Source organism: Breoghania sp. JC706 (assembly GCF_037026715.1).
Classification (GTDB): Bacteria; Pseudomonadota; Alphaproteobacteria; order Rhizobiales; family Stappiaceae; genus Breoghania.
In genome coordinates this window covers 458,498-514,565 of sequence record NZ_JBANCG010000001.1, presented here as the reverse complement: position 1 = coordinate 514,565, position 56,068 = coordinate 458,498, and the positions used below count along the sequence as shown (strand labels likewise).

At 65.0% G+C, this 56,068-nt stretch carries 53 protein-coding genes and 1 tRNA gene (2 of these 54 cut by a window edge); 28 read left to right on the top strand and 26 right to left on the bottom strand.

Annotated elements, in window-relative coordinates:
- Both V2L18_RS02205 and yidD read right to left on the bottom strand, forming a co-directional pair.
- On the bottom strand, positions 1-873 hold the 5' portion of the coding sequence (locus V2L18_RS02205) for a GNAT family N-acetyltransferase/peptidase C39 family protein (RefSeq protein ID WP_336176172.1). 291 nt of this gene lie to the left of the window's left edge; only the first 873 of its 1,164 coding nucleotides appear in the window; it begins with the start codon at positions 871-873; its stop codon lies beyond the left edge, outside the window.
- Positions 874-1,017: 144 nt separating this feature from the next.
- Entirely contained in the window at positions 1,018-1,323 is a 306-nt protein-coding gene (gene yidD, locus V2L18_RS02200; RefSeq protein WP_336176171.1) for a membrane protein insertion efficiency factor YidD, read from the bottom strand.
- A gap of 365 nt (positions 1,324-1,688) precedes the next feature.
- Between yidD and V2L18_RS02195 the strand changes: the two genes are divergently transcribed.
- Complete coding sequence (locus V2L18_RS02195; RefSeq protein ID WP_336176170.1) at positions 1,689-2,105, top strand: universal stress protein; 417 nt, start codon at positions 1,689-1,691, stop codon at positions 2,103-2,105.
- Positions 2,106-2,166: 61 nt separating this feature from the next.
- Positions 2,167-3,816 carry a BCCT family transporter gene (locus V2L18_RS02190; protein ID WP_336176169.1) on the top strand — a complete coding sequence of 550 codons (1,650 nt, stop codon included), beginning with the start codon at positions 2,167-2,169 and terminating at the stop codon, positions 3,814-3,816.
- Between the two features lie 39 nt (positions 3,817-3,855).
- On the opposite strand, the gene V2L18_RS02185 is transcribed toward V2L18_RS02190, so the two are convergent.
- Positions 3,856-4,317, bottom strand: a complete 462-nt coding sequence (locus tag V2L18_RS02185) for an iron-sulfur cluster assembly scaffold protein (RefSeq protein ID WP_336176168.1) — start codon at positions 4,315-4,317, stop codon at positions 3,856-3,858.
- 191 nt (positions 4,318-4,508) lie between these two features.
- Between V2L18_RS02185 and folE the strand changes: the two genes are divergently transcribed.
- Complete coding sequence (gene folE / locus V2L18_RS02180; RefSeq protein WP_336176167.1) at positions 4,509-5,144, top strand: GTP cyclohydrolase I FolE; 636 nt, start codon at positions 4,509-4,511, stop codon at positions 5,142-5,144.
- Positions 5,145-5,184: 40 nt separating this feature from the next.
- Entirely contained in the window at positions 5,185-5,643 is a 459-nt protein-coding gene (hisI, locus tag V2L18_RS02175; protein ID WP_336176166.1) for a phosphoribosyl-AMP cyclohydrolase, read from the top strand.
- A 132-nt stretch (positions 5,644-5,775) separates the two neighbouring features.
- Here the strand turns inward: hisI and V2L18_RS02170 are convergent, their stop codons facing one another.
- Both V2L18_RS02170 and V2L18_RS02165 read right to left on the bottom strand, forming a co-directional pair.
- A complete protein-coding gene (locus V2L18_RS02170; RefSeq protein WP_336176165.1) occupies positions 5,776-6,207 on the bottom strand; it encodes a CBS domain-containing protein in 432 nt (143 codons plus the stop codon).
- 286 nt (positions 6,208-6,493) lie between these two features.
- A complete protein-coding gene (locus V2L18_RS02165; RefSeq protein ID WP_336176164.1) occupies positions 6,494-7,342 on the bottom strand; it encodes a rhomboid family intramembrane serine protease in 849 nt (282 codons plus the stop codon).
- 449 nt (positions 7,343-7,791) lie between these two features.
- Between V2L18_RS02165 and V2L18_RS02160 the strand changes: the two genes are divergently transcribed.
- From V2L18_RS02160 to V2L18_RS02150, 3 genes are all read left to right on the top strand, one after another.
- Positions 7,792-8,424 carry a PAS domain-containing protein gene (locus tag V2L18_RS02160; RefSeq protein ID WP_336176163.1) on the top strand — a complete coding sequence of 211 codons (633 nt, stop codon included), beginning with the start codon at positions 7,792-7,794 and terminating at the stop codon, positions 8,422-8,424.
- Positions 8,425-8,732: 308 nt separating this feature from the next.
- On the top strand, positions 8,733-9,326 hold the full coding sequence (locus V2L18_RS02155) for a PilZ domain-containing protein (protein ID WP_336176375.1): 594 nt from the start codon (positions 8,733-8,735) through the stop codon (positions 9,324-9,326).
- Between the two features lie 774 nt (positions 9,327-10,100).
- Complete coding sequence (locus V2L18_RS02150; protein WP_336176162.1) at positions 10,101-10,619, top strand: transglutaminase-like cysteine peptidase; 519 nt, start codon at positions 10,101-10,103, stop codon at positions 10,617-10,619.
- 269 nt (positions 10,620-10,888) lie between these two features.
- On the opposite strand, the gene V2L18_RS02145 is transcribed toward V2L18_RS02150, so the two are convergent.
- The gene (locus V2L18_RS02145) at positions 10,889-11,209 is read right to left on the bottom strand and encodes a hypothetical protein (RefSeq protein ID WP_336176161.1); all 321 of its coding nucleotides are present in this window, start codon (positions 11,207-11,209) and stop codon (positions 10,889-10,891) included.
- Between the two features lie 214 nt (positions 11,210-11,423).
- Between V2L18_RS02145 and V2L18_RS02140 the strand changes: the two genes are divergently transcribed.
- The gene (locus V2L18_RS02140) at positions 11,424-12,215 is read left to right on the top strand and encodes a hypothetical protein (protein WP_336176160.1); all 792 of its coding nucleotides are present in this window, start codon (positions 11,424-11,426) and stop codon (positions 12,213-12,215) included.
- 113 nt (positions 12,216-12,328) lie between these two features.
- On the opposite strand, the gene V2L18_RS02135 is transcribed toward V2L18_RS02140, so the two are convergent.
- Together V2L18_RS02135 and cysE are read right to left on the bottom strand one after the other, a co-directional pair.
- Positions 12,329-12,538 carry a DUF3126 family protein gene (locus tag V2L18_RS02135; RefSeq protein WP_336176159.1) on the bottom strand — a complete coding sequence of 70 codons (210 nt, stop codon included), beginning with the start codon at positions 12,536-12,538 and terminating at the stop codon, positions 12,329-12,331.
- A gap of 92 nt (positions 12,539-12,630) precedes the next feature.
- Positions 12,631-13,464, bottom strand: coding sequence for a serine O-acetyltransferase (gene cysE / locus V2L18_RS02130; protein WP_336176158.1), 834 nt, complete (start codon positions 13,462-13,464; stop codon positions 12,631-12,633).
- Positions 13,465-13,876: 412 nt separating this feature from the next.
- Between cysE and V2L18_RS02125 the strand changes: the two genes are divergently transcribed.
- Positions 13,877-14,701, top strand: coding sequence for an enoyl-CoA hydratase (locus V2L18_RS02125; RefSeq protein ID WP_336176156.1), 825 nt, complete (start codon positions 13,877-13,879; stop codon positions 14,699-14,701).
- 373 nt (positions 14,702-15,074) lie between these two features.
- Here V2L18_RS02125 and V2L18_RS02120 read toward each other — a convergent pair whose 3' ends face one another.
- Both V2L18_RS02120 and V2L18_RS02115 read right to left on the bottom strand, forming a co-directional pair.
- Complete coding sequence (locus V2L18_RS02120) at positions 15,075-16,052, bottom strand: alpha/beta fold hydrolase (protein ID WP_336176154.1); 978 nt, start codon at positions 16,050-16,052, stop codon at positions 15,075-15,077.
- Positions 16,049-16,801, bottom strand: a complete 753-nt coding sequence (locus V2L18_RS02115) for an alpha/beta hydrolase (protein WP_336176152.1) — start codon at positions 16,799-16,801, stop codon at positions 16,049-16,051. The genes V2L18_RS02120 and V2L18_RS02115 overlap by 4 nt, the downstream gene beginning before the upstream one ends.
- 237 nt (positions 16,802-17,038) lie before the next feature.
- On the opposite strand from V2L18_RS02115, the gene V2L18_RS02110 reads away from it, so the two are divergent.
- From V2L18_RS02110 to V2L18_RS02080, 7 genes are all read left to right on the top strand, one after another.
- Positions 17,039-17,290 (top strand): zinc-finger domain-containing protein, encoded by a 252-nt coding sequence (locus tag V2L18_RS02110; protein ID WP_336176151.1) that lies wholly within the window; start codon positions 17,039-17,041, stop codon positions 17,288-17,290.
- Positions 17,291-17,301: 11 nt separating this feature from the next.
- Positions 17,302-18,549, top strand: a complete 1,248-nt coding sequence (locus V2L18_RS02105; RefSeq protein ID WP_336176149.1) for an FAD-dependent monooxygenase — start codon at positions 17,302-17,304, stop codon at positions 18,547-18,549.
- Between the two features lie 176 nt (positions 18,550-18,725).
- Positions 18,726-19,484, top strand: a complete 759-nt coding sequence (locus V2L18_RS02100) for a competence/damage-inducible protein A (RefSeq protein WP_336176147.1) — start codon at positions 18,726-18,728, stop codon at positions 19,482-19,484.
- A gap of 76 nt (positions 19,485-19,560) precedes the next feature.
- Entirely contained in the window at positions 19,561-20,067 is a 507-nt protein-coding gene (gpt, locus tag V2L18_RS02095) for a xanthine phosphoribosyltransferase (protein WP_336176145.1), read from the top strand.
- Between the two features lie 127 nt (positions 20,068-20,194).
- On the top strand, positions 20,195-20,584 hold the full coding sequence (locus V2L18_RS02090) for a hypothetical protein (RefSeq protein ID WP_336176143.1): 390 nt from the start codon (positions 20,195-20,197) through the stop codon (positions 20,582-20,584).
- Positions 20,585-20,835: 251 nt separating this feature from the next.
- Positions 20,836-21,507, top strand: coding sequence for a L,D-transpeptidase (locus V2L18_RS02085; RefSeq protein ID WP_336176374.1), 672 nt, complete (start codon positions 20,836-20,838; stop codon positions 21,505-21,507).
- Between the two features lie 713 nt (positions 21,508-22,220).
- On the top strand, positions 22,221-22,964 hold the full coding sequence (locus V2L18_RS02080; RefSeq protein WP_336176142.1) for a DUF4396 domain-containing protein: 744 nt from the start codon (positions 22,221-22,223) through the stop codon (positions 22,962-22,964).
- Positions 22,965-23,155: 191 nt separating this feature from the next.
- On the opposite strand, the gene sfsA is transcribed toward V2L18_RS02080, so the two are convergent.
- The 4 genes from sfsA to V2L18_RS02060 all read right to left on the bottom strand — a co-directional run bounded on the left by sfsA (position 23,156) and on the right by V2L18_RS02060 (position 26,677).
- Positions 23,156-23,854: a DNA/RNA nuclease SfsA gene (gene sfsA / locus V2L18_RS02075; RefSeq protein WP_336176140.1), complete on the bottom strand. Its 699-nt coding sequence runs from the start codon at positions 23,852-23,854 to the stop codon at positions 23,156-23,158.
- Between the two features lie 67 nt (positions 23,855-23,921).
- On the bottom strand, positions 23,922-24,713 hold the full coding sequence (locus V2L18_RS02070; RefSeq protein WP_336176138.1) for an ABC transporter ATP-binding protein: 792 nt from the start codon (positions 24,711-24,713) through the stop codon (positions 23,922-23,924).
- Positions 24,710-25,594 carry an ABC transporter permease gene (locus tag V2L18_RS02065; protein ID WP_336176136.1) on the bottom strand — a complete coding sequence of 295 codons (885 nt, stop codon included), beginning with the start codon at positions 25,592-25,594 and terminating at the stop codon, positions 24,710-24,712. The genes V2L18_RS02070 and V2L18_RS02065 overlap by 4 nt, the downstream gene beginning before the upstream one ends.
- A 105-nt stretch (positions 25,595-25,699) precedes the next feature.
- Complete coding sequence (locus tag V2L18_RS02060; protein ID WP_336176134.1) at positions 25,700-26,677, bottom strand: ABC transporter substrate-binding protein; 978 nt, start codon at positions 26,675-26,677, stop codon at positions 25,700-25,702.
- Between the two features lie 309 nt (positions 26,678-26,986).
- Here V2L18_RS02060 and V2L18_RS02055 point away from each other — a divergent pair, with 309 nt between their 5' ends.
- Positions 26,987-27,493, top strand: a complete 507-nt coding sequence (locus tag V2L18_RS02055) for an STM3941 family protein (protein WP_336176133.1) — start codon at positions 26,987-26,989, stop codon at positions 27,491-27,493.
- Positions 27,494-27,833: 340 nt separating this feature from the next.
- Here the strand turns inward: V2L18_RS02055 and V2L18_RS02050 are convergent.
- From V2L18_RS02050 to V2L18_RS02040, 3 genes are all read right to left on the bottom strand, one after another.
- Positions 27,834-27,918: transfer RNA gene (locus V2L18_RS02050), tRNA-Leu, on the bottom strand.
- Between the two features lie 115 nt (positions 27,919-28,033).
- Positions 28,034-28,261, bottom strand: coding sequence for a hypothetical protein (locus tag V2L18_RS02045; RefSeq protein ID WP_336176131.1), 228 nt, complete (start codon positions 28,259-28,261; stop codon positions 28,034-28,036).
- A gap of 126 nt (positions 28,262-28,387) precedes the next feature.
- Positions 28,388-29,287: an FkbM family methyltransferase gene (locus V2L18_RS02040; protein ID WP_336176129.1), complete on the bottom strand. Its 900-nt coding sequence runs from the start codon at positions 29,285-29,287 to the stop codon at positions 28,388-28,390.
- 298 nt (positions 29,288-29,585) lie between these two features.
- Here V2L18_RS02040 and map point away from each other — a divergent pair, with 298 nt between their 5' ends.
- The 3 genes from map (at position 29,586) to V2L18_RS02025 (ending at position 33,866) form a co-directional block, all read left to right on the top strand.
- Positions 29,586-30,416, top strand: a complete 831-nt coding sequence (gene map, locus V2L18_RS02035; RefSeq protein ID WP_336176127.1) for a type I methionyl aminopeptidase — start codon at positions 29,586-29,588, stop codon at positions 30,414-30,416.
- A gap of 197 nt (positions 30,417-30,613) precedes the next feature.
- Positions 30,614-31,330, top strand: a complete 717-nt coding sequence (gene radC / locus V2L18_RS02030; protein WP_336176125.1) for a DNA repair protein RadC — start codon at positions 30,614-30,616, stop codon at positions 31,328-31,330.
- A 172-nt stretch (positions 31,331-31,502) separates the two neighbouring features.
- Complete coding sequence (locus V2L18_RS02025; protein ID WP_336176123.1) at positions 31,503-33,866, top strand: bifunctional diguanylate cyclase/phosphodiesterase; 2,364 nt, start codon at positions 31,503-31,505, stop codon at positions 33,864-33,866.
- A gap of 398 nt (positions 33,867-34,264) precedes the next feature.
- Here the strand turns inward: V2L18_RS02025 and cueR are convergent, their stop codons facing one another.
- The 4 genes from cueR to V2L18_RS02005 form a co-directional block, all read right to left on the bottom strand.
- Positions 34,265-34,654: a Cu(I)-responsive transcriptional regulator gene (gene cueR, locus V2L18_RS02020; protein WP_336176121.1), complete on the bottom strand. Its 390-nt coding sequence runs from the start codon at positions 34,652-34,654 to the stop codon at positions 34,265-34,267.
- 62 nt (positions 34,655-34,716) lie between these two features.
- Complete coding sequence (locus V2L18_RS02015; RefSeq protein ID WP_336176120.1) at positions 34,717-35,604, bottom strand: NAD(P)-dependent oxidoreductase; 888 nt, start codon at positions 35,602-35,604, stop codon at positions 34,717-34,719.
- A 112-nt stretch (positions 35,605-35,716) separates the two neighbouring features.
- The gene (locus V2L18_RS02010) at positions 35,717-36,610 is read right to left on the bottom strand and encodes a 4-(cytidine 5'-diphospho)-2-C-methyl-D-erythritol kinase (RefSeq protein WP_336176118.1); all 894 of its coding nucleotides are present in this window, start codon (positions 36,608-36,610) and stop codon (positions 35,717-35,719) included.
- A gap of 82 nt (positions 36,611-36,692) precedes the next feature.
- A complete protein-coding gene (locus tag V2L18_RS02005; protein WP_336176116.1) occupies positions 36,693-38,567 on the bottom strand; it encodes a tetratricopeptide repeat protein in 1,875 nt (624 codons plus the stop codon).
- Positions 38,568-38,876: 309 nt separating this feature from the next.
- On the opposite strand from V2L18_RS02005, the gene ppdK reads away from it, so the two are divergent.
- The 3 genes from ppdK to V2L18_RS01990 all read left to right on the top strand — a co-directional run bounded on the left by ppdK (position 38,877) and on the right by V2L18_RS01990 (position 44,851).
- Positions 38,877-41,549 carry a pyruvate, phosphate dikinase gene (gene ppdK, locus V2L18_RS02000; RefSeq protein WP_336176114.1) on the top strand — a complete coding sequence of 891 codons (2,673 nt, stop codon included), beginning with the start codon at positions 38,877-38,879 and terminating at the stop codon, positions 41,547-41,549.
- Between the two features lie 109 nt (positions 41,550-41,658).
- Positions 41,659-42,612: a methylmalonyl Co-A mutase-associated GTPase MeaB gene (locus V2L18_RS01995; protein ID WP_336176112.1), complete on the top strand. Its 954-nt coding sequence runs from the start codon at positions 41,659-41,661 to the stop codon at positions 42,610-42,612.
- A 178-nt stretch (positions 42,613-42,790) separates the two neighbouring features.
- Positions 42,791-44,851 carry a nitrate- and nitrite sensing domain-containing protein gene (locus tag V2L18_RS01990; protein ID WP_336176110.1) on the top strand — a complete coding sequence of 687 codons (2,061 nt, stop codon included), beginning with the start codon at positions 42,791-42,793 and terminating at the stop codon, positions 44,849-44,851.
- Positions 44,852-45,405: 554 nt separating this feature from the next.
- Here the strand turns inward: V2L18_RS01990 and V2L18_RS01985 are convergent.
- Positions 45,406-46,374: a polyprenyl synthetase family protein gene (locus tag V2L18_RS01985; RefSeq protein ID WP_336176373.1), complete on the bottom strand. Its 969-nt coding sequence runs from the start codon at positions 46,372-46,374 to the stop codon at positions 45,406-45,408.
- Positions 46,375-46,732: 358 nt separating this feature from the next.
- Between V2L18_RS01985 and V2L18_RS01980 the strand changes: the two genes are divergently transcribed.
- The 3 genes from V2L18_RS01980 (at position 46,733) to V2L18_RS01970 (ending at position 49,972) form a co-directional block, all read left to right on the top strand.
- Positions 46,733-48,700, top strand: a complete 1,968-nt coding sequence (locus V2L18_RS01980; protein WP_336176108.1) for a methyl-accepting chemotaxis protein — start codon at positions 46,733-46,735, stop codon at positions 48,698-48,700.
- Positions 48,701-48,932: 232 nt separating this feature from the next.
- Positions 48,933-49,172 (top strand): DUF2007 domain-containing protein, encoded by a 240-nt coding sequence (locus V2L18_RS01975; RefSeq protein WP_336176106.1) that lies wholly within the window; start codon positions 48,933-48,935, stop codon positions 49,170-49,172.
- Positions 49,169-49,972, top strand: coding sequence for a methyltransferase (locus V2L18_RS01970; RefSeq protein WP_336176104.1), 804 nt, complete (start codon positions 49,169-49,171; stop codon positions 49,970-49,972). The genes V2L18_RS01975 and V2L18_RS01970 overlap by 4 nt, the downstream gene beginning before the upstream one ends.
- A 16-nt stretch (positions 49,973-49,988) precedes the next feature.
- On the opposite strand, the gene V2L18_RS01965 is transcribed toward V2L18_RS01970, so the two are convergent.
- From V2L18_RS01965 to pcaB, 4 genes are all read right to left on the bottom strand, one after another.
- Complete coding sequence (locus V2L18_RS01965) at positions 49,989-50,258, bottom strand: usg protein (RefSeq protein ID WP_336176102.1); 270 nt, start codon at positions 50,256-50,258, stop codon at positions 49,989-49,991.
- 190 nt (positions 50,259-50,448) lie between these two features.
- Positions 50,449-50,805, bottom strand: coding sequence for a cytochrome c (locus tag V2L18_RS01960; protein ID WP_336176100.1), 357 nt, complete (start codon positions 50,803-50,805; stop codon positions 50,449-50,451).
- 46 nt (positions 50,806-50,851) lie between these two features.
- Positions 50,852-51,637 (bottom strand): 3-oxoadipate enol-lactonase, encoded by a 786-nt coding sequence (pcaD, locus tag V2L18_RS01955; RefSeq protein ID WP_336176098.1) that lies wholly within the window; start codon positions 51,635-51,637, stop codon positions 50,852-50,854.
- 268 nt (positions 51,638-51,905) lie between these two features.
- A complete protein-coding gene (gene pcaB, locus V2L18_RS01950; protein WP_336176097.1) occupies positions 51,906-53,279 on the bottom strand; it encodes a 3-carboxy-cis,cis-muconate cycloisomerase in 1,374 nt (457 codons plus the stop codon).
- A gap of 391 nt (positions 53,280-53,670) precedes the next feature.
- Here pcaB and V2L18_RS01945 point away from each other — a divergent pair, with 391 nt between their 5' ends.
- Entirely contained in the window at positions 53,671-54,612 is a 942-nt protein-coding gene (locus V2L18_RS01945) for a MoxR family ATPase (RefSeq protein ID WP_336176095.1), read from the top strand.
- A 471-nt stretch (positions 54,613-55,083) separates the two neighbouring features.
- Positions 55,084-56,068, top strand: the 5' portion of a protein-coding gene (locus V2L18_RS01940) for a VWA domain-containing protein (RefSeq protein WP_336176093.1). It continues 236 nt past the right edge of the window; 985 of the gene's 1,221 nt are visible here — the first part of the coding sequence; it begins with the start codon at positions 55,084-55,086; its stop codon lies beyond the right edge, outside the window.

Sequence of the window (56,068 nt, the reverse complement as noted above, 5' to 3'; positions counted from 1 at the left end):
GGAAACGGGAATGCCCATCGCCTCGGCCTGATCGCGATAGTCCTGCTGGGCAATGATCATGACGCGCTGCTTCTCCGGATCGCGGACCGAATTGAGAAACAGGAAATCGTCGGTATTGAGACGGATCTCGACGTCGAGTCCGCGCCGGGCGGCGGCCACCGCCAGACCGTAGGGACCACAGCCACCAAGCCCGGATGCGAGATAGATCGTCGTCGCCTCGCGCCACAGCCTGAGTTCCAGCGTCTCGTCGAGTTCGGTCTCGGGCAGAAAATGCTTCAGCGCCATCGCGAGGCAGGCCGGACCGCAGGTGAACTCGGTCGACTGGTTGTAATAGGGCACCGTAGAGCGCGCGAGATCGGCATCATGCAGAAGCTTCTCGTAGCGCAGCGCGGTTTCCCCGTCCTCGTAATAGTCGGGCACGCTGCCGCAGCGGTGGTAGCCCGCCGCCTCGTAAAGCCGGCAGGCAACCGCGTTGTCACGCCGCACCTCCAGCCGAAGGACGATCCGCCCGCGCGCAAGCGTCGCCCATTCGCAGGCCGCCAGCAGCCGCCGCGCAATGCCCTGCCCGCGCCTGTCGGGGTCGACGGCGAGCGAATAGAGCCGCGCCAGCCCGGTGCCCGCGCGCGTGAGGAGCACCGCTGAACCGGCAAGCCCCAGCCCGGCCGGCCCCTCCGTCTCGGCCACCAGGATCTGCGCGCTGTCGACCTTGAGCATGTGGCGAAAGCTGCGCCGGCTGATGCGGTCGCCGGAAAAGCAGCGCGCCTCCAGCGCCACGAGCGCTTCCAGGTCGTTAGGACGGGCGGATCTGACGGAAGCCGGAGACGGCGAGCTGAGCATGGGATCGGAGCGGAAACTCTGGGCCTGCAATGGCATGCGGCAATGTTCATGCGAACGGGGCCCCGACGGGACGACACGCCCCCGCCTGGCCCAGAACGCTCGCATTATACAGCAGTTTCGGATTTCGCGGAAAAAACCGCTCCCGCGCAAACGCTTATGCACCGTGGCGGCGCGCCCACTTCACGGCAGGTCGATACGCGTCGTCGGATCGATATGCCGCCCCGTCCAGCGGCCGTAGCGCCAGGGCATGTACCAGTGCGCGTTGCCGGGCACATCGTCGGGCACGGGATCATAGCCGCTCGCACCAAAGGGATTGCAGCGCAGGATGCGCGCCAGCCCCATCCAGCCGCCCGGCCAAAGGCCGAAACGGACGATCGCCTCCTCCGTATAGGACGAACATGTCGGCTGATACCGACAGGAACGCCCGAAAAGAGCGGAGAACGTGTAGCGGTACAACCGGATCAACAGGATCGCGACGGTCTTCATGAACCCTCCCGCAGGAACCTGCGGCCCATCGATCACGCCTCTCGCGCCCGGTCAAGTGCCGACATGACCTGCTGCCCCACTGCTGGAAAAGCACTGGCACGAATTGTGGCAAATACGTGTCAAAAACAGGTCAACACTTCACATTTCAACCTGGATCTTACCTATAGTTATATATAGATTTTTTTGTATCTATAAGTATATCTGTAATTCTATTTGTTATTTACAACTTACGTCCGCCGCATTGAAAAATATAGCCAGACCGGCTATGAATATTTTTCCGTATCCGCTTGGAACTCAAGTTGCATTCTATGCGTTCTATAAACCCGGAAGAGGCGTCTCGGCGCCTGAAACCGGAGGGGGATTATATGTACAGCAAGATCATGGTTCCGGTAGACCTGGCCCATGCAGACAAACTGGAAAAGGCGCTGCGCGTCGCGGCGGATCTGTCGCGCCACTACGAGGCTCCGATCCTTTATGTCGGCATCTCGTCCGCCCTGCCCGGCCCAGTCGCCCGCACGCCGGAAGAATTTGCGAAAAAGCTCCAGGCGTTCGGGCAGGCCCAGGCGAAGGAGCGCGGGATCGAGGCCGAGGCGCGCGCCTACACGAGCCACGATCCGGCCCGCGATCTCGACACCACGCTCGCCCGCGCGATCAAGGAAAACGGCGTCGACCTCGTGGTCATGGCAACCCATGCGCCGGGGGCGCCGGAATACCTGTTCGCCTCCAACGCCGGCTACCTCGCGCAACACGCGCCCGTATCGGTCTTCGTGATCCGCGACTGATCCCCTGACCGCCAGCATCTGAACCGGCTCGCATTGCCGGCAAGAATTGAGAGAGACGCCCATGAGCGACGACCAGTCTGCCCTAGTCCCCGATGGGGAAGCCGACGTCATCGACACCGAATACGAGATCGGCCAGGACAACATCCAGCCCCAGATCGGGCCCTTCGGCCTTGATATCCACAACCCCGTCTTTCTGATTTCGGGGCTTGCCATCGTCGCCTTCGTCTTTGTGACACTCGCCTTCCAGAACAGTCTCGGTCCGGCCTTCAGCGACCTGAGGAACTGGCTGACCGCCTCGCTGGACTGGTTCTTCCTCTCTGCCGCCAACGTCTTCGTTATCCTTTGCCTGGTGCTCGTCGTCTCACCTCTGGGCAAGGTGCGCCTCGGCGGCACAGAGGCAGAACCGGAATATTCATATTCGGGCTGGTTCGCGATGCTGTTTGCCGCCGGCATGGGCATCGGGCTGATGTTCTACGGTGTGTCCGAGCCGATCACCCACTACGGCACGTCGGTTGCGGCGGCCGCCGGTTCGCCGGAGAGCTGGGCGCCGCTCGGCGGAGCCCCCGGCAACATCGCCGAGGCCGAGAAGCTGGGCATGGCGGCGACCATCTTCCACTGGGGCCTGCACCCCTGGGCGATCTACGCGATTGTCGCGCTGGCGCTGGCACTGTTTGCCTACAACAAGGGCCTGCCGCTCACCATGCGCTCGGTCTTCTATCCGGTGTTCGGCGAGCGCGTGTGGGGCTGGACCGGCCACATCATCGACATTCTCGCGGTCCTGGCCACGCTGTTCGGGCTGGCCACCTCGCTCGGCTTCGGCGCCTCGCAGGCCGGTGCCGGCCTCCACTTCCTGTTCGGCCTGCCCGACAACACCACCATGCAGGTCGTGCTGATCATCATCATCACCGGCATGGCGCTGACCTCGGTGGTCGCCGGCCTCGATGCGGGCGTGAAGCGGCTTTCGGAAATCAACATGGTGCTGGCGGCGCTGCTGCTGCTGTTCGTGCTCTTCACCGGCCCGACCATGGCGCTCCTGCGCGGCTTCTTCGACAACCTGATCGCCTATGCCGAATACCTGCCGGCGCTGTCGAACCCGGTCGGACGTGCGGACGACAATTTCCGCCAGGGCTGGACGGCCTTCTACTGGGCCTGGTGGATCTCCTGGTCGCCCTTCGTCGGCATGTTCATCGCCCGGGTTTCGCGCGGGCGCACGGTGCGCGAGTTCATCACCTGCGTGCTGCTGATCCCCTCGCTGGTCTCGGTCTTCTGGATGACGGTGTTCGGCGGCACGGCGATCCACGAGGTCGTCAACCAGGGCTACCAGGCCGTCACCGATGCGGACCTGCCGCTCAAGCTCTTCGTGATGCTGGAACAGCTGCCGCTGCACCAGATCTCGTCCTTCATCGGTATCATTCTGGTGATTGTGTTCTTCGTGACGTCGTCGGACTCCGGCTCGCTGGTGATCGACACCATCACGGCGGGCGGCAAGGTGGAAGCCCCGACGCCGCAGCGCGTCTTCTGGGCGAGCTTTGAGGGACTGGTCGCCATCGCGCTTCTGCTCGGCGGCGGACTGACCGCCCTTCAGGCCATGGCGGTCTCCACAGGCTTCCCGTTCACCATCGTGCTGCTGCTCGCCTGCTATTCCATCGTTCAGGGTTTGCGAAGCGAACGGCAGGTGGTCAAGGAAGCGGAAGCGCAAGCGGCCGAGTAGGATCGCAACACATTGACAGGCAGGCGGGACGAGGACGCATTAGGCGTCCGATCCCGCCGCCGCGCCGGCGCCGGCCTTCGCCAGCGCCTGGTCGACGGCCTCCACCGTCGCCTCGAAGGTCAGCATGGTGGAGGCATGTCGCGCCTTGTAGTCGCGCACTGGCTCCAGCACGGCACACTCGGCGAACCGGCCTTGAGGCGGCGCGCCGTTTTCCTTCAGCATGGCGCGCATGGCATCGCGCACCTCGTGCAACTCCTCGGCCGTCGCGCCGATCACATGGCTCGCCATGATGGAGGAGGACGCCTGGCCCAGCGCACAGGCCTTCACGTCGTGGGCGAAGTCGGTGACGACCCCGTCCTCCACCTTCACATCCACGACCACCGTCGAGCCGCACAGCTTGGAATGGGCCTTGGCGCTTCCGTCAGGATCGTCCAGCCGCCCGAGCCGCGGGATGTTGCCCGCCAGTTCGAGGATCCGGCTGTTATAGATATCGTCAATCATGCTCGCCTCGAAAACGGCCCCCGCCTTCACTTGGGGGCACGACAGTCTATATAGGGAAACCGGGCGGGCCTGTCGCACGTCGCTTCGACGCAAGGCCCGCCGCTTCGCCTTGTCCGGTCTATCTTCTATATATGGATGCGGCCGGCCCCGGCCAGCGCCGGACGTGACAAACCCAGATGGAGAGGTCCGAAATGGACGCCGTCGTGAAAGCCGCCAACAACAAGGACAACGACAAGGCCGCACAGCGACCGGACACGGGCCCGCGTCCGACCCGCGCCGAGGCCGAGGAGGCCGTGCGCACCCTTCTGGCCTATGTCGGCGAGGACGTGACCCGCGAGGGCCTTCTCGATACGCCCCAGCGCGTGATCCGCGCCTATGAAGAATTCTTCAAGGGCTATGGCGAGGCGGCGGCCGATTATCTCGGCACGACCTTCGACGAGGTCAACGGCTACGACGACATCGTGCTGCTGCGCGACATTCCGTTCTATTCCCACTGCGAGCACCACATGGTGCCCTTCATCGGGCACGCCCACATCGCCTACTATCCCAAGGGCGGCGTGGTCGGCCTGTCGAAGCTCGCACGCGTGATCGACGTCTATGCCCGTCGGCTGCAGACGCAGGAAAACCTGAGCGCGGAGATCGCCGCCGCGATCGAGACCGCACTTCAGCCCCGCGGTCTGGCCGTGATGATCGAGGCGGAGCACCAGTGCATGTCGCTGCGCGGCGTGCAAAAGGCGGGTGTCACGACCGTGACCACCCGCTTTACCGGCGTCTTCCGCGAGAACCCGGCCGAACAGGCCCGCTTCATGATGCTGGTGCGCCGCTGAGCGCGCTCTTCCGTCGTCCCTCAAGGCAAGACAGAACCGCATGACCGAGACCCGCTTCGCCCCGCAGACAGACAAGGCCGAAACCGAGACCGGCGCGATCCTACGCCCGAAATTCGATGCGGACGGCCTGATGCCCGCCATCGTCACCGATGCCGACAGCGGCGAAGTGCTGATGCTCGGCTACATGAACGAGGGTGCGCTCGCGCGCACCATCGAGGAGGGCGAGGCCTGGTACTGGAGCCGCTCGCGCCAGGAATACTGGAAGAAGGGCGCGACCTCGGGCCAGGTGCAGCAGGTCGTGGAGATGCGCACCGACTGCGACCAGGACGCGATCCTCATCAAGGTGCGCGTGGCCGGCAACGGCGCGACCTGCCACGTCGGCTACCGCTCGTGCTTCTACCGCACGGTGGAGCTGGGAAAGTCGGCCTCGGCCGAAACGAAACTCTCGATCACGCAAGAACGCGTCTACGATCCCAAAGAGGTCTACGGCAAGGATTGAGCGGCGCGCAGCAGCGCCGTCTTTCTTTTCGTTTCGTCGCATACGATTGTCATCCCCGCCTCTGCCGGGATGACAGCCGTTCGCGCGGCGAAGGACGCCAATGACGGGCGTCCTCGCGGCGGTTGGACCGCCTTACGCCATGGCGATGTAGGAGCGCATTTCCTCCGCCTCGCGCTCGACCTGCTCGATCCGCCACTTCACCACGTCGCCGATGGAGATCACGCCGATGATCCGGCCCGACCGCGTCACCGGCAGGTGACGGAAGCGGCCCTTGGTCATGCGCGCCATCGCCTGGTTGATGGTGTCGTCCTCGATGCAGGTTTCCACCTTCGTGGTCATGACATCGGCGGCCGGACGCTTCAGGGCCGCATCGCCATCGCGCCCCACGGCCCGCACCACGTCGCGTTCCGACAGGATACCGGCAATGCCGTCATTCTTGTCCAGCACCATCACCGCGCCGATGCGATGTTCCAGCAAGAGCTTGCAGACGTCCTCGAGGGTCTCCTCCGGCCTGATCGAGAAGACCGAATTGCCCTTTTCGTTCAAGATTGCGCCGACAGTCATCGCTTCCTCCACTCCTGTTCGGTTGAAGATCGACCTCCTGGAGCAGCCTTTCGGGGTGGCCGAAGACCTGCGGATGCGGGGCCCGCAAAGCGCCCTGCCTCAGCACGTACCGGACGACGCCACGCTGACGCCGCCTTCGACGGACCGGGCAAGGCCGCTCCCGTAAACCTCACCCGCCGGCGGCACCGTTTCCGGACCCGCCGTTACGTCAGGATTGTCTCAAAAAAGAGCGCGTTCGTGAACAGCATTGTCACCGACGGTCCGAACGTAGGGCTATCGCTCCTGCTCAGCGCCGGCGCGGCACCGGATCGAACAGCGAGAAAAGCGCCAGTCCGGCGATGAAACCGCCGATATGGGCCTCCCAGGCGATGGTCGGAGAATTCCCGCCGAACGACAGTGAGCCCATGCCGAAAATCAGGTTCACCGCGAACCAGACGGCGAGAAAGGTCAGCACCTGCGGATTCGAAAGCGCCCGGGCGAGCGATGTCGCCGGCTGACGATAGGCCGATGGATGGTTGCCGCGCATCATGCCGAGCGGCCCGCCGTGATCGAAGGCGAAACGGGCCACCGCCGCCATGTGACCCGAAATCGCCGCCGAGGCGCCGACCACCGGGATCGGTTCGCCGAAATGGGTGGCCAGATGTGCCGCAGCCCCTGCGATAGCGGTGACGGCGGAAAAGCCAAGAAACCTCATTGTGCCGAACCGGCGGGCAAGCGCCGAGCCGAAGACGGCAAGCCACAATGCGTTGAAGGCGAGATGGGTGAACGACCCGTGCAGGAAGGCATAGGTGAGAAAAGTCCACACCTTCGCGCCCTCCCCGCCGGGAAGTGTCGCCCCGCCGAGCGCCTGCGCCAGCACCTCGGGCGAAGCATAGCGAAGCGGCAGGAAGGAGAATTCCAGCAGGAACTCGTAGTCGGTCTGCGGCGTGAAGACGAAAACGCGCAGAAGGTGGACACCGGCGAGTACGGCAATCAGCGCCAGAACGACGCCGGGAAGGTTGAACAGCGGCTCGCCCGCAGGCGGGCGCCGATCCTCGTTCAGCATCGGGCGGGCGGTCCACTGGCCAAACTCGTTCGCGGGCCCGCCTCCCTGATCGGAATCATCGTCGGCGATGGGGTCTTTCGGGTCCTGCATGGAAGACGGCTCCGGGGCTGTGACTTGGGCGAGTGACTTGGGCCAGTGACTTGGGCCAGTGGCTTGGGCCAGTGGCTTGGGCCAGTGGCTTGGGCCAGTGGCTTGGGGCGATGACTTGGGGCGGTCGTGGCTATCGTGGCTGCCCGACAGGAAGCGTTGCAAGGTGAAGTCCCTGACCACATAGGCGCGCTTGAGGGCGGAGACAATCGTCAAGACACGTCACGGCTTCGCCGCTGTCCACAGACTACCCCCGGTTGTTAACCATAATGGCAGGTAAACCCGACGGAATTGATGTCCAAAACGGTGCTGGCATGTAACCTGCTCTTAACCATTCCAGACCGCCACCGAGTCCCGCGTTGAACGTCGAACCGGCTCAGACCGGGACACGTACCTGGGACAGCGCAACACAAGCGGCGGCCGGAAATGGACACCGAGTGAGGCATCGAGACATGAAACACGCCACGACGCAGGCGCTTTACGACTATTGGAACCGGCTTCGCGGATCCAAGCCGGCGCCGGAGCGCAGCGAGATAGAGCCTGGCGACATCCGCACGGTTCTGGGCGACACGTTCATTCTGGAAGCCGTCGAAGACGAAACCTATCGCTTCCGGCTCGCGGGCACGCGCATGTGCGCCGCCTTTTGCCGCGAACTGAAGGGCCGCGATTTCCTGCGCATGTGGACGGACAAGGACCACGAGGCGATGGAGACGATGCTTCAGGCCATCACTAAGGATGCCGCCGCCGCGGTGCTCGGCGTGGAGGGGCGCACAGACCGCGGCCAGACAGTGGGCATGGAGGTGCTGCTGCTGCCTCTGCGCATGCGCGATCAGGGCTATTCCCGGATCCTGGGCAGCTGCACGATGATGGAAAAGCCCTATTGGGTGGGAATCCATCCCGTGGTGAAGCAGAGCATTTCGAGCCTGCGGCTGATATGGCCGGACGAGCAGCCCTTCTTCCTGCGCAAGGTGGGCGCGGGCAACGAGGCGCATGCCATCGTCACGACGCCGGCCCAGCAGCTTGCCTACCGCCGGGTCGGGCATCTGACCGTCTACGAAGGCGGCAAGAGCCAGGCCGAAGCCTGAGACGAGCCGGCCGCGACCGGGGCGCGCGCAGATCGCGCGATAGACGCGACAACGATCGTGCCGAAATCCTGTGCCACCATCGCTTTTTTCTTTCCTAGCGGCAGCGAAGATCGCAGCGGCAAAATGCCAATTAATGACGATATTCAGTTATGATCTAACCGGTTGTTAACGTCGCTGCTCCTAGGCTAGCGACCGAGAACGCCCAGACGCGAATACGGAGCGGCGGTCGAATAGGAGATCTTTCCCGGATGGCGCCCGCTCAGGCCACGCTCGCCCCCGAGGCAACAGCCCCGCAAGCCAACAACCGCATGGCGCAGTTTGCCGGCAAGACGCCGGACAAGCGGCGTTTCCAGCGGGTCAAGGTGAGCCTGCTCGGGCGGTTCATGCTGGAGAACAGGCGCGAGTACCCCTGCCAGGTGATCAACATGTCGCCCGGCGGCGCCGCCGTCGTCGCTCCGATGACGGCTGAGGTGGGCGAACGGATCATCGCCTATATCGATCACATCGGCCGGATCGAAGGAAAGGTCGTGCGTACCTTCGATGGCGGCTTCGCCATGACCGTGAACGCCACGGCGCGCAAGCGCGACAAGCTTGCCAACCAGCTCACCTGGCTTGCCAACCGGCACGAGCTGAACCTGCCGGAAGACCGTCGTCACGATCGCTTCACGCCGGAAAACTCCGTCTCGCGCATCGAGCTTGCCGACGGCCGCGAATACACCTGCCGCGTCATCGATGTGTCGCTGTCGGGCGCGGCCCTCGCCACCACGGTCAAGCCGGCCATCGGCACGCCGATCGTCCTCGGCAAGATGCGCGCCCGCGTCGTGCGCCACACCGAAGAAGGCATCGCGGTCGAGTTCGCCGCGGTCAAGGACATCAACATCATCAAAGACCAGATTTCCTGAGACGGAGCGCCGTTCGCGCCTGCGAACGGAAAGCATCAGGAAAGACGACCGGCATCCTGACCGGATCGCGGCGGCATGACGGACACTTCGCCCGACACGCCCAAAAGCCGAACCGCAGCCCGAGCCGCTGCCCCTCGCAGGACCGCACCGCCGGTTTGCGGCATTTTCCAAAACGACACGCCTTCAGAAACTGCCCGGCCTGCCGCTCCGGTCCGATGCCGGACTGAACCGCCAACGGCCGAAGCAATGCCAGTCGCGATATCATCCACGCCGCCCATGGCGTGAAAGGCCCGCGGGTTTGCCCCCGGACGGGCACGCGATCTCCGGTCGTTTGACGAAAATTTCAGGAAAAAAGCACAGCACCATTTCCCGTTTTTTGGCCGGCAGACCGTTCCGGTCACGACCCTCCCCGTCCCTTTTGCGGCCCGCCGCGCCCCCTTCCCTTGCCATCATCGCGTCACCTCATCGGCCTCAAGGCCGCACGCCGCCTCGATGGATAAAATTTGAATCAAATTCGCGTCTTGTTTTCCGAAAAATCAAATAAAAATCCTATAAAAATCGCATAAAACTCAATTACTATTATCTCTCAATTCGATTTCACTTCTATTTTTAAGTTTAGCTCGACATAAAAAGACAATTGCTAGTGTCAAACCAATCAAACGGGGATGGTTTGACATGAAGTATGGGGAAATTCTATTTGCGGTCGCTGTCGCGATCGTATTCAGCACAGGTCTTGCGGAGTTCGGCAGAGCGGCGGAGGGATCGGAGCCGTTCATGCGGGCATCCGGCGCGACCACCGCGCCCGTGGGGCATGTGGAGTTCTGCAAGCACTGGCGCGGGGAATGCGGCCCGACCGCGAACCGGCCTCAGCTGATGCCGCTCAGCCGGGCACGCTGGGACGAGCTGCTCCAGGTGAACGCCGACGTGAACCGCAGGATCAAGCCGGTTTCCGACGAGGAGCTCTATCACCAGGCCGAGGTGTGGACCTATCCCACCGATGCCGGCGATTGCGAGGATTATGCGCTGCTGAAGCGGCGGATCCTGATCAGCCGCGGCTGGTCGCCCTCATCGCTGCTGATCACCGTGGCACGCGACATCGACGGCGGCGGCCACGCGGTGCTCACCGTTCGCACCGATCGCGGCGATCTCGTTCTGGACAACCAGATCGAGGCGGTGCTGCCGTGGTATCGCACCCCTTACCGCTACATCAAGCGCCAGTCGGCGACCAATGCCGGGCGCTGGACAGCCATCAACGACGATCGCGTCGGAGCAGTCGCGAGCATTCCGCGGTAATCGCCGCGGATACCCGGCGCGGCGCATGGGACGGAGCGCCGATCGTCACGGGATAACGGAACCGCATAACCAGGTCGCTTCCCCCGTCCCGTCCCCAGACCGGTTATGCGTAGGCCGGCTCGCCTCCCCCAAGGCGGGCCGGCCCCCCCTTTGCGGGAGACAAGTGCTCCCGCCCACTGTTCTGTCTCAAGGCCCGGCCCGGAAGGCCCCGGCCTCTCCTCTCCCTCAACCATGCAACGGCAGACGTGAGCCCCCGTTGGCGCGAGCATTCACGTCAGCGCGACGAAGACGATATTGAGGATGAGAATGCCGGAAAAAAGGCTCCACATGCCGGCGATGGTGGAACTCGCCACCAGCCAGCCGATCGGCCGGCGCTCGACGCGGCGCCCGCGAATGGCGTGCCGCATGATGATGAACGGGCCCGCGAGAATGCACATGACCATGCCCCAGGCGAAATCCATGGCTGAGCGCGCATCGAAATCGAAATTCGGCGCGCGATCCGTCACGAGCTGAAAAAAGCTCCCGATCAGGCCGGCCAGCACGAAGCCGATACAGATCGCATAGGTTGCGGTGAGCGCTTGCGTGAGCACGCCGTTTACCTCTTGTTAACGCTAAAGAGCCAAAGTCGACTCGGACAAACTCCACGTTTACGACTCGTTAAGCAAGAGCCATGCCTGCCCGCAAGGCAAAAAACAGGCGATAAACAGTGGCCAAGGCGGCATGAAAAGATTGTTTGCACGTCCCGAAACGGGACGAGCGCATCGCACCGGGACGCAATCTCTCGCCCCGGTCGGCTCCGGCCGCATGCCCCTCGTCATCCCCGACCCGGTCCCCGTCAGTCGCTGGCAACTGCCAACGCTCATCGCGCTTCTGTCGATCGCCGGCATCGCGATGATCGCCCACCGGGTGGTCACGCTCGGCGAAATCCCGACCCCGCCGCGCTGGACGACGCAAACGGCCCCGGTGGCCCTTTCGCTTGCGGGCCATGACATGAGCGTTCCGGCGAACATGATCAGCAATTTCGACCAGCGTTCTGGCGGGGTGCAGGAAAGGCTCGACCTCACCGTGCGCTGGCCGACGCTGGCCGGCTACGACAGCACCAGCGCCGCTCTCTTCGAAAAGGGTGACCGGTCGCTCATCCGGATCTGGATGGAAAAGGGAAGCACCGCGGTGACGAACGCGGGCAATGCCGCGCTGGGCGATGCCGGCAGGCAGGCAGCCGGCGCGGCGGATGGCCGGCAGACGGACGCGGGATTAGCGGGCGACGAGACGCTTCGCCCGGAGATCTATCCTGTCGCCGGCGGCCTGGTCGCGCGCGCCTTTGCGCCGTCAAGCGCGCATGCCAGCGAGGAAATCGTCTACGAGGCGGCCTCGCTCAGATCGGCGGACGAAACGCCTTACGCGGCACGCTGCCAGAAATGGGACATACGGGAGGCGACCTGCCTGCGCCGCATTCCCGTCGCCCACGGGCTGACGCTCACCTACCGCTTTCCGCGCGAACGGCTCGCCGACTGGGGCCGGCTCGACCGCTCGGTCACGGATCTGGCGAAAGGTTTCCTGGTGAAACAGCACACGGCGCGGGAAGACCGCCGATAGGACACGCCGGGTTCCGGTGGGATGCGACGGAACGGGACGCGCTGGCGGCCCGGAACCATCCGGTGCCGCCGCATCGTGGATGCGCGCGGAGCCATTGTCCGCGTATCACGGTCTCAGTCCAGATCGATCTCCAGGATCGCCATCTGGAAGTTGTAGCTCAGGTCCTCGTCCTCATCGTCGCGATAGATCACGCCGATGAATTCCTCTCCGAGATAGACCTCGGCGGAATCGTCCTTGCGCGGCCGTGCGCGCACCTGCAGCGCGGGCACATTGAACGTCTTCTTCAGATAGGCTTCGAGCTTGCGGATCTCGTCTGGCTTCAAGGTGCCTCTCCTTAAGGGGTCTTTTCACGCCCGCGGTCCGCGAACGCTCTCGCCCCCGGGTCTACATCACGTCACAGGCCCCTTGCCACCCCTCAGGACTCGTCTTTTTCAGGCTTTTCACCGAAGAGCTGGTCCATCGAGCGTGCAGGCTCCGCGCAGCCCGAGGTCCCGACGATGCGGGCGGGCACGCCGGCGACCGTGGTGTTGGGCGGCACCGGCGACAATACAACAGACCCCGCCGCGATGCGCGAGCAATGGCCGAGTTCGAAATTGCCGAGGATCTCCGCCCCCGCGCCGATCAAGACGCCGCGCCGCACCTTCGGATGGCGGTCGCCGTCGCTCTTGCCGGTGCCGCCGAGCGTCACGCCCTGCAGGATCGAGACATCGTCCTCGATCACCGCCGTGGAGCCGACGACGACGCCGGTGGCGTGATCGATAAAGATGCCGCGCCCGACGGGCACCTGCGGATGGATATCGACCTGAAAGACCTCCGAGGTGCGCGACTGCAGGTAGAGCGCGAAGTCGTGCCGCCCCCGCCGCCAGAGCCAATTGGCCAGCCGGTGCGCCTGCAGCGCGTGGAAGCCCTTGAAATAGAGGACCGGCTCGATGACGCGGTCGCAGGCCGGATCGCGGTCGACGACGGCCATGATGTCGACCCGGAAGATCTCGCCCAGCACCGGCTCGTCGGCCAGCGCCTGCCGGTAGGTCTGGCGGATCAGCGCGCCCGAAAGCGCCGGATGGTCGAGCCGGTCAGCCAGCCGATGAACGACCGCGTCTTCCAGACTGTCGTGATTGAGCACGTTTTCCATGATGAAGCCGGAAAGCCCCGGCTCTCGCTCGATCGCCTCCTGCGCCTCCCCGCGCAGACGGTCCCAGACGGGATCGTGGCTTGCAAGCTCGGCAGACAAACGGGTGGACTGGCTCATGCCCTGCTCCTCATACCCCAGTCATGTTCTCGAACGCCCTGCTCCGCGAACGCCGCGCTTTCGAACATGCGCTCCGCAGAAAGCGGTGCCGCGAAGGACTGGCTTCGCACACGCCACCTCGGAAAATCCGACAGCTCCGCCATTCCCGTCCGTTCGAAGCGTCCCGGCCGCCGGTGGTCGCCCCTTCGGCGCAAGCCGGTCATCTCCCTAACATAGGGTCTTGAGATCGAAAACCAGCATCTTGGCGATTTCCCGATGCCGTCACTCCCGGCCGAGACCACCATGCGGCCAGTGGCGCCCGGGGTAAATCGTGCGAAGGTACGGTGCCGAGAAAGGCGTTTTTGCCTTTTCCCCTGCATCGTCGCGGCCTTAAGAAGACGCTACGACAGGTCGAAAAGGATATGGCGCCGATATGAACACTTCCGAAACCACCTCCGCAACTTCCGGCCAGACGGCTGGTCGGATCGACGTTTCCGTGGAGCCGCCGTTCGGCTGGCTGATCGTCGACAACGAACGCCGGCGCAACGCGGTCACCCTCGACATGTGGCGCGCGCTGCCGCAGGCGGTGGCCGATCTTGCCGATGACGAGCGCGTGCGCGTCATCGTGTTGCGCGGCGCGGGCGAGACCACGTTCGTCGCCGGCGCCGACATTTCCGAGTTCGCCGAAGTGCGCAAGGACGCGGAAAGCGCGCGGGCCTACGAGGCCTCGAACTCCGCCGCCTTCGACGCGCTGCGCGCCTGCCGCAAGCCGACCATCGCCATGATCCGTGGCTTCTGCATGGGCGGCGGCGTGGGTCTGTCGGTCGCCTGCGACCTGCGCTTTGCGAGCTCTGATGCCCGTTTCGCGATCCCCGCGGCCCGGCTCGGCGTCGGCTATCCGGCGGGCGCCGTGCGCGACGTGGTCAAGCTGATCGGCCCGGCACGCGCAAAGGATCTCTTCTTCTCCGCCCGTCGGATCGAGGCGGCGGAGGCCGATACCCTCGGCCTCATTGACCGCGTCAGCGAACCGGAGGCTCTGGAGGCGGAAACCCGCACCTATGCCGAAACGGTCGCCGCGAACGCCCCCCTCACCCAGCGCGCCGCCAAGGCGGCCATCGACGCGGTATCCGCAGACCCGGCAGACATCGACTGGCCGGCCATAGAGGCCCTCACCGACGCCTGCTTCGCCAGCGCCGATTTTGCCGAAGGCCGCACAGCTTTTCTCGAGCGCCGCAATCCCATCTTCACCGGCCGCTAACCATTTTCGTGCAGGATTATCGAACAGATCGACGCGCAGCCCCCATGGCGGAGCGGACGCTGATTCAGAACTTCAAGAACCTGAATCGGCATGTGAGGTCCGCGCGCCGAAAAACCGTCTCAGCAAAACTTCGTAAGCGATTCCAGCGACTCGCATTTCCTGCGGAACGCGCTGCGCAGGGACAGGCGACGGCGAGCCGCCGCCCGTCTCCAATCTTGGTAAATGCGAAGTTAAATTTCCCTCGCAAGGGATTCGCGGGACTCGCCTTTTCGGCCCCAAGTCCTCCGGCACCGTTCGCCCGCACCACCGCCCTGAGGCGTGCGGCGACTTGAGCGCCGCGCCTCAAGGGATTCTCAAACAACGGATTTCGCGATCAGCGCCCGCCGATCGAGCGAATGAAATCAACCGCCGCATCGGCGAAGATATCGTTGCGATCGCCCGCCACCATATGGCCCGCTCCCGTGACATCGCAGTAGCGCGCATGCGGAATTAGTTCCATAAAATGGCGCGCGCTTTCCTCGGGAACGAGCTCGGAGCTTCCGCCCCGCACGAGCATCACTGGAATCGTCAACCCACGAACGACCTCTTCCATCCGCGCGATGTCCTCGGCCGCGGTGGAGCCGACGCTGAACTCTCCCGTCAGAAAGCGCGGGTCCCAATGCCAGCGGTAGCGGCCGTCGTCGTGCAGGCGCAGGTTCTTGCGCAGCCCCTCGGTGGAACGCGGGCGCTTGCGGTTGGGCAGATAGGCCGCCACCGCATCGGCCGCCTCCTCCACGGAGGCGAAGCCCTCGTGCATGCGTTCCGCCATGAAGCCGGTAATCCTGTCGACGCCGTCGGGGTCCATGCGCGGCACCACATCGACCAGCACCAGCGCGTGCAGGACGCCTTCGGCACGCATGCCGTGGGCCAGCGTCGAGGCGATGCCGCCGAGCGAGGCGCCGATGGCGACGGGCGCCGCGCCGAATTCGCGCCGGATCGCCTCCGCCACGGCGACGATGTCGGCCGCATAGTCGCGAAAGCGGTAGTGACCGCCCTCCACCCACGCGCTCTCGCCATGACCGCGCTGGTCGATGACGATCGCTGTCATGCCGTCACGCGCCAGCCGCTCCGCGGTCCCGGCCCAGGAATAGCGCGTCTGCCCGCCGCCATGAACAAGCAGCACCGGCGCGCCTCCCTCGCGTCCGGCGCGCTGCTCCTCGGGCATCTCCGCCCCCTCAATCCCGGCAGCATCGGCCCCTATGGCATCGGCCGGCTGATAGATATCGGCCTCGATCCGGTTGCCCTCCGCCCCCTCCAGCTGGCGCGTTGTCCACCGCACCTCCACCACGTTGTCTCCTCCCGTTAACTTCACTCCGTCTCCCCCAGAAATTCGAGAACGCCCTCTTTGTAGACCTTGTCTCCCACCGCCAGCATATGATCGCGTCGCGGGATATCCAGAACCCGCGCATTCTGCATCAGGTCGGCGAGTTTTTGCGCGGATCCTGAAATCTCGTCGCGGGTGCCGACCGCCACCAGGACAGGCACAGAAATGCGCGCCACATCCTCCTGGCTGATCTTCTGTCGGGAAGACCGCATGCAGGCGGCGAGCGAAAGCCGGTCCGACTTCGTCTGGTCGGCGAACTTGCGAAAGGATCTCCCGACGGGGTCGCTCACCTCCTCGATGGAGACCGCCTCCAGCGCCTGCGCGATCGGCTCGGGATCGCCGACGCCCGTGACCATACCGTAGCCCAGCCCGCCGAAGATCGCCCGGCGTACCCGATCGGGGTGGTTCAGCGCCAGAAAGGCGGTGATGCGCGCGCCCATGGAATAGCCCATCACGTCGGCTTCGCGAATGCCGAGGTGATCGAGCAGCCGCCGGGCGTCTTCCGCCATGATGGGCGCGCCGTAGGCCTCCGGATCATGGATCTTGCCGCTGTGCCCATGGCCGCGATTGTCGATCGCGACGACCCTTCGCCCGGCCTTCACGAGCAGATCCACCCAGCCGGTGTGAACCCAGTTGACGTCCTTGTTGGAGGCGAAGCCGTGGATCAGCAGGATCGGCTCGCCCTCCCCTTCGTCGAGATAGGCGATGTCGGTTCCGTCGGAGTTGAATGAGGGCATGAGCTTCTGACGTTTACGTAAAGGATATGATTGCGAGGGGCTCCACACTAAGGCCATAAGTGACGGCGCGAAAGAGGGCGCGCAACGCTCTGTCGGGCATGGCGTGACAGCGGACGCTCAGAGGCGTTGACACATGCCTCGGCCGCGACACAAAAAGTCACGAAATACCTCTACCCATCCGGCAACTCGCTCGCTATTGTCGCGCCGACAACCAGCAGATGAGATTGGATCGACACCATGGCGGATCAGGTCATTCCCCATTTCCAGAATGACGGCGGTGTAGAAACCATCAGGATCGGCGCACACGAATTCATGTGTATCGGCGCCACGCCGCCGTTCGATCATCCGCATGTTTTCCTCGACATGGGCGACGATGCCTCCATCGTGTGCCCCTATTGCTCCACCCATTATGTCTACGACGGCGCGCTGAAGCCGGAGGAATCGGATCCGGCCGGGGCTCTGTGGGTTCCGGCAGCCGCAGCCGAATAGCGCGGCCTGCCATGACCAGCCTCCAGACGAGAGGCCCCGACCAGGATGCGTTTCCGCGCACGGAGAACGTCTGGCCTGTGGCCAAGAGCACCAAGAGGCGGATCGTCGTCGCCGGAGGGGGCATTGGCGGCCTGACTGCCGCGCTTGCGCTTGAGCGGGCCGGGTTCGCCGTGGACGTCCTTGAACGTTCCGACACGCTCGGCGAGGTCGGCGCGGGCATCCAGATCTCCCCCAATGCCTGGCGCGTGCTGGACGGCCTCGGCGCCATTCCCGCGCTCGAGGACGCCTTCGTCCATCCCGACGTCATCCGCATCCATTCCGTACGCGCCGGCGGACTGGTCGGTCGCGTGCCGATCGGCAAGACGGCGCTTCGCCGCTACGGCGCGCCCTATTGCGTCGTCCATCGCGGCGACCTGCACCGGGGTCTCGCCGAGACCGCCAGCACCCGCCCCGACATCGACATCCATCTCGGCGTGACCGTGACGGATGCCCAGGAGGACGAGGACGGCATCACCGTCGAGGCCAAGGGCGCCGACGGCGTTTCCAGCTACCGCGGCGAGGCGCTGGTCGCCGCCGATGGCGTCTGGTCCACGGTTCGCCGCCGTCTGCTGCGCCTGCCGTCGGCCGACTTTTCCGGCCGCATCGCTTTCCGCGCCACGGTGCCTTCCGAGATGGCGCCCGACCTCGCATCCTTCACCGGCCTGTGGATGGGCGAGAGCACGCATCTCGTCCACTATCCGATCAGTGGCGGCCGCGAGATCAACTTCGTCGCCATCGTGGAGAGCGACTGGCGCGAGGAGACCTGGTCCACACCGGCCTCGCGCGAGGAGGTCATGGGCCATTTCGCAGACTGGCCGGCTGCCGCCCGCCGCCTCCTGGAAATGCCCGACAGCTGGCTGCAATGGGCGCTGTGCGATGTCGGGCCCGGCACGATCTGGGCGGAGGGCCGCGTGGCCCTGATAGGCGACGCCGCGCACGCGATGCTGCCGTTCATGGCGCAGGGCGGTGCGATGGCCATCGAGGATGCCCATGTCATCGCCCGCTGCCTTGCCAGCGACCCGGACGTGGATGAGGCGCTGCTCGCCTACGAGCGCGCCCGCAAGGATCGCGTGGAGCGCGTCATGCGCGCGGCCCGCGACAATGCCCGCACCTATCACATGAAGGGCGTCATGGCCTTCCTGCGCGATGCCGGCATCCGCTATCTCAGCGGCACGCGGCTGCTGGCGCGCTTCGACTGGATCTACGACTGGCGGCCCTGACCGGAGCCCCCCCGACCAGAGCCCTCGACCGGCGGCCCATGCGCGTCCTCCGAGAACTGACGCCGCTGCCCTTTTCGCCGCGACCGACTTTTTGCCGAAGGTTTTTGCCGGAAGCTATTTCCACCGGCGGGCAAGTTGTTCTAAGACATCCGGCCTGACCATTCAGGAGACGGAAAATGGGCGAGGCCGCGCACCCGGCTGACCAGCAGATCGTGACGGCGGGCTTCGTCGTCATCGGCGACGAAATTCTTTCAGGACGCACCAAGGACAGGAACATCGGCTATCTGGCCGATTTTCTTACCGCGCACGGCATCGATCTGGCCGAAGTGCGCATCGTTCCCGACGAAACCGACCGCATCGTCGAGGCAGTCCGGGCGCTGAGCGAGCGCTACACCCACGTCTTCACATCCGGCGGCATCGGTCCGACTCACGACGACATCACCGCCGACGCGGTTGCGGCCGCCTTCGGCGTCGGCATCGACTTCCATCCCGAAGCCGTCGCGCTGCTTTCCGCCCGCTATGGCAATGCCGACCTCACCCAGGCCCGCATGCGCATGGCCCGCATTCCCGACACCGCGAGCCTGATCCCCAATTCCGTCTCACAGGCCCCCGGCTTCAAGATCCGCAACGTCCATGTGCTCGCCGGCGTGCCCTCGGTTTTCGAGGCGATGCTCGAGGCGCTTGGCCCCACGCTCGCGCACGGCACGGTGGTGCTGTCGCGCGCCATCGACGCGCACTTGCCGGAAGGCCGCGTGGCCGACGACCTGCGCCGCATCCAGAATGCCCATGCGGGCGTCGCGATCGGCTCCTATCCGCAATATGACGGAAAGACCTTCACCACCCAGCTGGTGATACGGTCGCGCGATGCGGCACTTCTGGACCGCGTCGCCGCCGAGATCGAGAACGCGCTGACGCGCCTTCGCGCCCAAGCCTGAAACACACATGGCCTGATATAAACATGGCCTGAAACGAACACGAAAAAAGACAGTCTGCAGGAAAGGTTCAAGACCGATGGAACAGGGGCAGCCGAAGGCCTTTCCCGTTCACTGGGAGCAATTTCACCGCGACGCCCGCGCCCTTGCGTGGCGGCTCGCCGGTCAGGGCGAATGGAAGGCGATCGTGTGCATCACCCGCGGCGGCCTTGTGCCGGCGGCGATCGTGGCGCGCGAGCTCGGCATCCGCAACATCGAGACGGTGTGCATCGCCTCCTACCACGACTACAAGGACCAGGGCTCGCTTGAGGTGATCAAGGCGATCGACCCGGCCGTGATCGGGCTCGACGGCGGCGAGGGTGCCGGCGTTCTGGTGATCGACGATCTGGTCGATTCCGGCAATACGGCCGCCCAGGTGCGCAAGATGCTGCCCAAGGCCCATTTTGCGACCGTCTATGCCAAGCCCAAGGGCCGGCCGCAGGTCGACACCTTCATCACAGAGGTTTCCCAGGACACCTGGATCTACTTTCCCTGGGACATGGGCTTCACCTTCCAGCCGCCGCTGACCAACGAGACCAAGGGCTGACGCCCCTCACGGCGGGCCGCAAGCGCGCGCGGCCCGCAACCGCCTTTTTTTGCCGATAATCCACATTGACACAAACGTGATTGCGGCTCATTACCGTCCGCCTCCGCCGCTTGGTATCACCGCATACATGATGTCCAAAACCGCCCGCCTCTCCTTGCACGTCTTCGCCACGCTCCTGCTCGTGGCCGCCATGCTGACGGGCGTGTGGCAGCAGAACCATGTCCTGCGCCAGTTGGCGGACCCGCATCCCGCACCCCCTGTGGAGCGCGTCGCGGCGCACACCGAAGCGGGCGCGCGCGGCGTGCAGGCCGGCCGGAACGGGCTCGATCGCTCCTGCCCACGGCTGCTGCATCTGGACGCGACCCTTGCCTGGGGACCGCCGACGCCACGCCATGCAGGCTGCGCGATCGCGCATGAGACGGCAGCCCTGCTGACGCCGGAAGAAAACGCCCGGAACGTCGCAACGCCCCCTCCCCGCATGCGCCCCGGGCAGCATGCGCGCAATCAGGTCACCTGAACGCGCTGAAGCTGCCCGCTCTCCAAGTGCCCGCAAGAACCACGCGCACCAGTCCGGGTGCAGGCACGGTTTCGGGCTCTTCGGCATCGGTCCTGCCGGCCGGCAACTTGCGCGCCCATTGAAGCGAAAGTCACCCCCGGCATGGGTCGAATTAAGGCTCCATTAACCATAACAGGTTCGAATCCCCCGGTCGCCGGTACGCGGTTCGTCGCCCCCTGCCTGGCCGAATTCAGGAAATCTTCGTCATGTCCATGACCCGCCGCAGCTTCGTCGTCACGGCCTCCGCCTTTGCGCTCGCCGGTTGCCAGACCACCGGAAACGGCAACAACGTCCAGCTCGCCGCCACGCCGCCGATCGAAACCGATCCGAAAAAGATCTACGCCGCCATGCCGGAGGAGCAGTTCCCGATCCCCGCGGTCAATCTGAAGAAACTCGACCCCAAGTTCTATCGTCAGGTGGTGGACTATTCCTCGCCCGAACCGACCGGCACGATCGTCGTCGATACCCCCAACCGCTACCTCTATCTGACGATGCCGAACGACAAGGCCATGCGCTATGGCGTCGGCATCGGCCGGGCGGGCTTTTCCTGGGGCGGGCGCGCGGAAATCGCCTGGAAGCGTCCGTGGCCGACATGGACGCCGCCGGCGGAGATGATCAAGCGCCAGCCGGAGCTGAAGAAATACGCCGACGGCATGGAGCCCGGCCTGCACAACCCGCTGGGCGCGCGCGCGCTCTACATTTTCGAAAACGGTCAGGACACGCTCTACCGCCTGCACGGGACCCCCGAGGTCGCCTCAATCGGCAAGGCCGTCTCGTCGGGGTGCGTACGCCTGATCAACCAGGACATCTGCGATCTGTACGAACGCGTTCCGCCCCGCACGCGCATCGTCGTCCTGCAGAAGGGCAATAGCCTGGTCGGGTAGAGCTATTCACGGTTGGACGGAAGCAGGTCGCCCATCCTTCGAGACGGGCCTTGCGGCCCTCCTCAGGATGACGTTATCCGTGTTGTTATTCCTGCAAAACCAACACCAAACACGACGTCATCCTGAGCGTCTGGCTCGAAAAAATTGTGTCGGGCCATGCACTTTCGGCTATTCCCCTCATGCCCCTCCGCCGTCATTGCCCGGCGAAGTCCGGGCAATCCATCGCCAGCCGCAGCATTCGGGGCACGCGCTGGATCACCCGGACTTCGCCGGGTGATGACGATGGAGGGGTATGAAGGAGCGTGGAATTCGGGACGAAGAACGGGCTACCATTTCCGGGCCAGGCTCTGAGGAGGCGCGTCAGCGCCGTCCCTAAGGATGGGCCGCGAGCTGAAATACCCGCGATCCGTTTCGGTTTCGTCATGAACCGCTCTAGCATCCCGCCCCGGAAAGCACAACAACTCGGCCCTTCTGCGCGCCCTTTAGCGGGCGGCCGGCAGAAGGGCCGTTTTCGTCTCAGCCCCACGAACACGGAACCGAAATCTTGCGAGACCGTTAAGAAAGGGTCGCATCCTTGAAAAGAAGGACCCTGCCCGATGGTTTACGACTGGATTTCCACCCTGTGCTTCGCCTCTGTCGTGCTCGGCTTCGTTTCGTTTCTGGTGATTGCGTTCGACCGCTCCGAAAAGCCGAGCTGGGATAGCTGAGCCAAGATGCTTGCCGCTACGTCCGCCATCCCTGTATGGCTGCACCTGCTTTCGATCATCTCGCTGACACTCGGCTTCATCTGCTGCGCGGTCATCGCCATCGACGAGATACGCGATCCGCAACACATGTGGATCATGAATCTCGTTTGGCCGATCGTCGCCCTGTTCGCCTCGCTCATCGCGCTTTGGGGCTACTACCGTTTTGGAAAATCCGCCGCCGCCAGCCGCATGGGCTCGCACCACGACGGACACGGGCATGGCTCCGACACGCCCTTCGCCGTCAAGGTCGGCAAGGGCGCCAGCCACTGCGGCGCGGGCTGCACCATCGGTGATGTCATCGCAGAGCCGCTCGTCGCGCTTTTCCCGGCCATCACGGTATGGTTCGGCTACGGCGTTCTCTTCTCACAGAAGATCTTCGCCGTGTGGGTTCTGGATTTCATCCTCGCCTTCGCCATCGGCATCGCCTTCCAGTACTTCGCGATCAAGCCCATGCGCGGGCTCTCGGTCCGCGAGGGCCTGAAGGAGGCGGTCAAGGCCGACGCGCTGTCGCTGACCTCATGGCAGGTCGGCATGTACGGCTTCATGGCGATCGCCCATTTCTGGCTGTTCGCTCACGTGCTCGGCGTGGAGCTTTCCTCCGGCATGGCCGAATTCTGGTTCATGATGCAGATCGCCATGCTCTGCGGCTTCGCCACCGCCTATCCGGTCAACTGGTGGCTGATCCGGGTCGGCATCAAGGAAGCGATGTGAGCGCACGCGGACGGCACCGTCTCCGCCTTCTGCTCCTGAGCGTGCCCCCGCCGGCCAACACGCTCTCTCCGTCCGGCCTCCCCCAGTCTCTCCACCGTCATCACCCGGCGAAGTCCGGGTGATCCAGCGCACGCGCCGAATGCTGCGGCCGGCAATGGCGCCTGCGGGGACCGAATTCGTCGCGTCGCCAGCTACCCCAGAACCGGGATCGGCCGCACCGCGCGGATCTCGTCCTGCGTGATCTCGCACACCGTCGCCACCGCCTCCACGCCGCGCGAGCGGGCGAGGTCGAAGGCCTCGCCGTAGGCTGGATCGATGTCGCGGGCGAACGCCAGCCGCTCCGCAGTCGGATACTGCACCAGATAGACCATCACCGCCCGGTGCCCGGCCTCCACCATGTCGCCGAGCTCGACCAGATGCTTGGCCCCGCGCGCCGTTACGGCGTCGGGAAATTCCGCCAGTCCGGGCTCGCGCATCATGTGGACGTTCTTGACCTCCACATAGGCCGTCGGCTTGTCCGGGTCTTCCAGCAGGATATCGACGCGGGAATTCTTGCCGTACTTCACCTCGCGCCGAAGCGTCGCATAGCCGGAAAGCTCCGGGATGACTCCGGCGAGGATCGCCTCTTCCACCAGCGCGTTGGGCCGCGCCGTGGAGACGCCGATCAACACCCCGCCCACCTCCACAAGTTCCCAGGAGTGGGTGAGCTTGCGGTTCGGGTTATCGGATTTCGACAGCCACACCGTGTTGCCCGGGCTCGCCAGCCCCATCATCGAGCCGGGATTGGCGCAATGGGCGGTGATCACGGAACCGTCAGGGAATTCGATGTCGGCGAGAAAGCGCTTGTAGCGCTTGATCAGGCGTCCGGGGACGAGGGGAGGAAGCTTCATGTCTTTCCCGATCATGCGCCCGGCAAGAGCGTCGCGGACGCATCACAATGACGAGGAGCAGCGCCGCTCACAAGAGCAGCGCGTCGTCCTCCAGTTCCTGTCCGCGCACCTTGCGGAACATGTCGACGAGATCGTCGACGCCGAGCCCCTTGCGCTGATCGCCCTTCACGTCGAGCACGATGCGGCCCTCGTGAAGCATCACCGTGCGCGTGCCGGCATCGAGCGCCTGACGCATCGAATGGGTGACCATCAGCGTCGTGAGCTTCAGTTCCGCCTGAAAGCGGCAGGTGAGTTCCAGAACGAAGGCGGCCATGTGCGGGTCGAGCGCGGCGGTATGTTCGTCCAAGAGCAGCACGTCGCTTCCCGCCAGCGTCGCCATGACGAGCGAGACCGCCTGCCGCTGACCGCCAGACAGAAGGCCCATCTGGTCCTCCAGGCGGTTTTCAAGGCCAAGTCCAAGCTCCGCGATGCGCTCCTTGAAGAATGCGCGACGCGAGCGCGGCAGCGCACCGGAAAGCCCGCGCTTGCGGCCGCGCGCGGCGGCAAGCGCCAGATTTTCCTCAATCGACAGCGTGCCGCAGGAGCCCGCCAGCGGGTCCTGAAAGACGCGGGCGACAAGACCCGCCCGCCGCGCCGCCGGCCACCGCGTGACCTCCGTCTCGCCGATGACGATGGAGCCTTCGCTGGCCATCACGTCGCCGGCAACCGCCCCCAGAAGGGTCGACTTGCCCGCGCCGTTGGAGCCGATCAGCGTCACGAACTCGCCGGGCTCGACGGTAAGGTCGACGCCGTTCAGCGCGCGCTTTTCCAAAGGCGTGCCGGGGTTGAAAGTGATGCCCAGTTGCGAGACGCGGATCATGATGCCGCCCTCCCCTTCTTGCGAAGCCGCGGCAGGATCAGCGCGATCGCCACGAGGACGGCGGTGACCAGATTGAGGTCGGAGGCCTTGAGGCCGATCACGTCGGCGGAAAGCGCAAGCTGCACGGCGATGCGGTAGACGACCGAGCCGATCACCGCGCCGATCAGCGCGACCGTGACGAGCCGGCTCGGCAGCAGCGTCTCGCCGACGATGACCGCGGCCAGCCCGACGACGATCGTGCCGACGCCGGACGTCACGTCGGCAAAGCCGTTGGTCTGGGCAAACAGCGCGCCCGCCAGTCCGACCAGCGCGTTCGACAGCGCCATGCCGACATAGATCTGGAGGTTGGTGCGCACCCCTTGCGCCCGGGCCATGCGCGGATTGGCGCCCGTGGCGCGCATCGCAAGGCCGAATTCGGAACGCAGGAACCACGCGACCAGCGCCACCGCGATCACCACCAGCACGAAGCAGAAGGCCGGGCGCACGTAATAGTCCGGCACGCCGAGACCGTAGAACGGCGTGAGGATCGTGTCCTCGCTCAGAAGCGCCACGTTCGGTCGGCCCATCACCCTGAGGTTGATCGAGAACAGCGCCGTCATGGTGAGGATCGAGGCCAGCAGATGCAGGATCTTGAAGCGCACGTTCAGCGTCGCCGTGACGATGCCGGCCACCGCGCCGGCGGCCATCGCCGCCGCCGTCGCCAGCCACGGGTTGACCCCGTGGATGAGCAGCACCGCGGACGTCGCCGCGCCAAGCGGCATCGAGCCATCGACGGTCAGATCGGGGAAATCGAGCACGCGGAAGGCGAGGTAGACCCCGAGCGCGACGAAGGCATAGACGAGGCCGAGTTCGACGGCCCCCCAGAAGGCAATTTCAGTCACGGTCTTTTCCGCGATTGGAGGTGGGGTGGGCAATCCTGCCACAAATACAAAAAACCGCCGCGGAGCGAGACGCGGCGGTTTCTTGGTTTAAGCGGCCGGAGCCGGCTATTCAACCACCTTCGTGGCGCGTTCGATCACCGCATCGGGGATCGTCACGCCCATTTTCTCGGCGGATGCCGGATTGACGACGAGGTTCGTGCCCTTGGCGACTTCCACGTTGATATCGCCGGCGGGCGTCCCCTTGAGGATCTCGATGACCTTCGCGCCCGTCTGCTTGCCGACGTCGAAATAGTTGAAGCCAAGCGCCGCCAGCGCGCCGCGGGGAACGGAGTCCGTATCGGCGGCATAGAGCGGAAGCTTGTTCTCCTGCGCCACTTTCACCGCCGCCTCGAACGCGGAAACGATGGTGTTGTCGGTCGGCACGTAGACCGCGTCCGCCTTGCCGACGAGTGCGCGCATGGCCTGCTGCACTTCAGCCGTCTTGGTCGCGGTCGACTCAACGACCTTTAACCCCGCCTTTCCGGCGACGTCCGTCAGCACCTTCAAGGTGGAGACGGAATTCGCCTCGCCCGGATTGTAGAGGTAGCCGATGGTCTTGATGTCCGGCGTGATCTCCTGCATCAGCGCGACCTGGTCGGCGATCGGCGAGGCGTCGGAAACGCCGGTGATGTTGCCGCCGGGCTTTTCCATCTGTTTGACGAGCTGCGCGCCGACCGGATCGGTGATCGCGGAAAAGACGATCGGGATCGACTTGGTGGCCGCCGCCACCGCCTGGGCCGAGGGCGTGGAGATCGGGACGATCACATCCGGGCTCTCCCCGACGAACTGGCGCGCGATCTGGGTCGCGGTCGCCGGGTTGCCCTGGGCGCTTTCGTAAATGAACTTGAGGTTCTTGCCCTCGACGTAGCCGGCCTCCTTCAGCGCCTCCTTGACGCCGTCGCGGCAGGCATCGAGAGCCGGATGCTCGACGATGGCGGTCACGGCGACGGTCACGGTATCGGCGGCCATGGCCGGTTGACCGGAAAGCGCCGCCGGCACGGCGAGGCCGGCTGCAAGGGCAAGCGGCAAAACGACTTTACGCATGAAATGAACTCCCGGTTAGAGCAACCCTCTTCAGGCGGCGCCCGTCCTTTGCTGACCGCGGGCGCGCAAGGTTCCTGAGAGACGACGAATTGACCTTTCTGTCAATGTCATCGGGGCCGAACCGGGACCGCACCGCCCTCGCAACCTTGCCGTGCGCCGATCCGTCGCTGTGCGAAAGACGCTGCAACATCAGCCCATTGTCCGCGCTTTCGGCCGAAACCGACGCGACGGACACGAATTCGTTTCATTTCCGGCGCCCGCACCGCTAGGTTCGCCGCCTGAAAATCACACCACCAGGCTGTGTCCGACATGAACCTTTCCGTGAAATACGACCGCAAGAAAGTGGCGCTGCTGCTGGTGCTCAGCATCGTCTTTACCGGCGTCAGCTATGGCCTTGCGCTGACGAGCGACCCGTTCGTCTTCGGTGTCGCGCAGGTCGCCTTCATCTTCTTCATCGTGCTGACGCTGCTCAACATGATCCGCCTGATGGACGAGCGGGAGGTGTTGCGCATCGACGAGACCGGCCTCTTCGACCGGCGCCTTGTCGACGAGACCATCCCCTGGGACGTGCTCACCAGCATGAAGGAAGTCCGCCTCATCGGACTGCGCTTCTACGCAGTGGCGGGCACCGAGCCCGTCTCCGCCCACATCACCTCGCGCCCGAAGCGCTGGATGGCGCGGGTCAACGGCCTGCTCGGTTTCTATCCGATCGGCATCAGCGCCACGGGACTGGCCACCGACCACGCCCGCATCGGCGAGGCTCTTGCCGCCCACCTTCCACAGCAAAGCGAGGATGAGGCGGACGAGACGGAGTAGAGCGCAGCTCTTTTCCGGGGCCGGGCATGAAAAACGGCCCACCGTCAGCCGGCGGGCCGCATCCTGCGGGAGCTTTCGCCCCCTTCATCGATAGGAAAGCCTCATTCCCTCTCAGTGCAGGAAACCCAGCACCCAGAGCAGCAGGATGACGGGCAAGGGAATGCCCACCAGCCACAATATAAGTCCGCGTCCCATGATCTCCTCCTGAAGCGGTCCGACAACGTGAAGGAAGAATGCGCAAAGGCCCCGATCGGTTCCGCGAACCGGTCTGGCAAAGCCGTTGTGCAGGAGGGGAAAAACGCAGGCGCGAGAGCTGCTTTCGAAGCCTTCGGGCGAAGGGTGGTGCGGGCGACGGGACTCGAACCCGTATGACCAAGGTCGAGGGATTTTAAGTCCCTTGCGTCTACCAGTTCCGCCACGCCCGCGAAAAGCATTGCGACTGCTATCGAGTAGCTTGCTGCGCGGGCGGGTTCAAGCCGGACATGGCGAAAATGAGGGGACGACGATGCCTAGGCACCGCAAGCGACCGGACAGCCGAGCCTACCTGTTCCAGTAGATCGGATGGATCCGCGGCTCGTCCTCGGTCCCGATATATCCCGCCGGCGTGCCCGCACCGGTGCGCGACAGGCCGTCAATGCCGAGGCGGCTTTTCATCTCCTCGACGAATTCCGGAACGTCGCGCGCCCTGAGCGGCTGCATGTAATAGCGTAGCGTATGCGCCAGAAACAGGCGGGAGAGCTCGGGATCGGTCGGAGTGAAACGCAACATCGAAAATGTCCGATATTTCTGCTGTGTGCCTGTCCCGGACATAGACCCCGGACAGGCACCCTTCAACCCTCGGTTAATACGTCAGCTTGCCACACGCCAGAGGCCGCAACGTCAAGCGCCGAGATGTCAGCCGCCCACGCCAGATTCCGCGCCGAATTCCATCACCGGCACGCCGTCCTCGCGCTCCATGAACACGTTCATCCGCGTTTCCTGAACCACGCGCCAGCCGTGCGCCTTCAGCATCTCCACGCAATCCTCCTGCCAGCGCTGCGGCGTGTTCTCCATGATGATCACGCGCGGCCACAGCGACTGCGGCGCCTCGCGCAGGAACGCGGCGAGAATGATATCCTCCGCGCCGGTGACGTCGAGCTTCATCGCATCGACGCGCGAAAGGCCCTGGGCGCGCAACAGCGAGAGCAGCGAGCGCGAGGGCACGTTGATCTGCATCGTCTCCGCCTCGCTCGACATGATGAAGCGGATGCTTGCCTGGCCCTCGTTGTTCGGATCGAGAAAGAGCCGCGCCGCGCCGTCGCGATCGGTCACAGCAACCGGCACCGCATCGATCGAGAAGCCGGGATTGAAGGCGATGTTGTGCACCAGCCGGTCAAACAGCGCCGGCTGAGGTTCCACCGCGACGATACGGGCCCCCGGCCCCACCAGGCCGGCGACGAACAGCGAATAGATGCCGACATTGGCGCCGATATCGACGAACACCATGTCCTCGCACACATGCGCGGCGAGCAGCGCCCGTTCCTCCGCGTCGAAGAACTGCGGCGTGAACAGGACGCGGCGCTCGCACACGTTGGCGAAGGGGTGAAGGCGCATCGCCGCGCCGAAGACCGTGACGTCGAGCGGATGGTTCAGGAAGGCAAGGCCGAACCGGCGCAGCAGCAGCGCCAGCCGTCGGCCCGTCCAGCCCTCCGGCAGCTGCCGCGTCGCCGCGATGACCATGCGCCGGAACCTGCCGGGCCGACACGTTCCGAAGCCGCCATCGCGGAGACCGGGATCACGGGAGAGTGCTGGCATGGCCGGAATCCGGGCCCTCTTTTCGCGTGGCTTGCTTTTTTCGAACACGAGCGCTGAAATCCGAGCCGGGACACGATATATGAATGGAAACGTCTTCAGCGCATCGAAGCCGAAAGACGTCGACGGGACACCCCGGCACAGCGCCGATGGGGCAGGCTTCCCAGTCTGGTCGATTCGATGCAACCGGGATATGCGATGGTCCCCCGTCACGCAACGCGCAAGAGGGCGCGTGCGAAACGATGCGGGGATCGGACACCGATCATGGGATAGGCCGCTTGCGCGCGGTACGGGAATTACGATGGTAAGCTATGTCGAGGCGTCTTCCGCGCCGCTCAAGAACACGGGGCAGATCCGGCTCTACGAAAAGGCCGATTTCGAGGCGATGCACGCCGCGGGGAAGCTCACCGCGCGCTGCCTTGACGGGCTCGTAGACCTGATCCGGCCAGGCACGAAGACCAGCGAGATCGACGACTACGTCTACACCTTCGCCCGTGACAACGGCGCGCTGCCGGCGACGCTCGGCTATCGCGGCTACACCAAATCGACCTGCACCTCGATCAACCATGTCGTGTGCCACGGCATCCCGAACGAGAAGCCGCTGAAGGAAGGCGACATCGTCAACGTCGACGTGACGCTGATCCTCGACGGCTGGTACGGCGATTCCAGCCGCATGTACGCGGTCGGCAAGATCAAGCGCGCGGCCGAACGGCTGATCGACGTCACCTACGAATCTCTCCAGCGCGGCATGGCGGCGGTGAAGCCGGGTGCCACCACCGGCGATATCGGCGCCGCGATCCAGGAATACGTTGAAGGCGAGCGCTGCTCGGTCGTACGCGATTTCTGCGGCCACGGCGTCGGCAAGATCTTCCACGACATGCCGAACATCCTGCACTACGGCCGCCCCGGCGAGGGCCCGGAACTGAAGCCGGGCATGATTTTCACCATCGAGCCGATGGTCAATCTCGGCCGCCCGCCCGTGAAGGTGCTGTCCGACGGCTGGACGGCGGTCACGCGCGACCGGTCGCTGTCGGCGCAGTTCGAGCATTCCATCGGCGTCACCGAGGACGGGTACGAGATCTTCACGCTCTCGCCCAAGGGCCTCGACAAGCCACCGCTGCAGGTGAATTGAGGCGAGGTCCCCTCCTCCGGCTCATGACCCTGTGAGCGAGAGGGCACGGAAGCGACATCGTTCGCTTTCGTGCCCTCGTCGTATCCGGCCTTCGCGTTCTCTGGCGACGCAACCGACGAAGCGCTCTGGACGTGGGCGCACGACCCGCTACCATGCGGAAAATGACGCATGGTAAATAGCGCAGGCGCGGGCGGGCAATGACGGAAGAGGCAGACGGATTTTCGGAAATGGATGCCCGGGCGCGGCCGCACTATCTCGGCCACCGCCAAAGGCTCAGGGCGCGTTTTCGCGAGCGCGGCGCAACGGCGCTGGAAGACTACGAACTTCTGGAAATGCTGCTGTTCCGCTCCCTGCCGCGCCAGGACACCAAGCCCATCGCCAAGGCGCTGCTTGCCCGTTTCGGCTCGTTCGCCGAAGTTCTGGCGGCACCGCGTTCGCGGCTGAAGGAGGTCAGCGGCATCGGCGAGGCGGCGGTCGACGACCTGAAAGCGGTCCACGCGGCCGCCCTGCGCTTTGCCCGCGGCCAGATCTCCGAACGCAAGCTGCTGTCGTCGTGGAGCTCGGTGCTGGACTATTGCCGCTCCGCCATGGCCTATTCCGAGCGCGAGGAATTCCGCATCCTGTTTCTCGACAAGAAGAACGGCCTGATTGCCGACGAGGTGCAACAGACCGGCACGGTGGATCACACGCCGGTCTATCCGCGCGAGGTGGTGAAGCGGGCGCTGGAGCTTTCCTCCTCGGCGATCATCCTCGTCCACAACCACCCTTCCGGCGATCCAACGCCCTCGCGCGCCGACATCCAGATGACCCGCCAGATCGCCGAGGTCGCCAAGCCGCTCGGCATCGAGCTGCACGACCACATCATCGTCGGCCGATCGGGCCACGTCAGCTTCCGCGGCCTCCAGCTCATCTGAGCGCCGTGCAAGTTTCCAGGCTCGGTATTTGCCGAAGGCGCGCCGCCGGCTATGTCCTTTGAAGTCATTCGAAATTCCATATACGAAACAGACGAGCATTCCGCATCCACAAAACCGGCGAATAAATCCCATGCTTAGAAATGCTTAAAGTTTTTAAGCGTAGATTTCAGACATGGAGGAAACGAACCAGGACGGCAAGCCCCTTTCCGAAGAAGAACGCACTGGCCATTCAGGGCAGGAATACTCCGCGTCCGCTGGCACGAATTCCTTGCGCGAGCGCCTTAAAATACGCCGCGGGCTGGGCTTGCGCATCACATCCTCGATCGCCGGACTGATGCTTGCCGCCGTGGCGATCGCGATCGGCGGCCTCTACTGGGCAGCGGGCAAGACCGACCAGTCCGCGATCCGGTTCGAACGCGGTCTCCTGCGTAACGCGCTGGAAGTCGAGCGCGAGCGTGTCGCCAAGGAGATCGAGAGCTTCGCAATCGATGACGCGACCTACCTCCACGCCCATGTGAACGTCGACCGCTCGTGGGTGCAGTATCGGATTGCGCGCCGGCTGATGGCGTCCGCCGACGACAGCCTTGTCGCGCTGCTGGGCCCGGACGGGCGACTGCGACAGCTCTCCGCCAACGGGGCCTATTCACATCTGACAATGGATTCGCCGGTGCTGGCGGAAAGCCTCGCGCGGATGGCGGACAAGGTGCAAAGCGCCTTTCAGCGCGCCGTCACTACCGACGGCAGCGGTCGCCTGACATTCGCACCCGACTACCGCAAGCACGTTCACGCGATCTACGAAGCAGCCTTCGAAATCGTCAACGGCAGGCTGGCCATCGTCACGGTGATGGCGGTCGCCCCGGCCACCGACATGATGCAGCTGGCGGCCGGCGCGCCGAGCGCGATTGTCAACGTGCGCGGCATCGACAAGGCGGGCCTGCGCCAGATCGGCAACATCAACCGTCTGACGGAACTGCGTTTCGTCGCCGGGACGGATTTCGACAGCATGCCCGCCAGCACGTTGCCGCTCTACAATGGCGCAAGCCGCCTCATCGGCTATCTTGCGTGGTCGCCGAGCCGGCACGGCACCTCGATGCTCGACGAGGCGAGCCCGATGATGGTGCTGGCGATGCTGGTTCTGCTGATCCTCGGCGTCGGCGTACTGCGGCACACCCACGTCTCCACCGTCCGTCTCGCCTTCTCCGAGGCGCTTGCCCGCCACCGCGCGTTGCACGACGATCTCAGCCAGCTTCCAAACCGGGCGCTTTTCACCCGCCGCCTGTCCGAGGCGCTGGAGACGGCCCGCACGCAAGGCCGGCCGGTCGGCGTCATCTATGTCGATCTCGACTATTTCAAGGAAGTCAACGACACGCTCGGCCATCACGCCGGCGACGAACTGATCAAGGCTGTCGCCCGCAGGCTCCAGGGCGCCATCGGCAACGGCGATCTGGTGTCGCGCATCTCGGGCGACGAGTTCACGCTAATCATCAACGGCCGCGCCTCGCGCGGCGCGATCATAGACGTGTGCCGCGAGATCCAGGCCGCATTCGCCCACCCTTTCGAGATCGACGACCAGATGCTCCATTCGTCCTGCTCGATGGGCCTCGTCATTGCCGACGGCGACGCCCATACGCCGGCGGAGCTGCTGCGCCGCGCCGACATCGCGCTTTACCGGGCCAAGGCGGAGGGGCGCAGCCGCTATGTCCTGTTCGAGGAGAGCATGGGCGACGAGATCCGCCTCTCGCAGCAGCTGGAGCGCGAATTGCGCCGGGCGCTTGAGGAAGACCAGTTCGAGCTGTTCTACCAGCCGCAGGTCAGCGCCGATGGCCTGACGACGGTGGGTGTGGAGGCGCTCATCCGCTGGCGTCATCCGGAAAAGGGACTGCTGACGCCCCAGCATTTCATGTCGGTCGTGGAACGCAGCGACCTGATCTGGCAGATCGGGGCCTGGGTCATCCGCACGGCGTGTCGCGACGGCCACGCCTGGCCGGACCTGTCGATCGCCGTCAACGTCTCGCCCGCCCAGATCCGCCACCCCGACTTCGCCCGCGTGCTGCACCGGATCCTTCTGGAGGAATCCTTCGACCCGCGGCGCCTGGAGGTCGAGGTCACCGAGAGCGTGGTGATGGACCAGATCGAAGCCACGGCCCGCATCTTCGAGAACCTGCACCACATCGGCGTGCGCATCGCACTCGACGACTTCGGCACCGGCTATTCCTCGCTCAGCTATCTGCGCCGGTTCGCCTTCGACAAGTTCAAGATCGACCGTTCCTTCATCACCTCCGTGGAGACGGAGGCCGAGGCGGCGGCAATCGTCCACACGCTGGTGGCGCTCGCCGATGCGCTGCGCATGAAGGTGACGGCGGAGGGCATCGAGACGGAAGGCCAGCACCGTTTCCTGCAGGCATCAGGCTGCGACCAGCTCCAGGGCTACCTGTTCTCACGGCCGGTGCCGGCCGCGGAGATCACCCGCCGGTTGGAGGAGGAGCGGAAGATGCCTGAGGCTTGCGACACGGAGCTCGCCCGCAGCTTCGGGTGAAGGATGGCCATCCGCTCTCAGGCTGCGGCCATCCTTCGGGATGGCCCTGTCAGGCCTCCTCAATGACTGGCCCGGAAATGGCCGTTGGTTCGTCGCACCGAATTCTACGCGCCTTCATCCCCCCATCGTCATCACCCGGCGAAGTCCGGGTGATCCAGCGCACGCCCCGAATGCTGCGGCTGGAGGTGGATTGCCCGGACTTCGCCGGGCAATGACGGCGGAGGGACATGAGGGAGGATAGCCGAAAACGCATAGCCCGATACTATTTCCGGGCCAGGCTCTCAGGATGACGTTGTGTATGTTGATGAAAAGAAGAAGCCAACAACACGGATAACGTCATCCTGAGGAGGCGTCGCAGACGCCGCCTCGAAGGATGGCCCTCCGCACCCGTTCCCCCCTCACGCCTCGCCGGCGATCTCGTCCAGGATCGGACAATCGGGACGGTCGTCTCCATGGCAGGCGTGGATCAGCCGGGCGAGCGTGTCGCGCAGTGAGGACAATTCTTCCAGCTTGGCGTCGATCTCCGTGATCCGCTGCTTGGCAAGCAGCTTGACGTCGGCACTCGCCCGGCCGCGATCCTCGTAGAGCGAGAGCAATTGCCGGCAATCCTCGATGCCGAAGCCGAGCGATCGCGCGCGTCGCAGGAAGCGCAGCTTGTGGATATGCTCGTCGCCATAGTCGCGATAGCCGTTGTCCTGGCGTTCCGGCGATATCAGACCGATTTCCTCGTAGTAGCGGATGGTCTTTGCCGGCAGACCGGTCTGCCGGGCGGCGGTGCCGATATTCATGGTTTTTCAGCCTCTCATGAGGGCAGCCGAACGCAGCCGCTCGTTCATCCCTCCCACTCCTTTCAGGTGGGAGAAAGATTGCGCGCTTCAAGTTCCAGATAGAGCGCGCTGTGATCGAGCTCGGCCCCGCCCAGGTCGTGCACCAGAGCGTGATAGCGCTCCCGCATCTGCCGCGACAGGGGCAGATCGACGCCCGCCTCGGATGCCGCCGCCAGCACGTTGTCGAGATCTTTCAGCTGCAGCGTCGACGGCCCGCCCGGGCTCCAGTCGCGCGCGACGATGCGCGCCCCGTGCAGGTCGAGGATCCGGCTTTCGGCAAAGCCCCCGCGGATCGCATCGCGCACAGCCGCGGGATCCGCCCCGCCCTTTTCCGCCAGAAACAGCGCCTCCGACACCGCGCCGATGGTGATCGCGACGATCGCCTGGTTGCAAAGCTTGGCAAGCTGGCCCGCCCCGTGCGGGCCGACGCGGGTCACCCGCCCCATCGCCTCCAGAACCGGCCGCGCATGCTCGATATCCGCCGCCTCGCCGCCGGCCATGATGGCGAGCGTGCCGGCCTCAGCGCCCGGCGTTCCGCCGGAGACCGGCGCGTCGATCGCGTGAAGTCCGGCCTCGCCAAGCCGGGCCGCCAGATCGCGGGCAACGGAGGGCTGGATCGAGCTCATGTCGATGAAGATCGCCCCCGGCCGGGCCGCCTCAACCGCGCCTTGCGCGAAATAGAGATCGGTCACCGCCGCCCCGTCGCTGACGATGGTGATGACGATATCGGCCCCCGCAACCGCTTCCGCCGGGCTTGCCGCAACGCGCGCGCCGTCGCCGGCTAGTGCCTGCGCCTTGGCAGCGGTGCGGTTCCACACAACGACCTCGTGGCCGGCCGCCAGCAGCCGGCGCGCCATCGGCGCTCCCATCAGCCCCGTTCCCAGAAACGCGATGATTGCTTTGTCCGACATGGGCCCCTCCACTTGTTTGCCTTGTTCAGGACCTTATCGGGAGTGCCGGGCTTGTCCAGCAGAAGACGTCGCGACCATCTCCATCAAGGCGCCGCGATGCCGCCTTCGAACCCTACGCGAGCCTCGTCTGGCAGATCCACCATTCGGAATGCGCGGCGGCCAGCGCGCCCGTCGCCGCCTTCGCCGTCGCCTCGTCGTCAAAGAGCGCAAAGCACGTCGCACCGGAGCCCGACATGCGGGCAATAAGCGCCCCCGGCAACGCCGCCAAAGCCTCCAGCACGTCTGCAATAATGGGCGCGGTCTCGATCGCCGGCGGCTGAAGGTCGTTGCGCGCGGCGGCGAGCCACTCCGCCAGCGCCCGCGCATCGGCAAAGGTCGGCATATCGCAGAGCGGAGGATTATCCCGCCTCTTCAGCGCCTTGAAGATCGCGGGCGTCGCCACAGCCACGCGCGGGTTGGCGAGCACCAACCCGCCAGCGGGCAGCTCGGCGACCGGATGCAGCACCTCGCCGATGCCGCTTGCGCGCAAGGGCCGGGAGGCAAGGCACATCGGCACGTCGGCGCCGAGCCGCGTCGCGATGTCGGCGATGCGCGGATCGGCCGGATCGAGCCCCCAGAGCCGCACGAGCGCCCGGAGCGCGGCCGCCGCATCCGCCGAACCACCACCGATGCCGGAGGCAACCGGCAGACGCTTTTCAAGCACAAGCGCCGCGCCTGCGCGAATCGCGAAAGCCTCGCGCAAGAGCGAGGCCGCCCGCATAACCAGATTGTCGCAAGACGGGCCGAGATCGGCGGCAAACGGCCCGCTCACCGTCAGCGACAGATCGTCCGCCGGCGCGGCGGCGAGCACATCGCCAAAGGGCGGAAAGCCGACCAGCGTGTCCAGTTCGTGATAGCCGTCGGCGCGCCGGCCCGTGACGTGCAGGGCCAGATTGATCTTGGCGCGAGCCTCCTCGCGCACGGCAAGCGCGGTAAAGGACGGGGGCTGGTTACGGTCTGACGACATGACGGCACGCTCTCACGAAAATGGCGGCCACCGGCCGCCATCGTTTCGTTTCACATGTTTCGCCGCACTTGTCACGCCCGCGCTACTTGTCGTTGGCAGCGCGTTTGGGGGCGTCCTTGTCTTCCACAGCACTCTTCTCAAGCCCGACCTTCAGCTTGCGCTCGATGGTTGCAAGCTCCTCCGGCTCCGGATCGAGATCGCGGGCGTGGTTCCACTGGAACGTCGCCTCCAGCTTGCGCCCGACCTTCCAGTACGCATCGCCCAGATGATCGTTGAGGACCGGATCCTGCGGGCGCAGTTCCACCGCGCGCTCCAGCTCCTTCACCGCATCGTCGTAGCGGCCGAGCTTGAAGTAGGCCCAGCCGAGACTGTCGACGATGTAGCCGTCCGACGGCCGCAGCTCGACCGCCTTCTCGATCATGCCCAGCGCCTTGTCGAGGTGCATGCCCTTGTCAACCCAGGAATAACCCAGATAATTCAGCACCATCGGCTGGTCGGGATAGAGTTCGAGCGCCTTCTGGAAATCCGCTTCCGCCTCCGGCCAGCGGTCGGTGCGCTCCAGCGTGATGCCCCGGAAATAGAACAGCGACCAGTAGGCCTTGTCCGGATCCTTGCCGAGCGTATCGATACCGCGGGTGTAGACGTCGGCGGCCTCCGCAAACAGCTTGTGACCGCGCAGCACGTTGCCCAGCGCAACGACCGCTTCTAGATCGGAGGGATCCGCCTTGATGAGCTTCATCAGATGGGCGCGAGCCTCGTCCACCTTGTCGAGCGCATTGTAGTTGAGCGCGATGTCGATCTCGACACCGTCGCGCAAGGGCGAGCCTTCCGGCACGCGCTTCAGCACCTCGATAGCGCGGGCATGGTCGCCCATCTGCTGGAAGAGCTGCGCCAGCGGCACCACCGCCAGCGTCGCCTTGGGATCGAGATAGAGCGCCAGCTGCAGGTAGGCGGCCGGGAATTCGTCGCCGCCGTCGCGCCCAAGCGCCGCGCCGATGCCGTAGAGCACTTCCGCCGCGCCCGCCTGCGCAGATGTCGCCAGCGGCGGAGGCGTGCGCCCTTCCTCGATCAACTTGCGCGTCGTCGCCAGCATGGGGATGCCCTCGGCGGACTTGTCGAAGGCCTCCAGAACGCCCAGCGCCTCGTCCTTCTTGCCGGCGCGCGCCAACGCCCGGGCATGCGCCTCGACGATGCGCAGCGAGCTGTTGTCGGCCTTGTAGGCGGCGGCGAACTTGGCGGCCGCCTCGTCGCGCCGGTTGGCGAGATCGAGGATCAGGCCGGCGTGATAGGTGCGGAACGTATCGAACCAGTCGGGGCCCTCAAGCTCGTCCAGCCGCTTCAGCGCCTCGTCGGTCTTGCCCGCACCGGCCAGCGCCCAGGCAGAGAGAAGCTTGTCGGAGAGCTGCGCGAGCGGCCCGCCCGCGGCCTGCGAGAAACTCTTGCGCGCTGCCGCATAGGAGCGCTCCTTCAGCGCGGCGACGCCCAGCGTCAGACGGCCCAGCAGGTTGTCGCGATCGACCGCGACCACCCGGTCCGCCAGCTTCAGCGCCTCATCCATGTTGCCGTTGGCAAGCTTCAGCGTGAAGGTGCGGCCGAGCAGGAACTGGTTGTCGGGATCCTTGGCCAGCGCACGGGCAAAGAAATCGGCGGCACCGGCGATGTCGTGATTGCCATGCGCGACAAGCGCGGCCAGGTAGTTGCCCGAAAGCGTCTGCGGGTAGTCGGCATCGCTCTCCCCGGCCTTCAGTTCAGCGGAAGCAAGGCCCGGAAACGCCAGAATCGGCAGGCACGCCACGGCCAGCACGCGGGCAAGCCTCGCCAGTCTCGCCGGCAGATATCCGGCCGGCCGATATCCGGAATGCGACCCGGCTTGCGTCGCAGTGCCGCGGGTCCCGTCGTTGCGGAACGTGGCGTTGCGCCGCAGGGATGCGGGCCGGACCGGATGCTTGCTTACCATGGTACCTCACTCGACGCGCGAATCGCGCTTTTTAGCGCATCTTCGTTGAAAGGTCAGAATGGCCCTTTTGTGACGCAGCCGCAAGGAAGGCACCCGGTACGGGGTATCCCCCATGAATCAGGGATCAAAATTGCCTTTCGCACGTTCGTTGGCGACCGGTCGGTTTCAGAAAACCCTTGTTTTGTGCAGAGCGAAATTGCATGGAAAGCCGGCAACGGTGATCGTGCGACCGTCGCGGGCACTCGCATTCGGGCGAGTGTGCGGCTCGCATGGGTGGAGCAAATCGTGGCGTATCAGGAAGGGCGGACGATGGCCAAGTGGGTCTACAGTTTCGGTGACGGCAAGGCGGAAGGCGCCGCCGACATGCGCAATCTTCTCGGTGGCAAGGGGGCGAACCTGGCCGAGATGTCGAATCTCGGGCTTCCCGTGCCACCCGGCTTTACCATCACCACCGAGGTCTGCACCGCCTATTACGAGAACGATCACGCCTATCCGGAAGAGCTCGCCGGCCAGGTCGATGCGGCGCTGGCTGAGATCGGCAAGCTGACCGGACGCACCTTCGGCGATCCGGAAAACCCGCTTCTCGTCTCCGTGCGCTCCGGCGCGCGCACCTCCATGCCGGGCATGATGGACACGGTCCTCAATCTCGGCCTCAACGACGAGACGGTGAAGGCGGTGGAGGCTGAATCCGGCGATGCGCGGTTTGCCTACGACAGCTATCGCCGCTTCATCCAGATGTATTCCGACGTGGTTTTGGGCGTCGAGCACGAGTCGTTCGAGGAGATCCTCGAGATCTTCAAGGAAAACAATGGCTACTCGCTCGACACCGAGCTTTCGGCAGACGACTGGAAGACGATCATCGAGCGCTACAAGGCGCTGGTGGCCGAAGAACTGGACGACCCGTTCCCGCAGGACCCGAAGGATCAGCTGTGGGGCGCGATCGGGGCCGTGTTCGGCTCGTGGATGAACGCGCGCGCCAAGACCTACCGCCGCCTGCACGATATCCCCGCCTCCTGGGGCACGGCGGTCAACGTCCAGGCGATGGTCTTCGGCAACATGGGCGAGACCTCGGCCACGGGCGTGGCTTTCACCCGCGATCCCGGCACCGGCGAGAACGCGCTCTACGGTGAGTTCCTGGTCAACGCGCAGGGCGAGGATGTGGTCGCCGGCATTCGCACGCCGCAGAACATCACCGAAGCCGCACGCATTGCCGCCAAGTCCGACAAGCCGTCGCTGGAGACGGTGATGCCGGAGGCATTCGCCGAATTTTCCAAGATCTGCCAGACGCTTGAGTCCCACTACCGGGACATGCAGGACATGGAATTCACCATCGAGCGCGGCAAGCTGTGGATGCTGCAGACGCGTTCGGGCAAGCGCACGGCCCGCGCCGCGCTCAAGATCGCGGTCGACATGGCCAATGACGGGCTGATCACCCGGGAAGAGGCCGTCATGCGGGTGGGCGCCGGCGCGCTCGACCAGCTGCTCCACCCGACCATCGATCCCGACGCCAAGCGCGACATCGTCGCAACCGGCCTGCCGGCCTCGCCGGGTGCGGCCTCCGGCCAGCTCGTGTTCACCTCCGAGGAGGCGGTGGAAGCGGCGGCGGCCGAGCGCGCGGTCATTCTGGCGCGCGTGGAAACCAGCCCGGAAGACATCCACGGCATGCACGCCGCACAGGGCATCCTCACCACGCGCGGCGGCATGACCAGCCACGCGGCGGTGGTTGCGCGCGGCATGGGCAAGCCCTGCGTCTCCGGCGTCGGCTCCATCCGCATCGACTATCGCTCCGGCACGCTGACGGTGGCCGGGCGCACCTTCAACAAGGGCGACGTCATCACCATCGATGGCTCCACCGGCCAGGTTCTGGCGGGCGAGGTGGCGATGCTGAAGCCGGAGCTGACCGGCGATTTCGGCACACTGATGGAATGGGCCGACGGTGCGCGCCGCATGAAGGTGCGCGCCAACGCCGAGACGCCGAACGACGCCCGCACCGCGCGCGACTTCGGCGCCGAGGGCATCGGCCTGTGCCGTACCGAGCACATGTTCTTCGACGACGACCGCATCCTTGCGATGCGCGAGATGATCCTGTCGGAGACCTCCGACGGCCGCCGCACCGCGCTCGCCAAGCTTCTGCCGATGCAGCGCAACGACTTCACCGAGCTGTTCGAGATCATGCACGGCCTGCCGGTGACCATCCGCCTGCTCGACCCGCCGCTGCACGAGTTCCTGCCGCACACCGACGAGGAAATCGCCGAGGTGGCGCAGTCGATGGGCGTCGATCCCGAACGGCTGCGGCAGCGCGCGCACACGCTGTCGGAATTCAACCCGATGCTCGGCCATCGCGGCTGCCGTCTGCTGATCACCTATCCGGAGATCCCGGAAATGCAGGCCCGGGCCATCTTCGAGGCGGCGATCGCCGCCGCCAAGTCGACCGGCGCGCCCATCGAGCCGGAAATCATGGTGCCGCTCGTCGGCATCAAGGCCGAGCTCGATCACGTCAAGGCCCGCATCGATGCAGTCGCCCAGGACGTGATGAAGGAGACGGGCACGACCATCGTCTATCAGGTCGGCACGATGATCGAGCTGCCGCGCGCCGCGCTGAAAGCGGCGGAGATCGCGGAATCGGGCGAGTTCTTCTCCTTCGGCACCAACGATCTCACCCAGACCACCTTCGGCATCTCGCGCGACGATGCGGGCTCGTTCCTGGGTGATTACCAGTCGCAGGGCATCATCGAGCAGGATCCCTTCGTCTCCCTCGATCAGGAAGGCGTCGGCGAACTGGTTGCCATCGGGGCCGAGCGCGGCCGCAAGACCCGGCCTGACATCAAGATGGGCATCTGCGGCGAACATGGCGGCGATCCGGCCTCCATCGGCTTTTGCGAGACGGTCGGCCTCGACTACGTCTCGTGCTCGCCCTACCGCGTGCCGATCGCTCGCCTCGCCGCCGCTCAGGCTGCGCTGAAGGCGAAGAACGAAGGCTGACGCACGCCTGACGCCTGTCCGGCCCGGACAGGGAGTTGAGAGACCGGCCGCGCGGCGGGTGGAGACGCCGCGCGGCCTCGCTGCCTTGGAATCTGCGGGGGAGAAACGGGTGGAGCTGCCGGAGCGCATCGCAACGGTTGCGGCGATCAGGGCCGGCGGCAAGCCGGCGCTTGCCCGCGCGCTCGCCGCGGTGGAAACCGCGGAAGGCAGCGCGGCGCTCGCAACCTTGCTCGACGAGGCCGCCGCCGCCGCCCGCGCCCATGTCCTTGGCCTGACCGGTCCTCCGGGGGTCGGCAAGTCGACCCTGATGCGCGCGCTGATCGCCGATGCCCGGGCGAGAGACCTTTCCGTCGCCGTTCTCGCCGTCGACCCCTCCTCCCGACGCACCGGCGGTGCCCTTCTGGGCGACCGCACCCGCCTTGCCACCGACCCGGAGGACGATCGGCTTTTCGTGCGCTCCATGGCCGCGCGCGACCGGCTGGGCGGATTGTCCGATCACGCCGTGGCCGCCACCGTGCTGATGCGGGCGGTTGCTGATCTCGTCATCGTGGAAACGGTTGGCATCGGCCAGTCGGAGGCGGATGTCGCCAGCGTCGCCGATACGGTGGTGCTGTGCATCCAGCCGGGCTCGGGCGACAGCCTGCAATTCATGAAGGCCGGTGTGATGGAACTGCCGGACGTCGTCGCCGTCACCAAGGCCGACATGGGCGACGTCGCGCGGCGGGCGCTGGCGGATGTGCGCGGCGCGCTCACCCTCGCCGCTCCCACGCCCCGAGGCCCCACGGCCCGGGCGGTCCTCGTCTCCGCCACGACGGGAGAGGGCATCGCCGACCTTGCCGACGCCTGCGAGGCCCATTGGAAGGCGCTGAGCGAGACGGGCGACCTTTTGAGGCGGCGCGAGGCGCAGGCTCGGACGTGGATTCTCGATGCCGTACGCATTCGCTGGGGCAGCGAAGGGGTCGGACTTCTGCCGACGGACCTCAGCGAGGCCGCGCATCCGTTCTCGTCGATCCGAAAGGTCAACGACGAATTCCAGATCGCCAGAACTCCGAATATGACGTAAGGATATTCTCGTATATTTATAATAGTTAGCTGATATTACATACGTAATTACTCCTATTTTGAATGAATTGCTTCAATGATAAGGCGCAAAATACGAAACAAAACCACGTGACTAGATATTTTATTAATTCTACAGCTCGATAATCGCGCCCCGAAGCATCTGTTTTCGGGGCAACGCAATGATGTTGACGATTTCGCGACTGTCGATTCCCGCTCGTATTGTTGTTCTTTGCATTTTCCCGGCGCTCGTCATCGCCTTCCTGGGTGGACGCTGGCTTGTCCACGACTGGCTGCTGCTGAGACACGAACAGAACATAACCAGCATCATCGCCCGTGCCCCTGCGCTGTCCGGGCTCATCCACGAACTGCAAAAGGAGCGGGGTACATCCGCGGGCTACATCGGCTCCAAAGGCAGGGAATTCAAGGACGAACTGGCCGCACAGCGTAGCGATACGGATCGGGCGCTGGCGATCTTCCGTCAGACGATCCCGCAGGCAACCGGGGCACTGGCCACGCCGGCTTTCGCCGAGCCGTTCGGCCGCGCGCGCGAGGACCTCGAAAACCTCGCTGCCGCACGCCGGTCGGTCGACGACCAGAAAGCGACCCTGGGCGAGATGGCCAAGTACTATACCGGCACGATCTCCGACATGCTCGACATGGTCGAGGCGATCACGTCGCTGGCGAAGGACGGCCATCTGGTCCGCGATTCGTTGGCCTATGCGGCGCTTCAGCAAGGCAAGGAACGCGCGGGCATCGAGCGCGCGATGGGCGCCAACGGCTTCGGCGCCGGCGAGTTCTCCAAGGAGGTCTATGACCGGTTCGTCGGTCTTGCTGCCGAGCAGAAAGCCTACTTCAACACCTTCAAGCAGTTTTCGCCCGGCGACGGCAAGGCGGAGCTGGAGGAGGTGCTGACCGGCCCGCACGGACAGGAAGTCGATCGCCTGCGCGAGATCGGCTACAGCGGCCCCTTCGGGGGCGACATATCAGGCGTCACCGGCCGGCAATGGTTCGCCGCCGCCACCAGGCGCATCGACGAAATCAAGCGCGTGGAGGACATCGTCGCCCACGATATCCTGGCCGATGCGAATGACATCCTGCATGCCGTCGAACGCGAGATGATGTTGCTTGCCGCCGGACTTGTCGCGGTACTCGTCTTTGTCGGCGGCCTGTCCTTTCTCATCGCCCGCTCCATCTCGATCCCTGTCCGGCGGCTGTCAGGCGGCATGCGGCGGCTTGCCGAAGGCGATGTGGAGGTGGAGATCGTGGACCACGTGCTCGCCGACGAGATCGGCGGCATGGCCCGTGCGATGGCCGTCTTCAAGGAAAACGCAATCGCCAAGCGCGACCTGGAGGCAAAGGCCGCGCAGGAGGCAGAGCGCGAGGCGCAGCGCAAGAAGGAGATGATGCAGGCCCTCGCCAACGACTTCGAGGCGGCCGTGGGCAACATCATCATCGCGGTGAGCGAGAACACCGGCGAATTGCGCGAAGCCGCGCAGAGCATGTCTGCCATGGCGGAGGAGACCTCCAACCAGTCGAGCGCGGTCGCTTCGGCTTCCGAACAGATGGCCGGCAACGTGCAGACGGTCGCCAGCGCGACCGAGGAAATGGGCAGCTCGGTCGATGAGATCGGCCGTCAGGCACAGGCGTCCTCCGACAAGGCCTCCACCGCCACCTCCGCGGTGCAGAAGTCGGTCGGCCAGGTGCAGGCCCTTTCCGGATCGGTCCAGAAGATCGGCGACATCGTCGGCCTGATCCAGGCGATCGCCGAGCAGACCAACCTTCTGGCGCTCAATGCAACGATCGAGGCCGCCCGCGCGGGCGAGGCCGGCAAGGGCTTTGCCGTGGTCGCCTCCGAGGTGAAGGAACTGGCGACACAAACATCGAAGGCGACGGAAGAGATCAGCACGCAGATCTCGGAAATTCAGAACGAGACGCAATCTTCCGTATCGGCAATCGAGATGGTCACGACATTGATCGAGGACCTGAACAGCCTTGCGAGTTCCATCGCGGCGGCGGTGGAACAGCAAGGTGCGGCAACGCGCGAGATCGCGACAAGCATCCAGCAGGCGGCCGAAGGCAGCGAACAGGTTGCCGGCAACATCGCCGGCGTCGGTCAGGCGGCCAGCGATTCCAGTTCCGCCTCGCTGAAGGTCCTCAATCTCGCCGACACCGTGGCCACGCACACGAGCGAACTGCGCCAGCAGACCCACAGCTTCCTCGAACGTATCCGCGCCGGCTAGAACGCTTTTCGATCGGATCGACTGGAATGGGATCGGGATATTGATCGGGAGCGCCCCGGGCAGGACGGGAGCATTCGGCGCATCCTTCGAGACGGCGCTGACGCCGCCTCCTTACGATGACGTTGTATATGCCGCTATTCCAGAGAAACGGACAAGACGATAACGCCATCCGTAGAGCCTGGCCCGGAAATGGTCGTCGGTTCGTCGCCCGGAATTCCACGCGCCTGCATACCTCTCCCCCGTTCATATCTCTCCACCGTCATCACCCGGCGAAGTCCGGGTGATCCAGCGCGCAGCCCAAATGCTGCGGCCGGCGGTGGATTGCCCGGACTTCGCCGGGCAATGACGGCGGAGGGGCATGAGGCGGAATAGCCGAAAGCGCATAGCCCGATACTATTTTCTGGCCAGGCTCTGGGGGGCAGTTCAAGCGGTCGTCTCGACTGATGGGCCGCAGCACAACCACCCTCAGCTCCCCTGCCCGGACCACAAAACGACCGGGGATGACGCGGAGGCGCGGACTCTCCGCGTCCCCAAAAGCCGCCTGACCCTCGTCGTCAGTGCACGCGTTCGATGCAGAAATCCACGACTTCCAGCAGCGCCTGCTTGTAGTCGCCTGCCGGCAGCGGCGCGAGCGCGTCACGCGCGACAGCTCCATAGTGGCGGGCACGCTCCACCGTGTCCGCGATGGCGCCCTGGCCGCGCATCATCTCGATCGCCTTTTCCAGATCGCCGTCCTCGATCTGCCCCTCTTCAAGGCAGCGCTTCCAGAAGGCGCGGTCCTCATCCGAACCGCGCCGATAGCTGAGCACAACCGGCAGCGTGATCTTGCCTTCACGGAAATCGTCGCCCGTGCGCTTGCCGAGCGCATCCGCCGATCCGCCGTAGTCGAGCGCATCGTCCACCAGCTGGAAGGCGAGGCCGAGATTGACGCCATAGGAGCGGCAGGCCGCACGCTGGGCAGCACTTGCGCCGGCAATGATCGGGCCGACTTCGGACGCGGCGGAGAACAGCGCCGCGGTCTTGGCTCGGATCACGGCGAGATAGTCGTCCTCGGTGGTCTCGGTGTTCTTGGCGGCGCCGAGCTGCATCACCTCGCCTTCGGCGATGACAGCGGCGGCGTCCGACAGCACGGCAAGCGCATCCATCGAGCCGACCTCGACCATCATCCGGAACGCCTGACCGAGCAGGAAATCGCCCACCAGCACACTCGCCTGATTGCCCCACAGCTTGCGCGCGGCCAGCTTGCCGCGACGCATGTCGCTCTCGTCGACGACATCGTCGTGCAGCAGCGTGGCGGTGTGCATGAACTCAACGCAGGCCGCCAGCTGGGTGTGGCCGGAGCCCTCGTAGCCGAACATCTGCGCCGTGGCGATGGTCAGCATCGGGCGCAAACGCTTGCCCCCGGAGGAGATCAGATGGTTCGCGACCTCCGGGATCATCTCCACATCGGAGCCCGCCTTGGAAAGGATGATCCCGTTGACGGCTTCCATGCCACGCGCAACCAGACCGCTCAGCCGCGAAATCCCGGCCGAATCCTCTTTTTCCTCAAATGGAACGACAACGCCCACGCCTGTCTTCTCCGCTTGCCTCGAATTTCCGGCGGACAATAGGTTGCCGAAGGCGGCTCGGCAAGCCGCGCCTTGACGACGGGACCGATGAGTCCCTCCGGGTTGTGCCGGCTACCGGACAGCGAACCTGGGACGAGCCCCGCAGCAGACCTTAGCCAGCCAAGTTCACCTAAGGTAATTGCGAAAAATCAATTCCTGGAGATTGGAAATTAATACGCTTTTCCTGACGAACTATGCATAAGTTTTATTCGTCTTTTACAAAAGATTCAGCATTTTTGACAGAGAATCGAGACGAATATTATCGGAGTCAAAAATGAAAATTTCGATCCGCCCCGTGCGCCAGAAGAGTGCGATAACAAAGATCCTCGTGGCTGCAACGCTTGTGATAACGGCTATCTTCGCCGTGTTCGCAATATTCAACGACGTGAACGAACGCGCATCAAAGATTGAGGATCTCGAGCGGTTTGTCGAGACGGCCGGGTTTTCTGCGCAAAGGACGATCCAGAACTGGTTTGCGGGACGGATTTTCCTTGCCGAGATGGCGGCGCAGCGCCTCGAAAAGGCGAACCAGACGACTGTCAGCGCCCTTGATTCGGATATCCAGACGAAAACCTACGTCAGCAACTACTTTGCGGACGAGGCAAGCGGTACCATGACGTCCTGGCCGCATTGGGACCCGCCCGCCGGCTACGACCCGCGCAAGCGACCGTGGTACGCTCAGGCAGTCGACGCCGGTTCCGTGACCCTGACCGAGCCCTATCTCGACACGATCTCCGGCAAGCTGGTCATTTCCGTCGCCGCACCGGTCCGGCGCGACGGGAAACTGGGTGGCGTCTATGGCGGCGACTTCGCCATCGACCAAATCGGCACGTTCCTCAGCAAGCTAGACCTGAAGGGGCTCGGCTATTTCTTCCTCGTCGACGGCGGCGGCAAGATCCTGGTTCACCCCGAAAGCGGAATGGTGACACGGAAACTCGCCGACCTCTTCCCGCTGAAGGCACCTTCGCTGACCGACCCGAGCCTCCAGCAGATCCCGACGCCCGACGGCGAAAGGCTGGTCGCCTTCACCCGCATCGAGGGACTGCCGCTGGCAACCGACTGGTACATCGGCATGGAGCTTGACCGGGATGCGGCCTTTGCGAGCCTCACACGGATGCGGTACGTGGCCGGGGGCGCGGCACTGTTCGCCGGTGTCTTGATGATGCTCATACTCGGGCTGCTGTTTCACAGGCTCCTCGCCCGGCCGTTGGCTTCTGTCACCGGCGCGATGGGGCTCATCGCCGACGGTGAGCTCGAAACGAACATCGCCGGGCTCGAGCGCAGCGACGAAATCGGCTCCATCGCCCGGGCCGTTGCGGTGTTCCGCGACAACGAGAAGGCGCGCCTGAAACTCGAGGCAAAGAGTGAAGAGCATGCGCGCCATCAGGAGGAACGCCAGAAGCGTGTCGAGAAGCTCATCGAGAAGTTTCAGCAGGTTGTCGGGCAGGCCCTCTCGAACGTGGACGAGAACACCGCGCACCTCAACGAGGCGGCCGTCAACCTGAAGACGATCGCCAGCCAGACGGAGGAGAAATCCACCAGCGCATCGGCGGCTTCCGAGCAGGCGACCGCCAATGTGCAGACAGTCGCATCGGCAGCGGAAGAACTCAGCGCCTCCATCGCCGAGATCAACCGGCAGGTCGCCCAGAGCAGCGCGATCGTCGCAAGGGCGAGCGAGAGCGCGGAGCTGTCCAACGCCAAGGTCGCAAGCCTCGATGCGGCGGCACAGAAGATCGGCGAGGTCGTGAGCCTCATCCAGGCGATCGCCGAGCAGACCAATCTGCTGGCGCTCAACGCGACGATCGAGGCCGCGCGGGCCGGTGAAGCCGGCAAGGGCTTTGCGGTCGTCGCCGCGGAGGTCAAGGAACTCGCCACCCAGACCTCCAAGGCCACCGAGGAGATTTCCTCCCAGATCCAGGCTATCCAGGGATCGACGCGCGAGACCGTGGCGGTGATCGAGGACATCACGCGGATCATGGAAGAGGTGAACGGCTTCACCTCCGCCATCGCCGGCGCCGTGGCGGAACAGGGAACGGCGACGCAGGAGATCTCGGTCAACGTCACCGAAGCCGCTTCCGGAACCCGGCTGGTGACGCAGAACATGCACTCCGTCGCCGACGGCACGACGGAGACGACCGGCACTGCGGAAGGCGTGCTGCAGGCATCGAGCGAAACCGCAAGAAGCACAGCCGACCTGCGGTTGAAGATCGAAGACTTCCTGCGCGATGTCGCAGCCGCCTGACTTTGCCCTGCCGGCGGGCCCGCCGACAGCGTTCTGTTGATGGGAAACCGGCGCGAAAGCGCCGGTTTTTTCGACGATCTCGGCATTTCTCCCAGCATTATTCCAATCTTCCATTCGGCATAATAGGATCGGACCGAGCGTCGCAGCGGACCGACTGCCCGGGATCAGGCAGGAGTTTTTCCGTTTGCGAGCCGGCCCAGTCGACAGATCCCGGCCCAAGGAGCGTTGGACTTTGAGGGAACTTCTGAAAACCAATGATCCGGTGACCATTTCCCACGTGGCGGCGCTGCTTGGCGAGGCCGGCATTCACTTCATGGTGCTCGACCAGAACATGAGCGTTCTTGAGGGCTCGCTCGGCGTGCTGCCGCGCCGCGTTCTCGTCGTGAGCGAAGGTTACGAGGTCGCCTGCACCTTGCTTGAAGAGGCGGGCATGGGAGCGGAACTGACCGCCGACACGGAGAAGAACGCGTGATCGAAAAGACGGTCACGCGGCCCGGCGACGAGGTCGCCCGGGACCCCGTGACCCGGGACAAGTTCCTGGGCGGACAGGTGGAATTGTTCCAGCCCAGCGCGCGTCACCATCGCTCCGGACTTGATGCCGTGCTGCTGGCGGCGAGCCTTCCGGCCGAAACCGCGGGCCGCGTCGTCGATCTCGGCGCAGGCGCCGGGGCCGCCGGACTATGCGCCGCCGCGCGCATCGGCGCGATCGAGGTCACTCTGGTGGAGCGCGAGGAGAGCCTGTGCCATCTGGCCCGCGAAAGCCTGTCGCTGCCCGAGAATTCAAGATTTTCCGAGCGCGTCCAGATACTTGGCGCGGACGTGACGGCCAAGGGCCAGGCCCGCAAGGCGCAAGGTCTGGCGCCCGGGATGGCGGATCACGTCATCATGAACCCGCCCTTCTACGACACCCGCCACCGCCCCTCGCCCCATGCGGCGAAGGCCGGGGCCCATGTTCTGGCCGAGGGCGGGCTTGATCCGTGGCTCAGAACGGCCTCCGACCTGCTGGTTTCCGGCGGCTCGATGACGATGATCTTCCGCGCCGACGGGCTGGATGACGTGCTCGCCGCGATGGCCGGCCGCTTCGGACAAGTCGTTGTTTTTCCAGTCTTTCCGCGCGCGAGCGAAGATGCCACCCGCATCATCTTGCGCGGCATTCGCGGCTCGCGCGGGCCAATGCGACTGAGGCCGGGACTGGTGCTGCACGCCAAGGGATCCGGCTATGTGCCGGCAGTCGAGGCGATCCTGCGGGACGGCGCGGCACTGGTCTTGTGAGCGCGCCGCGCCGCCGTCAGTTCAGCAGCATCGAGACATCGACATTGCGCCAGCGGGCCGGTCCGATGACGCCCTTGTGGGCGAAGCGGACGGAATGCAGAGTGCCGTCCAACTCATTGGTCCAAAAGCGTAAAAATCGCTTGAGCTCGGGGAATTGAGGGGCAAGGTCCCAGGTCTGCCACAGGAAGGTCTGGAGCAGTCCCGGGTGGTCGGGCATGTGATAGAGGATCTCTGCCGTCGTCAGCCCGTAACCGCGCATCTGCGCACTCAATTCCGAACATGCCATGAGCCGTCTCCGTTCAATCAAGAATGGAGACATTTTTCGGCGCAATGCGTGTTCCGGCAAGTCGTATTATGTCGAATACGTAATCAAATCAACGTGTTAGCAGCAGATCGACCGGAGTGCTGCCACCGTTTCGCATCCGACTAATATTTCGTTCGAATATCGTTCGAATTTCCTCGAATTTCGCCAAAGTTCAAAGACTCTTCAAATAGGCGATGAACGCCGTGATCTGCTCCGGCTCCCAGGCGATTTCCGGCATGCCCTCATGGCCTGTGACGATGCCCTCCGCAAGCGCCTCCTCCAGGTCCTCGACCGGGTAGCGCTTGGCGAGATCGCGGAAGGCGGGCGCCTCGGCGAGGGGGCTCTCGTCCTCCGCGCCGATGGCGTGACAGGAGGCGCATTCGCTCTCCGCCAGCGCCCGGCCGAGCTCCACTTCGGAAGCGCCCTCCCCGGTCTTCTTCTCCGCCGAATCGGCCACCACCGTGAACGCCACCGCCCAGGCGAGCGCCGCCAGTGCACCGACGAGCGCGCCCTTCCAACCGTGTGTCATTCAATTCCTCTCCCCGCTATTCCCCTCAAGAATGCACGCCCCGCCTTCAATCGACGAGGAAATCCGTCAGCGCCGCGTTGAACAGATCGCGCTGTTCGATGTTGGACAGATGCGCCGCATCGGGCAGCACCACCAGTTGCGCGCCCTCTATCGCCTCGGCGATCTGGTGCGCATGATCGGGCGGCGTCGCCGCATCCTCGGCGCCGGCGATGACGAGCACCGGGTTTGCGATCGTGCGGATCGTCTCGCGCTGGTCCATCTCCGCGATCGCCTCGCAGCAGCCGGCATAGCCCTCCGGATCGATGCCGAGGATCATATCGCGGATCCGGCCGACCCGCTCCGGCTCGCGCGCCTGGAAGCCTTCGGTAAACCACCGGTTGACCACCGCCGCGACGATCGCCTGCATGCCGTCGGCCCTGACCGTTGCCGCCCGGTGGCGCCACATCTCCTCCGTCGGCAGGTGGGCGGCGGTATTGGCGTAGACCATCCGCCCGAAGCGCGCGCCGGCATTGGTGCCAAGCCACATGCCGACCATGCCGCCCTTGGAAAGCCCGCAATAATCGACCTTCTCCAGCCCCAGCGCATCCAGCAGGCAGAGCGCGTCGCGGCCCAGCCGCTCGATCGAGTAGGGCCCCTTCGGCGCGCCCGACTTGCCATGCCCGCGACTGTCGTAGCGCAGGATCCGGCGCGTGGCCGAAAGCGTCTCCATCTGGTCGTCCCACATGCCGAGATCGGTGCCGAGCGAATTGGAAAACAGCACCACCGGCGCACCAGCCGCCCCTTCGAATTCGTAATTCAGAACGACGCCGTCGTCGGTCGTGATCGTTGGCATGGGGTCCTCTCCTCCATTGTAGTGCTTTCGTGCCGGTGCCTTGGGCCGCGCCGGCCTGAACATATCGTGCGCCGTCTGACGTTTACGAAGCGCGCACCGCTTGCTCCCCTCTCCCCCCTTGTGGGGGAGATGTCCCGTCTTCGCGGGACAGAGGGGGGTAGAGCCGCTCGCTCCGACCTTGCCGCCTCACCCCCCCTCTGTCGGCCAGAGCCGACATCTCCCCCACAAGGGGGGAGAGGGGAACAAGGAGCCCCTTCACGGACCAACCTCACCCCACATCCTCCGCCCGTGCATCGCGCCATGAACCGAGCGCGCGGTCGATGAAGACGTCGGCCGAGCCGACATAGCCGAGCGGATCAAAGACGCCGTCGATCTCGCGCGCATCGAGATGGGCGGTGACCGCCTTGTCGGCCTTCAAGACATCCTTCAGATGCCGGTCCTCGGCGATCGCCAGCTTGGAGGCCGCCTCCAGAATGTGGTGGGCGACGGCGCGTCCGGTCTTCGGCGCGAGCTTCATCATCACGGCTTCGGCGAACACCAGCCCCTTCGTCATTTCGAGGTTTTCGCGCATGCGGTCGGCGCGCACCTCCAGCCCTTCCAGCACCGTGACGAGCGGCTGAAGCGCGGCGGCTGTGAGGACGAACAGCTCCGGCACCAGCCCCCACTCCGCCTGCCAGCCGCCGGTGGCGCGCTCGTGCGGCTGGTCCATGGTGGAATGGAGGGCGGCGGCGCGCGCCTGGGCCTGCAGGGCGGCGGCGCGCGCGGTGGCGGCGCCCACCGGATTGCGCTTGTGCGGCATGGTGGAGGAACCGCCCTTGCCGGGTGCCGCCGGCTCGAACACCTCGCCCACCTCCGTCTGCATCATCAGAACGATCTCGCCGGCGATCTTCATCATGATGCCGGCGACCGCGCCGACGGCCTCCCCGATTTCAATGATGCGTTCGCGGGTGGTGAACCAAGGAACTGCGGGTGCATGAAGCTTCAGCTCAACGGCCAGTTCATCGCGCACCTGCGCGCCGTGGGGCCCGAGCGAGGCGAGCGTGCCGACCGCGCCGCCGAATTGCAGCGCAAGCGACTGCTCGATCACCCCGTCGATGCGCAGAATGAGCCGCTCGACGGATTCCAGCCACGAGGCCGTCTTGAGCCCGAAGACGGTGGGTAGCCCCTGCTGGAGGAAGGTGCGTCCGGCCATGGGCGTGGCGCGATGGGCGCTGGTGAGCGCGGCGCAGGCATCGCCGAGGCGCACCAGATCGGCACGCAGCAGGTTCAGCCCCTCGCGCGCCTGAAGCATCAATCCGGTATCGATGACATCCTGACTGGTGGCGCCCCAGTGGACGAAGCCCGCCGCCTCGCCCTCGACCCGGGCGGTCAGTTCCTTGACGAGCGGGATCGCGACATTGCCGCCGAGCGGCACCTTGCGGCCGATTTCGGCCGGATCGTAGAATTCCGCCCGCGCGGCTTTGGCCACCGCCTCGCCCACCGCATGCGGCACCACACCGAGGCGCGACTGCACGCGGGCGAGCGCGGCCTCGAAATCGAGCATGGCCTGAAGGCGCGCGCCATCGCTCCATACGGCGCACATGGGGACAGTGGCGAACAGCCCGCCCAGCAGTTCAGAATCGATCGCACCGACGCCAGCCACGGAACATTCCTCCCCTTGTCCGCCTTTCCGTTCAAACGGCGATCCCTGATTAGAACATGCGGAGGCGGGAGGAAATCACCCGGCGGCAAAAAGTTGCGATGGCAACCGCGAAACGGACGTAGGCGTGAGGAACGATTGCGCATGCCCCTGCCGCGCGTTAGCAAGGAAGGAAGGGAGAATTGGGAGGAGCGCTTGCGATAGGGAGGCGGACGTCCCCCAGTCTCGATTGTCATCCCCGCGAAGGCGGGGATCCAGTAACCACCGGATCGGAATCGAGGCACGAAAGCGAGGCCTCTGGAATGCTGCCCCCCCGCCTTCGCGGGGATGACAGGAGGAGAGGTTCGGACCCGGCCTCCGACTTGAAGCGGAACGACAACAGCGGACGGAACGCATGAACGATGAAACGGCCCTGAAGGGCGCGGCGCTGCCGCAATCGATCGACGGGACGCTGGACCTGCTGAGCTCCGCCAGCTACGTGGCGGACCGGTCGCTGGCGACCGTGCTCTATCTGGCGCTGAAGATGCAACGGCCGCTGTTTCTGGAAGGCGAGGCCGGCGTCGGCAAGACCGAGATCGCCAAGGTGCTGTCGCAAACGCTGGGGCGCGATCTGATCCGCCTGCAATGCTACGAGGGGCTCGACGTTTCCACCGCCGTCTACGAGTGGAACTACGCGGCCCAGATGGTGGAGATCCGCATGGCGGAGGCCGCCGGCGAGACCGACCGGGGCGAGCTTGCCCAGGATATCTTCTCCGAGCGCTTCCTGATCGAACGGCCGGTTCTCAAGGCCATGCGGCCGCACCTTTCCGGGGCACCGGTTTTCCTGATCGACGAACTGGACCGCGCCGACGAGGCCTTCGAGGCGTTCCTGCTGGAGGTCTTGTCGGACAGCCAAGTCACCATTCCCGAAATCGGCACCATAAAGGCACCGGAGCCGCCGATCGTCATCATCACGACGAACCGCACCCGCGAGATCCATGACGCGCTGAAGCGGCGCTGCCTCTATCACTGGGTGGATTACCCGGATGCGGAACGCGAACTGACCATCGTGCGCACCAAGGTGCCGGGCGTGAACGAGCGGCTTTCGGCCGAGGTCGTCGCCTTCGTGCAGCGGCTGCGCAAGGAATACGAACTGTTCAAGCAGCCGGGCGTGGCGGAGACGATCGACTGGGCGACGGCGCTCACCGAACTCGACCAGCTGGCGCTCAACCCGGAAATGGTGGGCGACACGCTGGGCACGCTGCTGAAGTACCAGGACGACATCGAACGCATCCAGGGATCGGAGGCGAAGCGGCTCGTCGATGATCTGAAGAAGGAGATCGTGGCAGGGATGTGAGAGCGGCGGTCGGTGTGGGATGGGCCACTTCTGCTCCGCTCGCCGCTGGCCTTCCCCTCTCTCCGCCGTCATTGCCCAGCTTCGTCCGGGCAATCCATTGCGGGTGCCGCATGCGCGGATCGTGCTGGATCACCCGGACTTCGCCGGGTGATGACGGCGGGGAGAATGGAGGGAGGCGGTGTCAGTGTGGAATGAGGGACCGATACGGAATGCGTTGCCCATCCTTCGAGACGGCGCTTCGCGCCTCCTCAGGATGACGTTGTTTCTGTGGTGCGATTCTTCATAGCAGGCGACGCGATAAGGCCATACTGAGGCTAGCCACACCCACAACGTCATCCTGAGGAGGACGCGTGAGCGGCCGTCTCGAAGGATGGGCAAAGTGGGCAACACAGGCCACACGTGCCACACTTCCTCCGACCTCCCTCCCCCGCCAGCCTGCCCGCAATCGACACGGAGACCGCGAACCACACGATGACCGAGACCCCAGCCACCGAAACCGGCGCGCTCGCCGACAACATCGTGCATTTCGCGCGCGCGCTGCGTGCTGCCGGGCTGCCGGTGGGGCCGGCCGCCGTGATCGATGCCATCCGCGCGGTGGAGGTGGCCGGCATCGCCAGCCGCGAGGATTTCTACTGGACGCTGCATTCGATCTTCGTGAAGAAGCGTGACCAGCATGCCGTGTTCGAGGAGGCGTTCCGCCTCTTCTGGCGCTCGCGCGGGCTTGTCGAAAAGATGCTCGCCCTGCTCTCCCCCGTCGCCCCGCCCCGGGGCGAGCCGCAAAAGCCCAAGGCGGCCCAGGCCCGCGTCGCCAACGCGCTGCAACAGGACACGGTGCGCGAGGCGAAGGAGACCAAGCCCGAAATCGAGATCGACGCGAGCTTCACCGTGTCGGGCGCGGAGGTGCTGCAGACGAAGGACTTCGCGCAGATGTCAGCGGCCGAGATCGCCACCGCCAAGGCGGCGATATCCCGCCTCATCCTGCCGGTCGACACCGTGCGCCAGCGCCGGCTGGTGGCCACGCCTGCGCGCGCCCGCATCGATCCGCGCCGCTCGATGCGCGCCTCCATGCGCGCCGGCGGCGACATGATCGCGCTGAAATATAGGAAACCGGCCGAGCTCCATCCGCCCATCGTGGCGCTGTGCGACATTTCCGGCTCGATGAGCCAGTACACCCGGATTTTCCTGCATTTCCTGCACGCGCTGACGGAGAACCGGCGCAAGGTGCACACGTTCCTGTTCGGCACGAGGCTTTCCAACGTCACCCGCCAGCTGACCATGAAGGACCCCGACGAGGCGCTGGAAGCGTGCACGGGATCGGTCGCCGACTGGTCGGGCGGGACGCGGATCGCGACCGCGCTTCACGAATTCAACCGCAAATGGTCGCGCCGGGTGATGCATGGCGGTGCGATCGTGCTGCTGATCACCGACGGGCTGGAGCGCGACACGGAGGAGGATC

Bases quoted from the DNA above. Each gene is read 5' to 3' on its own strand.
- yidD (WP_336176171.1), bottom strand. From the start codon at position 1,323: ATGAAGACCGTCGCGATCCTGTTGATCCGGTTGTACCGCTACACGTTC.
- V2L18_RS02195 (WP_336176170.1), top strand. From the start codon at position 1,689: ATGTACAGCAAGATCATGGTTCCGGTAGACCTGGCCCATGCAGACAAA.
- V2L18_RS02190 (WP_336176169.1), top strand. From the start codon at position 2,167: ATGAGCGACGACCAGTCTGCCCTAGTCCCCGATGGGGAAGCCGACGTC.
- V2L18_RS02185 (WP_336176168.1), bottom strand. From the start codon at position 4,317: ATGATTGACGATATCTATAACAGCCGGATCCTCGAACTGGCGGGCAAC.
- folE (WP_336176167.1), top strand. From the start codon at position 4,509: ATGGACGCCGTCGTGAAAGCCGCCAACAACAAGGACAACGACAAGGCC.
- hisI (WP_336176166.1), top strand. From the start codon at position 5,185: ATGACCGAGACCCGCTTCGCCCCGCAGACAGACAAGGCCGAAACCGAG.
- V2L18_RS02170 (WP_336176165.1), bottom strand. From the start codon at position 6,207: ATGACTGTCGGCGCAATCTTGAACGAAAAGGGCAATTCGGTCTTCTCG.
- V2L18_RS02165 (WP_336176164.1), bottom strand. From the start codon at position 7,342: ATGCAGGACCCGAAAGACCCCATCGCCGACGATGATTCCGATCAGGGA.
- V2L18_RS02160 (WP_336176163.1), top strand. From the start codon at position 7,792: ATGAAACACGCCACGACGCAGGCGCTTTACGACTATTGGAACCGGCTT.
- V2L18_RS02155 (WP_336176375.1), top strand. From the start codon at position 8,733: ATGGCGCAGTTTGCCGGCAAGACGCCGGACAAGCGGCGTTTCCAGCGG.
- V2L18_RS02150 (WP_336176162.1), top strand. From the start codon at position 10,101: ATGCGGGCATCCGGCGCGACCACCGCGCCCGTGGGGCATGTGGAGTTC.
- V2L18_RS02140 (WP_336176160.1), top strand. From the start codon at position 11,424: ATGCCCCTCGTCATCCCCGACCCGGTCCCCGTCAGTCGCTGGCAACTG.
- cysE (WP_336176158.1), bottom strand. From the start codon at position 13,464: ATGAGCCAGTCCACCCGTTTGTCTGCCGAGCTTGCAAGCCACGATCCC.
- V2L18_RS02125 (WP_336176156.1), top strand. From the start codon at position 13,877: ATGAACACTTCCGAAACCACCTCCGCAACTTCCGGCCAGACGGCTGGT.
- V2L18_RS02115 (WP_336176152.1), bottom strand. From the start codon at position 16,801: ATGCCCTCATTCAACTCCGACGGAACCGACATCGCCTATCTCGACGAA.
- V2L18_RS02110 (WP_336176151.1), top strand. From the start codon at position 17,039: ATGGCGGATCAGGTCATTCCCCATTTCCAGAATGACGGCGGTGTAGAA.
- V2L18_RS02105 (WP_336176149.1), top strand. From the start codon at position 17,302: ATGACCAGCCTCCAGACGAGAGGCCCCGACCAGGATGCGTTTCCGCGC.
- V2L18_RS02100 (WP_336176147.1), top strand. From the start codon at position 18,726: ATGGGCGAGGCCGCGCACCCGGCTGACCAGCAGATCGTGACGGCGGGC.
- gpt (WP_336176145.1), top strand. From the start codon at position 19,561: ATGGAACAGGGGCAGCCGAAGGCCTTTCCCGTTCACTGGGAGCAATTT.
- V2L18_RS02090 (WP_336176143.1), top strand. From the start codon at position 20,195: ATGATGTCCAAAACCGCCCGCCTCTCCTTGCACGTCTTCGCCACGCTC.
- V2L18_RS02085 (WP_336176374.1), top strand. From the start codon at position 20,836: ATGACCCGCCGCAGCTTCGTCGTCACGGCCTCCGCCTTTGCGCTCGCC.
- V2L18_RS02080 (WP_336176142.1), top strand. From the start codon at position 22,221: ATGCTTGCCGCTACGTCCGCCATCCCTGTATGGCTGCACCTGCTTTCG.
- sfsA (WP_336176140.1), bottom strand. From the start codon at position 23,854: ATGAAGCTTCCTCCCCTCGTCCCCGGACGCCTGATCAAGCGCTACAAG.
- V2L18_RS02070 (WP_336176138.1), bottom strand. From the start codon at position 24,713: ATGATCCGCGTCTCGCAACTGGGCATCACTTTCAACCCCGGCACGCCT.
- V2L18_RS02060 (WP_336176134.1), bottom strand. From the start codon at position 26,677: ATGCGTAAAGTCGTTTTGCCGCTTGCCCTTGCAGCCGGCCTCGCCGTG.
- V2L18_RS02055 (WP_336176133.1), top strand. From the start codon at position 26,987: ATGAACCTTTCCGTGAAATACGACCGCAAGAAAGTGGCGCTGCTGCTG.
- V2L18_RS02045 (WP_336176131.1), bottom strand. From the start codon at position 28,261: ATGTTGCGTTTCACTCCGACCGATCCCGAGCTCTCCCGCCTGTTTCTG.
- V2L18_RS02040 (WP_336176129.1), bottom strand. From the start codon at position 29,287: ATGCCAGCACTCTCCCGTGATCCCGGTCTCCGCGATGGCGGCTTCGGA.
- map (WP_336176127.1), top strand. From the start codon at position 29,586: ATGGTAAGCTATGTCGAGGCGTCTTCCGCGCCGCTCAAGAACACGGGG.
- radC (WP_336176125.1), top strand. From the start codon at position 30,614: ATGACGGAAGAGGCAGACGGATTTTCGGAAATGGATGCCCGGGCGCGG.
- V2L18_RS02025 (WP_336176123.1), top strand. From the start codon at position 31,503: ATGGAGGAAACGAACCAGGACGGCAAGCCCCTTTCCGAAGAAGAACGC.
- cueR (WP_336176121.1), bottom strand. From the start codon at position 34,654: ATGAATATCGGCACCGCCGCCCGGCAGACCGGTCTGCCGGCAAAGACC.
- V2L18_RS02015 (WP_336176120.1), bottom strand. From the start codon at position 35,604: ATGTCGGACAAAGCAATCATCGCGTTTCTGGGAACGGGGCTGATGGGA.
- V2L18_RS02010 (WP_336176118.1), bottom strand. From the start codon at position 36,610: ATGTCGTCAGACCGTAACCAGCCCCCGTCCTTTACCGCGCTTGCCGTG.
- V2L18_RS02005 (WP_336176116.1), bottom strand. From the start codon at position 38,567: ATGGTAAGCAAGCATCCGGTCCGGCCCGCATCCCTGCGGCGCAACGCC.
- ppdK (WP_336176114.1), top strand. From the start codon at position 38,877: ATGGCCAAGTGGGTCTACAGTTTCGGTGACGGCAAGGCGGAAGGCGCC.
- V2L18_RS01990 (WP_336176110.1), top strand. From the start codon at position 42,791: ATGATGTTGACGATTTCGCGACTGTCGATTCCCGCTCGTATTGTTGTT.
- V2L18_RS01980 (WP_336176108.1), top strand. From the start codon at position 46,733: ATGAAAATTTCGATCCGCCCCGTGCGCCAGAAGAGTGCGATAACAAAG.
- V2L18_RS01965 (WP_336176102.1), bottom strand. From the start codon at position 50,258: ATGGCATGTTCGGAATTGAGTGCGCAGATGCGCGGTTACGGGCTGACG.
- V2L18_RS01960 (WP_336176100.1), bottom strand. From the start codon at position 50,805: ATGACACACGGTTGGAAGGGCGCGCTCGTCGGTGCACTGGCGGCGCTC.
- pcaD (WP_336176098.1), bottom strand. From the start codon at position 51,637: ATGCCAACGATCACGACCGACGACGGCGTCGTTCTGAATTACGAATTC.
- V2L18_RS01945 (WP_336176095.1), top strand. From the start codon at position 53,671: ATGAACGATGAAACGGCCCTGAAGGGCGCGGCGCTGCCGCAATCGATC.